This is a genomic window from Streptomyces sp. NPDC050842 (assembly GCF_044456565.1).
Taxonomy (GTDB): domain Bacteria; phylum Actinomycetota; class Actinomycetes; order Streptomycetales; family Streptomycetaceae; genus Streptomyces.
In genome coordinates this window covers 792417-842759 of record NZ_JBITGA010000004.1, presented here as the reverse complement: position 1 = coordinate 842759, position 50343 = coordinate 792417, and the positions used below count along the sequence as shown (strand labels likewise).

At 72.9% G+C, this 50343-nt stretch carries 42 protein-coding genes and 2 pseudogenes; 18 read left to right on the top strand and 26 right to left on the bottom strand.

Going from position 1 to position 50343, the window contains the following annotated elements:
• Nucleotides 1–4856, bottom strand: a 4856-nt coding sequence (locus tag ACIBG6_RS16915; RefSeq protein WP_399223344.1) for a beta-ketoacyl synthase N-terminal-like domain-containing protein, incomplete at its 3' end; no start/stop codon positions are given.
• A gap of 838 nt (nt 4857–5694) precedes the next feature.
• On the opposite strand from ACIBG6_RS16915, the gene erm (ACIBG6_RS16910) reads away from it, so the two are divergent.
• Nucleotides 5695–6687, top strand: coding sequence for a 23S ribosomal RNA methyltransferase Erm (gene erm, locus ACIBG6_RS16910; RefSeq protein ID WP_399223343.1), 993 nt, complete (start codon nt 5695–5697; stop codon nt 6685–6687).
• A 333-nt stretch (nt 6688–7020) separates the two neighbouring features.
• Here the strand turns inward: erm (ACIBG6_RS16910) and erm (ACIBG6_RS16905) are convergent.
• From erm (ACIBG6_RS16905) to ACIBG6_RS16895, 3 genes and pseudogenes are all read right to left on the bottom strand, one after another.
• Nucleotides 7021–7779, bottom strand: a pseudogene (gene erm / locus ACIBG6_RS16905) (23S ribosomal RNA methyltransferase Erm); the annotation flags it as partial.
• A 312-nt stretch (nt 7780–8091) separates the two neighbouring features.
• Nucleotides 8092–8760, bottom strand: coding sequence for a peptide-methionine (S)-S-oxide reductase MsrA (gene msrA / locus ACIBG6_RS16900; protein ID WP_399223342.1), 669 nt, complete (start codon nt 8758–8760; stop codon nt 8092–8094).
• A 154-nt stretch (nt 8761–8914) separates the two neighbouring features.
• A complete protein-coding gene (locus tag ACIBG6_RS16895; protein ID WP_399223341.1) occupies nt 8915–10024 on the bottom strand; it encodes a hypothetical protein in 1110 nt (369 codons plus the stop codon).
• Between the two features lie 72 nt (nt 10025–10096).
• On the opposite strand from ACIBG6_RS16895, the gene ACIBG6_RS16890 reads away from it, so the two are divergent.
• The gene (locus tag ACIBG6_RS16890; RefSeq protein ID WP_399223340.1) at nt 10097–11251 is read left to right on the top strand and encodes a cystathionine gamma-synthase; all 1155 of its coding nucleotides are present in this window, start codon (nt 10097–10099) and stop codon (nt 11249–11251) included.
• Between the two features lie 97 nt (nt 11252–11348).
• Here the strand turns inward: ACIBG6_RS16890 and ACIBG6_RS16885 are convergent, their stop codons facing one another.
• The 4 genes from ACIBG6_RS16885 to ACIBG6_RS16870 all read right to left on the bottom strand — a co-directional run bounded on the left by ACIBG6_RS16885 (nt 11349) and on the right by ACIBG6_RS16870 (nt 13029).
• A complete protein-coding gene (locus tag ACIBG6_RS16885) occupies nt 11349–11540 on the bottom strand; it encodes a DUF1059 domain-containing protein (protein WP_399223339.1) in 192 nt (63 codons plus the stop codon).
• A 46-nt stretch (nt 11541–11586) separates the two neighbouring features.
• Nucleotides 11587–11838, bottom strand: coding sequence for a hypothetical protein (locus ACIBG6_RS16880; RefSeq protein WP_399223338.1), 252 nt, complete (start codon nt 11836–11838; stop codon nt 11587–11589).
• On the bottom strand, nt 11835–12335 hold the full coding sequence (locus ACIBG6_RS16875) for a sigma factor-like helix-turn-helix DNA-binding protein (protein WP_399223337.1): 501 nt from the start codon (nt 12333–12335) through the stop codon (nt 11835–11837). Before ACIBG6_RS16875 ends, ACIBG6_RS16880 begins: the two co-directional genes overlap by 4 nt.
• 157 nt (nt 12336–12492) lie before the next feature.
• A complete protein-coding gene (locus ACIBG6_RS16870) occupies nt 12493–13029 on the bottom strand; it encodes a MarR family winged helix-turn-helix transcriptional regulator (protein WP_399223336.1) in 537 nt (178 codons plus the stop codon).
• 149 nt (nt 13030–13178) lie between these two features.
• Here ACIBG6_RS16870 and ilvA point away from each other — a divergent pair, with 149 nt between their 5' ends.
• From ilvA to ACIBG6_RS16850, 4 genes are all read left to right on the top strand, one after another.
• Nucleotides 13179–14408, top strand: a complete 1230-nt coding sequence (gene ilvA / locus ACIBG6_RS16865; protein ID WP_399223335.1) for a threonine ammonia-lyase — start codon at nt 13179–13181, stop codon at nt 14406–14408.
• A 437-nt stretch (nt 14409–14845) separates the two neighbouring features.
• On the top strand, nt 14846–15055 hold the full coding sequence (locus ACIBG6_RS16860) for a hypothetical protein (RefSeq protein ID WP_399223334.1): 210 nt from the start codon (nt 14846–14848) through the stop codon (nt 15053–15055).
• 146 nt (nt 15056–15201) lie between these two features.
• Nucleotides 15202–16257 (top strand): ATP-binding cassette domain-containing protein, encoded by a 1056-nt coding sequence (locus tag ACIBG6_RS16855; RefSeq protein ID WP_399223333.1) that lies wholly within the window; start codon nt 15202–15204, stop codon nt 16255–16257.
• Nucleotides 16254–17060 carry an ABC transporter permease gene (locus tag ACIBG6_RS16850; protein WP_329621480.1) on the top strand — a complete coding sequence of 269 codons (807 nt, stop codon included), beginning with the start codon at nt 16254–16256 and terminating at the stop codon, nt 17058–17060. Before ACIBG6_RS16855 ends, ACIBG6_RS16850 begins: the two co-directional genes overlap by 4 nt.
• A gap of 9 nt (nt 17061–17069) precedes the next feature.
• Here ACIBG6_RS16850 and ACIBG6_RS16845 read toward each other — a convergent pair whose 3' ends face one another.
• The 4 genes from ACIBG6_RS16845 to ACIBG6_RS16830 form a co-directional block, all read right to left on the bottom strand.
• Nucleotides 17070–19358 carry a protein kinase gene (locus tag ACIBG6_RS16845; RefSeq protein ID WP_399223332.1) on the bottom strand — a complete coding sequence of 763 codons (2289 nt, stop codon included), beginning with the start codon at nt 19356–19358 and terminating at the stop codon, nt 17070–17072.
• A 46-nt stretch (nt 19359–19404) separates the two neighbouring features.
• On the bottom strand, nt 19405–21819 hold the full coding sequence (locus tag ACIBG6_RS16840; RefSeq protein ID WP_399223331.1) for a protein kinase: 2415 nt from the start codon (nt 21817–21819) through the stop codon (nt 19405–19407).
• 137 nt (nt 21820–21956) lie between these two features.
• Complete coding sequence (greA, locus tag ACIBG6_RS16835) at nt 21957–22454, bottom strand: transcription elongation factor GreA (protein WP_329621477.1); 498 nt, start codon at nt 22452–22454, stop codon at nt 21957–21959.
• Between the two features lie 189 nt (nt 22455–22643).
• Nucleotides 22644–23045: a DUF4307 domain-containing protein gene (locus ACIBG6_RS16830; protein WP_399223330.1), complete on the bottom strand. Its 402-nt coding sequence runs from the start codon at nt 23043–23045 to the stop codon at nt 22644–22646.
• Between the two features lie 100 nt (nt 23046–23145).
• Between ACIBG6_RS16830 and mca the strand changes: the two genes are divergently transcribed.
• From mca to ACIBG6_RS16805, 5 genes are all read left to right on the top strand, one after another.
• Entirely contained in the window at nt 23146–24027 is an 882-nt protein-coding gene (gene mca / locus ACIBG6_RS16825; RefSeq protein ID WP_399223329.1) for a mycothiol conjugate amidase Mca, read from the top strand.
• A gap of 1 nt (nt 24028) precedes the next feature.
• Nucleotides 24029–24265, top strand: a complete 237-nt coding sequence (locus tag ACIBG6_RS16820) for a hypothetical protein (RefSeq protein WP_329621474.1) — start codon at nt 24029–24031, stop codon at nt 24263–24265.
• Between the two features lie 66 nt (nt 24266–24331).
• On the top strand, nt 24332–24997 hold the full coding sequence (locus tag ACIBG6_RS16815; protein WP_399223328.1) for an ATP-binding cassette domain-containing protein: 666 nt from the start codon (nt 24332–24334) through the stop codon (nt 24995–24997).
• Entirely contained in the window at nt 24994–26541 is a 1548-nt protein-coding gene (locus ACIBG6_RS16810; RefSeq protein WP_399223326.1) for a hypothetical protein, read from the top strand. The genes ACIBG6_RS16815 and ACIBG6_RS16810 overlap by 4 nt, the downstream gene beginning before the upstream one ends.
• Before the next feature lie 38 nt (nt 26542–26579).
• Nucleotides 26580–28655, top strand: a complete 2076-nt coding sequence (locus tag ACIBG6_RS16805) for a thioredoxin domain-containing protein (protein ID WP_399223325.1) — start codon at nt 26580–26582, stop codon at nt 28653–28655.
• Nucleotides 28656–28722: 67 nt separating this feature from the next.
• Here the strand turns inward: ACIBG6_RS16805 and ACIBG6_RS16800 are convergent, their stop codons facing one another.
• From ACIBG6_RS16800 to ACIBG6_RS16790, 3 genes are all read right to left on the bottom strand, one after another.
• Nucleotides 28723–29130, bottom strand: a complete 408-nt coding sequence (locus tag ACIBG6_RS16800; RefSeq protein WP_384142228.1) for a rodlin — start codon at nt 29128–29130, stop codon at nt 28723–28725.
• 95 nt (nt 29131–29225) lie between these two features.
• Nucleotides 29226–30266, bottom strand: coding sequence for an LCP family protein (locus tag ACIBG6_RS16795; protein WP_399223324.1), 1041 nt, complete (start codon nt 30264–30266; stop codon nt 29226–29228).
• Between the two features lie 396 nt (nt 30267–30662).
• Complete coding sequence (locus tag ACIBG6_RS16790; RefSeq protein WP_399223323.1) at nt 30663–31073, bottom strand: rodlin; 411 nt, start codon at nt 31071–31073, stop codon at nt 30663–30665.
• Nucleotides 31074–31292: 219 nt separating this feature from the next.
• Between ACIBG6_RS16790 and ACIBG6_RS16785 the strand changes: the two genes are divergently transcribed.
• On the top strand, nt 31293–31703 hold the full coding sequence (locus ACIBG6_RS16785; protein WP_329621467.1) for a rodlin: 411 nt from the start codon (nt 31293–31295) through the stop codon (nt 31701–31703).
• Nucleotides 31704–31880: 177 nt separating this feature from the next.
• Nucleotides 31881–32114, top strand: coding sequence for a chaplin (locus ACIBG6_RS16780; protein WP_399223322.1), 234 nt, complete (start codon nt 31881–31883; stop codon nt 32112–32114).
• Nucleotides 32115–32182: 68 nt separating this feature from the next.
• Here the strand turns inward: ACIBG6_RS16780 and ACIBG6_RS16775 are convergent, their stop codons facing one another.
• Both ACIBG6_RS16775 and ACIBG6_RS16770 read right to left on the bottom strand, forming a co-directional pair.
• Nucleotides 32183–33439 (bottom strand): FAD-dependent oxidoreductase, encoded by a 1257-nt coding sequence (locus ACIBG6_RS16775; protein WP_399223380.1) that lies wholly within the window; start codon nt 33437–33439, stop codon nt 32183–32185.
• A 35-nt stretch (nt 33440–33474) separates the two neighbouring features.
• Complete coding sequence (locus ACIBG6_RS16770) at nt 33475–34812, bottom strand: ATP-grasp domain-containing protein (RefSeq protein WP_399223321.1); 1338 nt, start codon at nt 34810–34812, stop codon at nt 33475–33477.
• Nucleotides 34813–34969: 157 nt separating this feature from the next.
• Here ACIBG6_RS16770 and ACIBG6_RS16765 point away from each other — a divergent pair, with 157 nt between their 5' ends.
• Entirely contained in the window at nt 34970–36670 is a 1701-nt protein-coding gene (locus ACIBG6_RS16765) for a glycoside hydrolase family 26 protein (protein ID WP_399223320.1), read from the top strand.
• Nucleotides 36671–36710: 40 nt separating this feature from the next.
• Here the strand turns inward: ACIBG6_RS16765 and ACIBG6_RS16760 are convergent, their stop codons facing one another.
• The 9 genes from ACIBG6_RS16760 to ACIBG6_RS16720 all read right to left on the bottom strand — a co-directional run bounded on the left by ACIBG6_RS16760 (nt 36711) and on the right by ACIBG6_RS16720 (nt 47441).
• Nucleotides 36711–37850 (bottom strand): GNAT family N-acetyltransferase, encoded by a 1140-nt coding sequence (locus ACIBG6_RS16760; protein WP_399223319.1) that lies wholly within the window; start codon nt 37848–37850, stop codon nt 36711–36713.
• The gene (locus tag ACIBG6_RS16755) at nt 37847–38551 is read right to left on the bottom strand and encodes a lipopolysaccharide biosynthesis protein (RefSeq protein ID WP_399223318.1); all 705 of its coding nucleotides are present in this window, start codon (nt 38549–38551) and stop codon (nt 37847–37849) included. Before ACIBG6_RS16755 ends, ACIBG6_RS16760 begins: the two co-directional genes overlap by 4 nt.
• Before the next feature lie 13 nt (nt 38552–38564).
• On the bottom strand, nt 38565–39698 hold the full coding sequence (locus ACIBG6_RS16750) for a glycosyltransferase (RefSeq protein ID WP_399223317.1): 1134 nt from the start codon (nt 39696–39698) through the stop codon (nt 38565–38567).
• Nucleotides 39695–40504: a polysaccharide deacetylase family protein gene (locus ACIBG6_RS16745; protein ID WP_399223316.1), complete on the bottom strand. Its 810-nt coding sequence runs from the start codon at nt 40502–40504 to the stop codon at nt 39695–39697. The genes ACIBG6_RS16750 and ACIBG6_RS16745 overlap by 4 nt, the downstream gene beginning before the upstream one ends.
• Complete coding sequence (locus ACIBG6_RS16740; protein WP_399223379.1) at nt 40401–42140, bottom strand: lipid II flippase MurJ; 1740 nt, start codon at nt 42138–42140, stop codon at nt 40401–40403. The genes ACIBG6_RS16745 and ACIBG6_RS16740 overlap by 104 nt, the downstream gene beginning before the upstream one ends.
• Before the next feature lie 286 nt (nt 42141–42426).
• Nucleotides 42427–43788, bottom strand: coding sequence for an O-antigen ligase family protein (locus ACIBG6_RS16735; protein WP_399223315.1), 1362 nt, complete (start codon nt 43786–43788; stop codon nt 42427–42429).
• Between the two features lie 2 nt (nt 43789–43790).
• The gene (locus ACIBG6_RS16730) at nt 43791–45239 is read right to left on the bottom strand and encodes a sugar transferase (RefSeq protein ID WP_399223314.1); all 1449 of its coding nucleotides are present in this window, start codon (nt 45237–45239) and stop codon (nt 43791–43793) included.
• Entirely contained in the window at nt 45236–46417 is a 1182-nt protein-coding gene (locus ACIBG6_RS16725) for a glycosyltransferase (RefSeq protein WP_399223313.1), read from the bottom strand. The genes ACIBG6_RS16730 and ACIBG6_RS16725 overlap by 4 nt, the downstream gene beginning before the upstream one ends.
• A complete protein-coding gene (locus tag ACIBG6_RS16720; protein WP_399223312.1) occupies nt 46383–47441 on the bottom strand; it encodes a DUF3344 domain-containing protein in 1059 nt (352 codons plus the stop codon). Before ACIBG6_RS16720 ends, ACIBG6_RS16725 begins: the two co-directional genes overlap by 35 nt.
• A gap of 382 nt (nt 47442–47823) precedes the next feature.
• On the opposite strand from ACIBG6_RS16720, the gene ACIBG6_RS16715 reads away from it, so the two are divergent.
• From ACIBG6_RS16715 to ACIBG6_RS16700, 4 genes and pseudogenes are all read left to right on the top strand, one after another.
• Nucleotides 47824–48063, top strand: coding sequence for a chaplin (locus ACIBG6_RS16715; protein ID WP_399223311.1), 240 nt, complete (start codon nt 47824–47826; stop codon nt 48061–48063).
• A 277-nt stretch (nt 48064–48340) separates the two neighbouring features.
• Entirely contained in the window at nt 48341–49204 is an 864-nt protein-coding gene (locus ACIBG6_RS16710) for a hypothetical protein (protein WP_399223310.1), read from the top strand.
• A 225-nt stretch (nt 49205–49429) separates the two neighbouring features.
• Nucleotides 49430–49696, top strand: a complete 267-nt coding sequence (locus ACIBG6_RS16705; protein WP_399223308.1) for a hypothetical protein — start codon at nt 49430–49432, stop codon at nt 49694–49696.
• 159 nt (nt 49697–49855) lie between these two features.
• Nucleotides 49856–50343, top strand: a pseudogene (locus ACIBG6_RS16700) (peptidase); the annotation flags it as partial.

Sequence of the window (50343 nt, the reverse complement as noted above, 5' to 3'; positions counted from 1 at the left end):
ACCATGACGGCGAAGGTGACGGGCTGGACGACGTCGACCCGCTCCAGGGTGGGCGCGCCGGGCGCCTGCCGGACGACGGCCTCAAGCGACCAGTCCACGTACGGGGCAAGTGCAGCTTCACACTCGGCCATGGCGGCGGCGAACTCCTCCGACACATCAAGGAGTTCGGCACCCATGCCGGCCCACTGCGTCCCCTGCCCCGGGAACACGAACGCCACCCGACCCAGGTCGGAGGCCGTCCCGCGTATCAGCCCTTCGGGATCGGCCAAGGTCTGCATGAGAACGTCCCGCCCGGCACCGACAGCGACGGCCCGGTGCTCGAACTCCGCACGCCCCTCGACGAGTACGCGTGCGACCGCACCGGTGTCCAGATCCGTACGGCTGTCCGCGTACGCGGCGAGCCGCCCGATCTGCGCGTCCAGCGCGGCCGGAGTCTTGGCGGACACCAGCCACGGCACCACACCGGCGGCCGACGACTCGTCGCCCGCCGGGCCCGCCGCTGCCTCGACAGCCGGGGCCTCCTCCAGCACCACATGCGCGTTCGTGCCGCTGATGCCGAACGACGACACCGCTGCTCGGCGCAGCCCGCCGTCGCCCTTCTCCGGCCACTCCATGGCCTCGGTGAGCAGCTCGACCGCGCCCGCCGACCAGTCGATCTGGTCCGACGGCTCGTCCACGTGCAGCGTCTTGGGCAGCAGCCCGTGGCGCATCGCCTGGACCATCTTGATGACGCCGGAGACACCGGCGGCTGCTTGGGTGTGTCCGATGTTGGACTTCAACGACCCGAGCCGCAGCGGCTGTTCGCCGTCCCGGCCCTGCCCGTACGTGGCGATCAGGGCCTGCGCCTCGATCGGGTCGCCGAGCCGCGTGCCCGTGCCGTGGGCCTCGACGACGTCCACGTCACCGGTCGTGAGGCGGGCGTCCGCCAGCGCGCGCCGGATCACGCGCTGCTGCGACGGCCCGTTCGGAGCCGTAAGACCATTGCTCGCACCGTCCTGGTTCACCGCGCTGCCGCGGACGACCGCGAGGACCTGGTGGCCGTTGCGGCGCGCGTCCGACAGGCGCTCGACGAGGAGGACGCCGACGCCCTCGGACCAGCTGGTGCCGTCCGCCGAAGCGGCGAAGGCCTTCGACCGGCCGTCCCCGGCCAGGCCGCGCTGCCGGCTGAACTCCACGAACATCCCGGGCGTGGGCATCACGGCCACGCCGCCGGCGAGGGCCATGTCGACCTCGCCCTTGCGCAGGGCCTGCACGGCGAGGTGCAGCGCGACCAGCGACGACGAACACGCCGTGTCCACCGTCAGGGCGGGGCCTTCCAAACCCAGCGTGTACGAGACGCGGCCCGACATCACACTGGCCGTGTTGCCGGTCAGCAGGTAGCCGTCGAGGCCCTCCCCGCCGTCCCGCAGGCTCGGCCCGTACTCGTGGGTCATCGCCCCGGTGAAGACGCCGACCTGCCGTCCCCGCAGGGAGGTCGGGTCGATCCCGGCGTCCTCGACGGCCTCCCAGGAGGTTTCGAGGAGGAGCCGCTGCTGCGGGTCCATGGCGAGGGCCTCGCGGGGGGAGATCCCGAAGAAGGCCGCGTCGAAACCGGCGACGTTCTCGATGAAGCCGCCCTGGCGGACGTACGACGTACCGGCGTGCTCGGGGTCCGGGTGGTACAGCCCCTCCACGTCCCACCCGCGGTCCTGCGGGAAGTCCGAGATCGCGTCCCCGCCGCCCGCCACCAGCCGCCACAGGTCCTCCGGCGAGGCGACACCGCCCGGCAGACGGCAGGCCATGCCCACGATCGCGACCGGCTCGTCGACGGCACCGGCCGCCGACGCCACCGGAGCCGACTCGGCACCGGCCGCCGCTGTCCCCAAGGCCTCCCCGTGCATCACGACGAGCAGCTGCTCCGCGAGCGTCTCGGGGGTGGGGAAGTCGAAGATCATGGACGGCGCCATCCGTACGCCGAAGGCGGCGTTGATCCGGTTGCGCAGGTCCACACCGGTCAAGGAGGTGCAACCGGCCTCACGGAAGGTCCGGTCGACCTCGATCCGCCCGCCGGACGCGTACCCCAGCACCTGGGCCGTCTGCGCCCGGACCTTGTCCAGGATCACGCGGAGCTGCTCGTCCCGGTCGAGCGCCGCCAGCTCGGCGGCCTCCGCACGGAGCACGGCGGGCCGGACCGGCAGGTCGGCCTCGGCCGCGGGGGCGAGCGCCTCGATCTCGCCCAGCCAGTGGCGCTCGGTCTGGAACGCGTACGTCGGGAGGTCGGGGTGCCGGCCGATGGTGGCCGGGAGGAGAGGGCTCCAGTCGACCGCGAGGCCGTTGGCCCATGCTTCGGCGAGGGAGGTGACGAGGCGGTCCTGGCCGCCGTTGTCGCGCCGCAGGGTCGCGAGACCGGTGACGGTGTCCGGCAGGGCCATGGTGAGGACGGGGTGGGCGCTGACCTCGACGAAGTGGGTGAAGCCCTCGTCCGTGGCGAGCGTCTCGACCGCCGGGGCGAAGCCGACGCGGTGGCGGAGGTTGCGGTACCAGTACGAGCCGTCCAGAGCGGGCTCGGTGATCCAGGCGCCTTCGAGCGTGGAGAAGAACGGCACCTGTGGCGCACGCGGGGTGAGCCCGGCGAGAACCTCGGCCAGTTCGCCCTCGATGCTCTCGACCTGCCGGCTGTGGGAGGCGTAGTCGACGGGAATGATCCGCGCACGGACCCCATCGGCCTCACACGCCCGCGCAAGCTCCTCGATCTGGGTCGGGTCACCGGAGACGACGGTGGCGGTGGGCCCGTTCACGGCGGCCACGGACAGCCCGTCGAAGGCGCCCAGCCGCTCCAGAACGGCGGCCTCGCTCAGCGCGAGGGAGAGCATGCCGCCCTTGCCCGCGAGGTGTGCGGCGATGGACTTGCTGCGCAGGGTCACGACCCGAGCGGCATCGTCGAGGCTCAGGGCTCCGGCGACGTATGCGGCGGCGATCTCGCCCTGCGAGTGCCCGACGACGGCCTGCGGCGTCACACCGTGGTGCTGCCAGACCTTGGCCAGGGAGACCATGACGGCGAAGGTGACGGGCTGGACGACGTCGACCCGCTCCAGCGTGGGCGCACCCGGAACCTGCCGGACGACGGCCTCAAGCGACCAGTCCACGTACGGGGCAAGTGCAGCTTCACACTCGGCCATGGCGGCGGCGAACTCCTCCGACACATCAAGGAGTTCAGCGCCCATCCCGGCCCACTGCGTCCCCTGCCCCGGGAACACGAACGCCACCCGGCCGACACCGGAAGCCACACCCCGGACCAGCCCCTCAGGAGCGGCCAGCGCCCCCGCGAGCTCGTCCCGCCCGGCACCGACCACGACCGCGCGGTGCTCGAACTCCGCACGACCACCGGCCAGTACGCGCGCCACCGCGCCCGCGTCCAGATCCGTACGGCTGTCCGTGTACGCGGCGAGCCGCCCGATCTGCGCGTCCAGCGCGGCCGGAGTCTTGGCGGACACCAGCCACGGCACCACACCGCCGACGACCGGCGGCCCGTCGACCGGGGTCTCCTCGACGTCCGGGGCCTCCTCCAGCACGACGTGCGCGTTCGTCCCGCCCATGCCGAACGAGGACACGCCGACGACCATCCGCTGTCCGTCGCGCTCCGGCTCCCACGGCAGGTACTCCGTGTTCACCCTGAGGTTCAGTGCCTCGAAGGGGATCGCCGGGTTCGGGGTCTCGTAGTTCAGGCTGGCGGGCAGTGCGCGGCCGCGGAGCGCCAGGACGGCCTTGATGAAGCCCGCGATCCCGGCCGCGCCCTCCAGGTGCCCGATGTTCGTCTTGACCGAGCCGACCAGGAGAGGCTGTCCGGCCGGGCGGCCGGTGCCGAGGGCGGCGCCGAGCGCCGCGGCCTCGATCGGGTCGCCCACGGGGGTGCCCGTGCCGTGCAGCTCGACGTACCGCACGTCGGCCGGCGCGGTCCCGGCCTGCGCGTGGGCCTCCCGCAGCACCGCCTCCTGCGCCTGCGCGTCGGGGGTCGTCATGCCCTTGGCGGCACCGCCGTTGTTGACGGCGCTGCCCCGGATCACGGCGAGCACCGGGTCGCCGTCGGCGATCGCCCGGGAGAGCCGCTTCAGGACGACGAAACCGCCGCCCTCACCGCGTACGTAGCCGTTCGCGCGCGCGTCGAAGGTGTAGGCGCGGCCGTCGGGGGAGAGGCCGCCGAACTTGCTCGCGCCGATGGTGCTGTCCGGCACCAGGTTGAGCGAGATGCCGCCGGCGAGCGCGAGCTCGGACTCGCCCCGCCGGAGGCTCTCGCACGCGAGGTGGACGGCGACGAGCGACGAGGACTGGCCGGAGTCGACGACCAGACTCGGGCCGCGGAGCCCGAGGGTGTACGAGAGCCGGTTCGCGATGATGCCCCGGTGGAGGCCGGTGACGGTGTGCGGGGTGATCGCGGCGGCGCCCTGGCGGTGCTTCAGGGTGGCGTAGTCGTCCCAGATGGCGCCGGCGAAGACGCCGGTACGGGTGCCGGCGAGCGAGGACGGGTCGATCCCGGCGCGCTCCAGGGCCTCCCAGCCCAGCTCCAGGGCGAGCCGCTGCTGCGGGTCCATCTCCGCGGCCTCGCGGGGCGAGATGCCGAAGAAGGCGGCGTCGAACCGGTCGACGTCCTCGATGAACCCGCCCCACCGGCTGTTCGTGCGGCCGGGGGCGGAGCGGTCCGGGTCGTAGAAGTCGCCCGTGTTCCAGCGGTCCGCGGGGACGTCGGTCACGGCCTGGCCGCCCGCCGTCAGGAGCTCCCAGAACTCTCTCGGGTCCCGGGCGCCGGGCACCCGGCAGGAGATGCCGACGACGGCGACGGGTTCCGCTGTGCCGTGCGCGGAACCGGCGTCGTTCGACACGGACACGAATTCCTCGGACTCACTCTTGGACACTGTCGACATCTCTCCACGAATCAATTCGGCGCGCACATCACCGGTGGGAAGGCAGGAGAGAAGCAGTGCTCCGCACGATCAGGGCCGGCAGGGGGCAACCCCCGTCGGACCCGGACTTCCCCCATGTCCCACGCTGCCGCCCCACGCCCTGTCACCGGTGTTCTCGCGCCGGTCCTGGTAATTCCGGCTGAAGACATCCCGGCTCCGTTTCCGGAAGCCGCGCTTTCACCCAACCTCAGGGCACCCCCCCTATGCTCCCCCTACGTTCCCCCTATACCTGGCGTCGACCCCAGGCCACGGGTGTCCGGCGGGGCCCCGGACCCCCCTTGTCGGGGTGTCCGGGGGTGGCGCCCGCCGCATGCGCGGTCCCCATGGTGTCGCGCCGACTCCCGCTCTATACCAATGGTCGGGAAATCCACGCCAGGTAAAGGGAGGGGTAACGGCTGTTCCCGGGGGAATGGCTTGATTTCACCCCCGACATGACATAGTTCGGCCTCGGCGGCGGGAGCGGCCGACGAGCGGCGGCCTCAACCCGACCCCACTGGGGGCTCGTTGGACGGCCCCCGCGCGACAGGCCTCCAGGGCCCCCCAATACCACTCCGCCGCACCTCACTTGGGGGGCAACGCCCCTGCGGCACCCCTCGCGCCCCCTTCCGTGAGCCGCTCGGACCGCCCTCTCGTCCCGCTCCCAACTCCCGTGCGGAGAGCCGTCAGTACGTCAACTCGCTCTCCTGTCAGGCGACGGACCGTGAGGTATGGTCCGTGCCAAGTCCATTGACCACGGCAGCCAGGGAGGGGATCGTTCATGGCAGTGCGCGACTCCATACCGAAACGAGCGGATCGCGACGCCCTCCGCCGCGAATTAGGGCAGAACTTTCTCCAGGACGACAGAGCCGTGCGCAATCTCGTCCGGCAGGTCGAGGGGGACGGGAGACACGTTCTCGAAATCGGCCCCGGAAAAGGCGCGATCACCGAGGAGCTGCTGCACTCCTTCGACACCGTGACGGCAGTGGAGATGGACCCGCACTGGGCCGCGTACATACGGAAGAAGTTCGACGGGAAAAGGGTCACCGTATTCCAAGGTGATTTCCTCGACTTCCGTTTTCCGAGCGAGATCGACACCGTCGTCGGAAACGTCCCCTTCGGTATCACGACCCAGATCCTCCGGTGTCTTCTGGAATCGACGAACTGGCAGTCCGCGGCCCTGATAGTGCAGTGGGAGGTCGCCCGTAAACGCGCCGGTCGCAGCGGCGGATCGCTGCTCACGACCTCCTGGGCCCCGTGGTACGAGTTCACGCTCCACGACCGCGTCCGCGCCACGTCGTTCCGTCCTATGCCCAGCGTCGACGGCGGCATCCTGACGATCAGGCGGCGCCCCCAGCCTCTGCTGCCGGAGAGCGCGAGCCGCGCCTTCCAGCAGTTCGCCGAAGCCGTCTTCACCGGCCCCGGACGCGGCCTCGCCGAGATCCTCCGGCGCCACATCCCCAAACGGACCTATCGCTCCCTCGCCGACCGCCACGGAATTCCGGACGGCGGACTGCCGAAGGACCTGACGCTCACCCAATGGATCGCCCTTTTCGAGGCTTCCCAGCCGGGGTACGCGCCGGGGGCGACCGGCGCGCGCATGCCCGCCCAGGACCGTGGCGGCAGGGAGTACGAGCCCGAGGCGAACAGGACCCCCCGCAGATTCGGCCCCACGCGCGGCGGCGACCCCTGCGCGCCCCGCGCACAGGTCCGTCAGACGAAGGGACGCCAGGGCGCGCGAGGCTCGTCGTACGGACGCCGCACGGGCAGATAACCGCCCCGCAGCCCCGCACGCAGCCCCCGCCACCCCCCTCCCGCCGTTCACGAGCGGGAGGGGAGCGGGAGAAATCGCAGAGACGAGCATCGGACACGGGCGGATCGGAAACGGATCAGGCACAGGTCAGGAGCCCTCCGGCCGGCCCCTGCCCCGCCCCTGCTCGGTCCCGGTGGAGCTCCGTACGACGCGTCCCCGGCCGCGCCGCGCCTGCGACACGCCCCGACGACTCGCGGAGCCCCGCCCGCCCGGGTGACCGGCCCCTGCCCTGGCCGACCCGAACGACCCGGCCGTGCCGCCACCCGTACCGCCGAGGGCGCCGTCGGCCGTACCGCCGGTCAGCTCCCACAGCGACGCCCACTGGCCCGGCTTGAGATCCTTCGGCAGCGCGTGCGGCGAGATCTCGTTCCTCAGCAGCCACGCCCCCAGGTCCCGCTGCGAGATCCGCCCGGTACGCCGCAGGATCTCCTTCAGCCCGTTGCCCTTGCCGGTGAACACCTGGCGTACGAAGTCCTGGTACGTCTTCACCTGGCCCACGAGCGGCGCCGACCGCCGCCGGATCGCCAGGACCCCTCCGTCCACGCCCGGCATCGGCCGGAAGGCGCGCGCGGGGACCCGGGAGTGCAGGTCGAACTCGTACCAGGGAGCCCAGCTGGCCGTCAGCAGGGTCGACCCGCCGACGCCGGCCCTGCGGCGGGCGACCTCCCACTGGACGAGGAGGACGGCTGTGTGCCAGTGCTGGGCGTCGAGCAGCCGCCGCATGATCGCCGTCGTCAGATGGAAGGGGACGTTGCCGACGACCACGTGCGGGTTGCGCGGCAGCGGGTAGTGCAGGAAGTCGTGGTGCACCACGGTCACGTGACCGGGAGTGCGGACGCCGAGGCGCTGCGCCCGCCGGCCGTCGAGCTCGACGGCGGTGATCGGCCTGCCGTGCCTGCTCAGCGGGAGGGTCAGGGCGCCGTCACCGGGACCGATCTCCAGTATCGGACCCTTGGTCCTGGCCACCAGGCCGTCGATCTCGTCGATGACGGACCGGTCGACGAGGAAGTTCTGGCCGAGCTCGTGTCGGCCGCCCTGCGGGGAATATGGCATGAGTCTGCTCCGCGAAACCGTTCGGAGCCGGAGCAGCACGAAGAGCCGCACCGGCGGGACCCGGAAGCGGAGGGCCTGAACGAACGCGAGAGCGCGAGTGCCGACGCAGGAGTGCGAGGACGCGCGGAGAGTGAGACGCGTGAAGAGGGGCCCGCCGCTAGGAGCGGCGCAGCCTCATGTAACGGGCCTGAGCGTGGCAGAACTGCATGGCGCCAGGGTAACACCGCCGCAAACCGACCCCGTTGAGGTTTCCCGGGGCCCCGACGCCCCCGCCGCCATCGGCGGAGGCATCGAGGGAGGCACCGGCCGGGCTCACACGCCCGGCGCCTCGGCGACGCCGATCGGGCAGGAGACACCGGTGCCGCCGATTCCGCAGTAGCCGCCAGGGTTGCGGTCCAGATACTGCTGGTGGTACGCCTCGGCCGGATAGAACGGGCGCTCCTCGTCCGCCGGCAGGACGTGTGTGGTGATCTCGCCGTAGCCGGAGCTCGCGAGGACCTTCTGGTACGCCGCGCGGGAGGCCTCGGCCTGCTCGGCCTGGGCCGGGCTGTGCGTGTAGACGGCGGAGCGGTACTGGGTGCCCACGTCGTTGCCCTGGCGGAAGCCCTGCGTCGGGTCGTGGGACTCCCAGAAGAGCTTCAGGAGGGACGCGTACGACACCTTCGACGGGTCGAAGACGACCCGGACGACCTCGGTGTGGCCGGTCAGACCGGAGCACACCTCCTCGTACGCCGGGTTCGGCGTGATGCCGCCCTGGTAGCCGACGAGGGTCGTCCAGACGCCCTCGGTCTGCCAGAACTTGCGCTCGGCACCCCAGAAACAGCCCAGGGCGAAGTCGGCGACCTCGAGACCCTCGGGGTAGGGGCCGAGGAGCGGGTTGCCGAGGACCGTGTGGCGATCCGGGACGGAGAACTCCGGCTCCGGGCGGCCGCGCAGGGCCTGCTCGGGGGTGGGGAGGACGGGGGTGCGGGACAGGAACATGCTGCATCTCTCCTCGACGTCGGCAGTCCTCACAACAAGGGAGGGCCGGAAGGGATTCCCCTCCCGGCCCTGCGCAGTCCCGCCCCGCCTCGGCGCGGCAGATCAGTGCGGCAGATCAGTGCGGCGGATCAGCGCGGCAGATCAGCGCCTCGCCTCAGCGCGGCAGCGTCACCGGGCTGCCGCCGTTCGCCTCGTACCCCGCCACCGCCAGGTTCCGGAAGACCGTGTACTCCGCCGCCGGGTCCCCGCTCAGCGTCCACGGCACCGCGCCGACGTGCCCGTCGACGTGCACCAGCTGCTGCATGGCCTCGCCCCAGCGCTCGCCGCGCACCAGGAACCAGACGAGCAGGTGCCGGACGTGCGCGAGCATCGGGTCCTCGGGCCGGGCCGAGTGGACCGCGTACAGCGCGCCCTCCGTCGCCTTGCTCACCACGGCCGTACGGAAGAAGTCCTGCACGAGCACCACGTCCGGCACGTGCTCGTACACCGCGAACAGCGGCAGCGCCGCGAGCAGCGAGCCCCGCGGGGCACGCGCCGCGGCCGTCGTCGCGAAGTGGTCGGCCTCCTCGCGCGAACCGTGCCACTTCTCGCACCAGTAGTGCAGGGCCGCCAGATGCGCCCCCATGTGCTGCGGAGCGCGGTCGATGACCTTCGCCCACACCTGGTCGAACTGCTCGTGGCCATAGCCGAGGCCACGCGCCACGGCCAGCTGCGTGATGTACGGGACGGGGTCGCCGGGCGCGAGCAGCGCCGCCTCCTCGGTGACCTTCAGCCCCTCCTCCAGGATGATCCGGAAGTCGTCGGTCCCGGCCGACGAGGAACGCCATGCCTGCTGCACCAGGAACTCGCCGTGCACGGCCGCGCCGCCCGCGTCCTTCGGCGCGTCCGCCCGCCAGGCCCGCAGCCACGCCCCGCCCACACCGGGCCGCTCCTGGAGTTCGAGGGAGGCGGCGCCCGCGAAGGCCTGGACCCGCTGCCAGCGCACCTCGCCGTCCTTGTCGGTCTCGGCGAGCAGCCGCGACGCGGCCCGCCAGTCCTGGGTGGCCTGGACGACGTCGAGCACGTGGAGAAGGTCCTCGTCGGCCCCCGGCAGCCGTACGTCCTGCTCCTCCTGCCGTACGAAGCCGTACGCCTCCGGGTCCGCCGCGTCCGGTGCGCCCGGCGCGACCTGTCGGATCCCGACACCACCCCTGCGGCGGCGCAGGTAGGGGCCGAGGATGCTGACCAGCAGCACCAGCGCGATCAGGAACCAGAGAATCTCCATGCGTCCATTGTCCAGGACACCCGGTGAGACGAACGAAGCGGCGGGGGGCGCTCAGGACTACGCTCCTCACTCATGAGCGACCAGCACTCTCACCAGAGCTTCGAGACCCGCGCGATCCACGCGGGCAACACCGCCGACCCGCTGACCGGCGCGGTCGTCCCGCCCATCTACCAGGTGTCCACCTACAAGCAGGACGGCGTGGGCGGGCTGCGCGGCGGATACGAGTACAGCCGCAGCGCGAACCCGACCCGTACCGCCCTGGAGGAGAACCTGGCGGCCCTGGAGGGCGGCCGGCGCGGTCTCGCCTTCGCCTCCGGGCTCGCCGCCGAGGACTGCCTGCTCCGCACGCTCCTCGCGCCCGGCGACCACGTGGTCATCCCGAACGACGCCTACGGCGGCACCTTCCGGCTCTTCGCCAAGGTCGTGCAGCGCTGGGGCGTGGACTTCTCGGTGGCGAACACCTCCGACATCGACTCGGTGCGGGACGCCGTCAACGACCGTACGAAGCTGATCTGGGTCGAGACCCCCTCGAACCCGCTTCTCGGCATCACCGACATCGAGGCCGTCGCGGGCGTCGCCCGCCAGGCCGGCGTGAAGCTCGTCGTCGACAACACCTTCGCCTCGCCCTACCTCCAGCAGCCGCTGGCGCTCGGCGCGGACGTCGTCGTGCACTCGCTCACCAAGTACATGGGCGGCCACTCGGACGTCGTCGGCGGCGCGCTCGTGACGGCCGACGAGGCGCTCGGCGAGGAGCTCGCGTACCACCAGAACGCGATGGGCGCGGTCGCCGGACCGTTCGACTCGTGGATCGTGCTCCGCGGCATCAAGACGCTCGCCGTCCGTATGGACCGCCACAGCGAGAACGCCGCGAAGATCGTCGAGATGCTGGCCCAGCACCCGAAGGTCACCCAGGTCCTCTACCCGGGCCTGCCGGAGCACCCGGGGCACGAGGTCGCGGCCAAGCAGATGCGGTCCTTCGGCGGCATGATCTCCTTCCGCGTGCAGGGCGGCGAGGACGCGGCGGTCGAGGTCTGCAACCGCGCGCAGCTCTTCACCCTCGGCGAGTCCCTGGGCGGTGTCGAGTCCCTCATCGAGCACCCGGGCCGCATGACGCACGCGAGCGTCGCGGGCTCCGCCCTGGAGGTCCCGGCCGACCTCGTCCGCCTCTCGGTGGGCATCGAGAACGTCGAGGACCTCCTGGCGGACCTCCGCCAGGCCCTGGGCTAGCCGCAAGCCGCCGGCCGCTGACCGTTGGCTGACACCGGTACGGAGGGTCCGGGTCCCGTCACGGGCCCGGGCCCTCCGTCGCTCGGCTCGGCTCGGCTCAGGTCCCGGGCAGCGGGTCCTTCAGCGCGGCCCGCACCTCCGCGCGGAGTTCGAGTGTGTCCGTGTGCTCATGCACGGACACCATGTGCTCGACGGCGGCCCGGAGGACCTCCTCCTCCTCGCCCGAGATGTAGAGCGAGCAGCCGGAGACGCTCGGGGTGTCCCGGCAGTCCGTTGCTTTCCTGGCCATGGCGACCTCCAGTCGGCCCCTCCTCCAGGCTAGGCCGAGCGTCGCGTCACCACCCTTCGAGCGGTGGCGTCGTCTGCGCGGGCGGGACCTCCCACGGACGTTCCACCGACGCCCACACCACGAACGCGAACACGGCGACGGCGAACAGGCCCCACAGCACCCGGCGCGCCATCCGGTCCCGGCGCGCCCGCCGCGACCCGCGCTCCACGGCCTGTACGGCGAGATCCGCGGGGACCGGCGGGTGCGGGGTGTCCAGCATCCGCCGGACCGCCGCCTCCTTGTCCTCGTGCCGGGTCACGCGGCGATCTCCCGACCGGGACCAGCCGGCCCCTGGGAGGCGGCGGCCGTGCCGCGCGCCGCGGCCCGGAGCGCGGCGACCGAGCGTGCGCAGACGGCGCGGACGCGTGCCTCGGAGAGTCCGAGCAGGGCCGCGACCTGCTCCTCGGCCACCCCTTCGTACAGCCGCAGCACGACGACGAGACGTTCCTGCGGGCCGAGCGCGGCCAGCGGACCGTGTCCGCCGTGGTGCCGCCACGCGGTGCGGGCGAAGCGGGCGGCGAGATCGCGGCGCGTGAGGTCGTACGGGTCCTCGTCACGCAACCGCGCCCACACCGCGTACGTATGGGCGAGGGCGGCGCCCAGCAGCGCCCTGGCGTGGGGGTTGGCCGTACGGGACTCGGCGGTGAGCAGGGTCGAGGCATGCAGCAACCGCCCCGCCGCCCCGGCCACGAACGCCTCGAACTCCCGGGTGCGGTGGGCCTGTTCGCTGCCAGGTCCGATCCGATGCTCGCGCACCCCCTCATAGGAGGGCAGCGCGCGGCCGGGGTCAAGACCCGCGGCTCAAGAGGCTCGGCTCACGACCTGCGGCTCAAGCGGCCCGGCTCACGACCTGCGGCTCAAGCGGCCCGGCTCACGACCCGCGGGCCAAGAGGCTCGGCTCACGCCCCTCGGCTCAAGAGGCCGGCGCGGACTCCGCCGACGAACCCCCGGACGCGGTGCCCGGGTGGCCCGTGTGCGCCGACTGCCGTACGGACAGGGCGGTGTTGAAGCGCGTGAGCAGCGTGCAGAAGGACTCGCGCTCGGCCTGCGTCCAGCCGTCCGTGACCTCCACCATCAGCTGGCGGCGCGAGGAGCGGACCTCCTCCAGGCGGGCGAGGCCGCGCGGCGACAGCTGGAGCACGACCGCGCGCCCGTCCTCCGGGTGCGAGGTCCGCTTGACGAGGCCCGTGTCGACGAGCGGGGCGACCTGCCGGGTGACCGTGGACGAGTCGATCCCCATGCCCGCCGCGAGCGCCTTGACACCCATCGGCCCTTCCTGGTCCAGCCGGTTGAGGAGGAGGTAGGCGGCCCGGTCCATCGAGTTGCGGAGCTGTCCCGTTCCGCCGAGGCGGGTCTGCTCGGCCCGGCGGGCGAAGACGGCCACCTGGTGCTGGAGGGCGTCGAGGAGACCGGGGTCGAGCTCAGTCGTCATGTCCTGAGATGTGGGCATGGCTGTGGGTCTCTCTCGTGCGGGGGTGGTCGGTCGGTGGGGGACAGAGTACGCGGACCCGAGGGGGTCCGTACCGGGGCTGCGCAAACCGGATTCGGCGCCCGCCCGCCGAGCGGCCACGAGGGCGGTGAGCTGCGAGACTTGCTGTCATGAGCTTCCGTACGCGAGACCCCTTGCACCACCTCATGCTGGACGACGTGCGCGGGGCGCAGAAGATGCTGTCCGGGGTGGCCCGGGTGACCGCGATGGAGGGCAGCCGTCATCTGTCGTCGCTGGTGGGGGCGCCGGTCCAGCTCAAGTGCGAGAACCTCCAGCGGACCGGTTCCTTCAAGCTGCGCGGGGCGTACGTACGGATCTCCGGGCTGCGGCCCGAGGAGCGGGCCGCGGGGGTCGTCGCCGCCTCGGCGGGCAACCACGCGCAGGGCGTCGCGCTCGCGTCGAAGCTGCTCGGCGTGCACGCGACGGTCTTCATGCCGGTCGGCGCCCCGCTGCCGAAGGTCGCGGCCACCCGGGAGTACGGCGCCGAGGTCCGGATGCACGGCCACGTCGTCGACGAGACGCTGGCGGCGGCGGAGGAGTACGCGCGGGAGACGGGCGCGGTCTTCATCCACCCCTTCGACCACCCCGACATCATCGCGGGGCAGGGCACGGTCGGCCTGGAGATCCTGGAGCAGTGCCCGGAGGTCCGGACGATCCTCGTGGGCATCGGCGGCGGCGGTCTCGCGGCCGGCGTGGGGCTCGCGGTGAAGTCGCTGCGCCCGGACGTGAAGGTGATCGGCGTACAGGCGGAGGGCGCGGCCGCGTACCCGCCGTCGCTGGCCGCCGGGCATCCGGTGGTGATCGACTCGCCGGCGACGATGGCGGACGGGATCAAGGTGGGGCGGCCGGGCGACGTGCCGTTCGCCCTGGTCCAGGAGTACGTGGACGAGGTCCGTACCGTCTCCGAGGACGACCTGTCGTCGGCGCTGCTGCTCTGCCTTGAGCGGGCCAAAATGCTCGTCGAACCGGCCGGCGCGAGCCCGGTGGCGGCCCTCCTCGCCGACCCGGCGGCCTTCCAGGGGCCCGTCGTCGCGATCCTGTCGGGCGGGAACGTCGACCCGCTGCTCCTCCAGCGGATCCTGCGGCACGGCATGGCCGCCGGGGGCCGCTATCTGAGCCTGCGGCTGCGGGTGACGGACCGGCCGGGCGCGCTCGCGACGCTGCTCGCGGTCCTCACGGTGGTCGACGCGAACGTCCTCGACGTGAGCCATGTGCGGACGGATCCGCGCCTGGGTCTGACCGAGGCGGAGGTCGAGCTGCACCTGGAGACGAAGGGCCCGGAGCACTGCCGGGAGGTCGAGGAGGCGCTGCGGGACGCGGGCTACACGGTCCTCGGCTGACCCCCGGGCCGCGCCGGTCGCGGCCCACCCGCTGCGCGAGACGTCCGTCGGCCTGCGGGAGCTGGGCGTCGGCCCGGAGCCGGGGCTGGTGGAACCGCGCCGCCGGATCCTGACGCTCGACCCGGCGCTCACCGCGCCACAGCCCGCAGCGGAACCACACCCGGGCGCGAGCGGGAGCACGGACCCGAGCCCGCCCCCGCCCCCGAGTCCGAGCGAGCCCCACCCCTCGCCCGCCGCCGACACCCACCCCGTACCGCACCAACTCCCCTCCTCTCCGCCGACTTCACCGGCAGGGAGCAGGAGCTCGACCGCATCGTCGGGGAGCTGACCGCGACCGACCGCCCGACGGGGCGACGACGAGAGGGCGGTGGAGGACCGGCTGGAGGCGCTGGTCGACGCCCACCTCCTGGAGTCCCCCGCGCCGGGCGCCTCGCCCTGTGGTGCCTGCGCGACTGCGCGGGGCGGGCCGCCCGGCGGAGGCGGTCGAGGCGTACCGGCGCGCGCTCGCCCTCCAGCGGCTGGGCGGGGACCAGCGCAGCGACCGGGCCGAGGCCGAGGCCTGCTGGGGGAAGGCGCTCCGCTGGATGGAACGCCTCGGCGACCAGGGCAGGACCGTCGGCCTGCGCAAGCGTCTGGCGGGGGCGTAAGGAAGGTCGGAGCGCACTAGGGGGCGCACGCAGGGGCGCACTCGACTCCATGATCATGTGGCGCGAATCACAAATCCACTGGGCGAGGACCGCCCGGCAAACCTAGGATCGGTAGGAAACGCCCGAATCTCCCTGGGAGAACCCACATGCCAGGCGCGATCTACGCCGAGGGTCTGGTGAAGACCTTCGGTGACGTACGAGCTCTGGACGGCGTCGATCTCGACGTACCCGAGGGCACTGTCCTGGGCCTGCTCGGCCCGAACGGCGCGGGGAAGACCACCACCGTGCGCGTGCTGACGACGCTCCTCCAGCCCGACAGCGGCAGGGCCGTCGTCGCCGGAATCGACGTCCTCAAGCATCCCGAACAGGTCCGCCGCTCGATCGGCCTCTCCGGCCAGTTCGCCGCGGTCGACGAGTACCTCACCGGCCGCGAGAACCTCCAGATGGTCGGCCAGCTGTACCAGATGAAGGCGAAGGCGGCGAAGGTACGGGCCGACGAACTGCTCGACCGGTTCCGGCTCACGGACGCCGCCGACCGCACCGCCAAGACGTACTCCGGCGGCATGCGCCGGCGCCTCGACCTCGCGGCGGCCCTCGTCGTCTCCCCGCCGGTCATGTTCATGGACGAACCGACGACCGGCCTCGACCCCCGGAACCGCCAGGCACTGTGGGAGGTCATCAAGGAACTCGTCGCGGGGGGTACGACGCTGCTCCTCACCACGCAGTACCTGGAGGAGGCCGACCACCTCGCCCACGACATCTGCGTCGTCGACCAGGGCAAGGTCATCGCACGCGGCACCTCCGACCAGCTCAAGGCCCAGACGGGCGGCGAGCGCGTCGAGGTCGTCGTCCACGAACCGGCGATGATCGCGGGCGCCCGCGACGTCCTCGCCCGCTACGGCATCGCGGGCAGGGGACAGGCCGAGGTCTCCGTAGAGGACCACACCCGCAAGCTCACCGTCCCCGTCTCCGGCGGCGCCAAGCTGCTCGCCGAGGTCATCCGCGACCTGGACGCCGTCGGCGTCGAGATCGACGACATCGGCCTGCGGCGCCCCACCCTCGACGACGTCTTCATCTCCCTCACCGGCCACGCGGCCGCACTGACGGAGGAGGAGAACGGCGGGCCGCCCCCGGAGGACGGCCGTGACGGTCGTGACGGCCGTGGCCGTGGCCGTGACCTGACGAAGGAGACGGCCAAGTGAGCACCGTGAACGACTCCCTGGTCATCGCCCGGCGCAACCTCATCCGCATGACCCGGATCCCCGAGATGATCCTGTTCGGGCTGATCCAGCCGGTGATGTTCGTGATCCTCTTCACGTACGTCTTCGGCGGCTCCATGAGCATCGGAGGCAGCACCGACCCGGACGTCTACAAGAACTTCCTGATGGCGGGCATCTTCGCGCAGACCGTCACCTTCGCCACGGCCGGCGCGGGCGCGGGCATCGCGGACGACATGCACAAGGGCCTCATCGACCGCTTCCGCTCCCTGCCCATGGCGCGCGGCGCGGTCCTCACCGGCCGCACCCTCGCCGACCTCGTCCAGACCGCGCTGACCCTGTTCGTCCTCGCGATCGTCGCGCTGATCATCGGCTGGCGCCCGGGCTACGCGGCACCGACCAACTTCGGGAAGATCATGGCGGGCTTCGCCCTCCTTCTCCTCCTGGGCTACGCCTTCACCTGGATCGGCGCCCTCATCGGCCTCTCGGTCCGCACTCCGGAGGCGGCGACGTCCGGCGGCCTCATCTGGCTCTTCCCGGTCACGTTCATCTCGAACGCGTTCGTGGACTCCAGCCAGATGCCGTCCTGGCTCCAGCCCATCGCCGAGTGGAACCCGTTCAGCGCCACCGTGCAGGCCTGCCGCAAACTCTTCGGCGACCCGGGCGTCTCCCCGTCCGACGCCTGGCCGATGCAGAACCCGGTATGGGCGTCGCTGATCTACTCGATCCTGATCGTCGCGATCTTCCGCACGCTCTCGGTCCGCAAGTACCGCCGCGCGGACGGCTGACCGCCCCGCTCAGGGCAGATACCCGGAGACGACGAGGCCGTTGGGGAGGGCGAGGAACACCGCCCCTCCGGCGGCCAGCACGTCTCCGGCCGCCTGCGGCAGGGGGAAGCTGTCGGGCAGGTTGGGGTCGTAGTACTCCACGTCACTGTCGTCGGAAGGACCGGAGGCCGGAATGGAGGCGACCCTCGTCGTGCTCGCGACCACGACCCGGTCGCCCGCGAGGTACACCCGCTGCCCGGAGTGCCCCGACGACCGCCAGCGCTCGCGGCCGCTCTCCAGGTCGTACGTGACGACGTCACTGCCCGCTTCGACGACGGCGACGAGCCCGTCCGCGTTCACGGCGGGCCCGGCCGAGACCTGGCTGCCCAGCGTGCGGCGCAGCGTGAGCGTCGCGGGGTCGAGGACACCGACGGTGCCGTCCTGCCGCCCCGAGCACAGCACGCTGCCGCTCTTCTCGTGGACGGTGAAGTCCCCGCAGACCTCCGTCCCCCGCGCGGTCTCCTTGCCCGTACGGACGTCCAGGGCCACCGGTACGACGCCGAGCGGGACGAAGACCCGCCCGGCCGCCACGACCGGCTGCTCCGGCAGCGCGTCGAGCGGCGTCCGCCACAGCTCCTCGCCGTCGGCGAGCCGTACGGCGGTGGCGAGGCCGGTCCGCTCGTCGCGCACGTTGATGTACGTGGAGTAGAGGACCCCGTCCAGCAGGTCCGTCCCCTTCACGGCCCAGTCGCCCCCGGGCCCCGGGATCCGGTTCCGCTCCTTGCCGTCCAGGACCCCGTAGGCGACGACCCCGTCCGGCCCCGTGACGTACGCGGTGTCGCCGACGACCGCCGGATACTGGGCGCCGCTGCGCAGCCCCTCGCCCCGCCCCGGCACCTTCCACAGCTGCTTGCCGTCCGCCGCGCTCAGCCCGGTGACCGCGCCGCCGGACCCGGGGCAGACCAGGACCTTCGGGGAGAGCGCGCAGGTGCCGCTGCCCGGCTCCACCTCGGTGGTCCACGGCGACCACTCGGCCGGGCGGTACGCGCGGTCCGTGCCGGCCGTGCCGAAGTCGTTGGTGTGCCCCTCGCCGCCGTACGGCAGGACGACCTGGCTCAGCGTCTGCGGAGCCGGAGCTCCCGACGACGTGCCGGGGGCCGTGCTGGGCGCCCCCGCGACCCCACCGGCCGAACTACCGTCCCCGTCGGTCCGGTTGAGCAGCACCACACCCACCGTCGCGAGCACAGCCACGGCCACCGCCCCGGCCACGACAGCGCCCCAGCGCCGCCGGGATCGAGCCGGCGCGGCGGTCGGTGCCACCGGCCGGTCCGTCATCGCGGTGGGGGAGTACGGAACGACAGGCCCGAGCGTCGGCAGGTCGGCGACGCCCGCACCCGAGGCCGCGACTTCCCCGACCTGCCGGGCGGCCTCCCCGTACTCGGCGAGCAGCGACAGCACCCCGCCGGGCCAGGGAATGACCGCGGGAGCGCCCCCGCCGCCGCCGAGCAGGACCACCAGCTCCTCCGCCGACGGCCGTTCCGCCGGGTCGAGCCGCAGACAACGCTCCACGACCGTCCGCAACTCCTCCGGAACCCCGGACAGTTCGGCGTCGGCGCGGGTGATCCGATAGATCACCGCGGCCATCTCGTCATCATGGAACGGCCCTAGGCCACTCGCGGCGAACGCGAGCACCGCACCCAGACAGAAGACATCCGACGCGGGCACCACCGCCCGGCTCCCCACCAGATGCTCGGGCGACATGAACCCGGGAGAGCCGATCACGAGCCCGGTCGAGGTCAGCGCCGTCGCCTCGAAGGCCTGGGCGATGCCGAAGTCGATCAGCTTCGGCCCCGCCGCGCCGAGCAGGACGTTCGCGGGCTTGAGGTCCCGGTGCAGCACCTTCACCCGGTGCACGTCCGCCAGGGCCGTGGCGAGCGCGACCCCCAGGGCCCGCACGGCCGCCACGGGCAGCGCGCCCGACCGCACGACGGCCTCGGCGAGCGACGGCCCCGGCACGTACTCCGTCGCCAGCCACGGCGAGGGCGCGTCGGCGTCGGCGTCGACGAGCCGCGCCACCCCCGGCCCGTCCACGGTCCGCGCCGCCGCGATCTCCCGCCGGAAGCGGGTCCGGAAGTCCCCGTCGACCTCCAGGTCCTCCCGCACGGTCTTCACGGCGACCATCCGGTACGGATCGGCCGTCGGCGCGTCGGCCCGGCAGGCGAGATGCACCTCGCCCATGCCGCCCGCCCCGATCCGGGCGAGCAGCCGGTAGGGGCCGACGAGCCGCGGGGGCTGTCCCGAGGGCAGAGCTTCCAGCACCGAACAGGTCCTTTCGGAACGTCACTTGAACGTCAGTCGAGCGGGGTCACTTGGGGAGTTCGACGGCGGCGACGACACCCTTGTCGTAGACGACGTACGCGATTCCGCCCACCGGCAGGACCTCCGGGTCCCGGATCTTCGCGGCGTAGAACTCGCCCCAGTTCGGGTCGTGGTCCTCCTCCTCGGCGCGCGCGCCCGGCGCCCCCGGCACCGCCGTGACCTTGAGCCCGCCGGGCGTGCCGTCGGCGCCGAGCCGCACCGTGTAGAGCGAGGAGTAGTCGGCGTACACGGCCTGGTCGCCGGCGAGCAGCGGCGCGGACCAGCTCTGGGCCAGGCCGGCCGGAGCCGCCTTGGCCGGGAAGGAGGCGAGTGTCTCGCCGGTGCGCGGATCGAGGATCCGCAGGCCCTCGTCCCAGGCCACGACGGAGCGAGGACCGACAGCCGAGGGGACGGCCTTGCCGAGCGAGCCGGGCAGCGACGCCTTCGAGGCGAGGGTTCGGGCGTCGAGCAGGTGCAATTCGGTGTCCTGGTCCGTGCCGTACCCGGCGCCGGCGCAGTACGCCGAGGTGCCGAGCACCTTGATCTCCCGGCACGAGTTGGCGTCCGGGTCGACCTGCCCGAGCTGGGTGCCCTTCCTGCCGTCGTACGCGACGAGCCCGCCCTGGCTGAGGGCGTAGACGACCCCCCGGGCGTAGGCGACGGGCTCGTACGCCTCGCGCTCGGCCATGGAGATCTGCCCGTTCGTGAGCTCCTTCGACCAGAGCTGTTTCCCGTCGGCCAGGGAGAACGCGGTCACGGCGGCCCGGACCCAGGTGACGTCCTGCGCCACCTCCGTGGCCGCGTAGACGATCCCGTCGGCGACGATGGGCCGCGTCTCGAAGAAGCCCTGCGGCCCCTGGGCGGGCTTCTCCCAGCGCACGGCGCCGGTACGCGCGTCGCGTACTTGAAGGGACTGCGCGGCGACCAGGACCACGCTCCCGTCGTGGACGGTGGGGCGCGTGGCGCCCCCGGCCGCGTGGGGGAACCCCTTGCCGGTCACGTAGGTCTCCGGCGGTGAGTTCTCGGCGCGCGGGACGTCCCACAGCTTCTTCCCGCTCGCCGGATCCAGCGCCTCGTACCGCCCGTCCGTCGTCCGGCAGACCAGCACCTTCTCACCGGCCGAGCAGCCGAACGCCGGCGCGCTCAGCTTCGCGTTCCACGGCTTCCAGCCGGCCGGCCGCTGGGCCGTGTTCTGCGGGACGACGCCCGAGGCGTCGGCGAGGCCCCGGTCGTCGACGCCGGGGACGCGCGGCCCGGCGGGCGGGGCGGCGGCCTTCTCCGGGGAGCGGGGCTTCTTCGTCTCCTCCTCCGGCCACAACAGGTACGTGCCGACGCCCCCGGCCACGACCGCGAGCGCCAGGACGGCGGCGAGCACCCGCCCCCGCCGCCGGCGCGGAGGCGCGTCCGGCCGCGAGACCGGTCCCTGCGTCGGCACGGAGTGCAGCCCCGGCACCCCAGAAGTCACGACAGGCCCCCGGGGATCGACCGGGGGCGCGGGCGCGACCTCCAGAAGCGGCCCGCCGGAGGCCACGAGCTGGGCCAGCTCCGTCCCGTACTCGCCGATGTGGTCCCGTACGCCCTCCGGCCAGGGGAAGCGACTCCCCGCGCCGTCGCCGAGGAGCTCCGCGAGTTCGCCCGGGGTGGGCCGGTCCGTCGGATCGAGGGCCAGGCAGGCGGCGACGGCCTCGCGCAGGTCCTCCGGCACCCGGCTCAGGTCGGCTTCCGCCTGCGAGACCCGGTACAGGACGGCGGCGAGCGGCCCGTCGCCGAAGGGGTCCTCGCCGGTCGCCGCGTAGCAGAGGAGCGAGCCGAGGCAGAAGACGTCGGAGGCGGCGGTCACCCGTCGCGCGCCCGCCACGTGCTCGGGCGACATGAAGGCGGGGGTGCCGACCATCACGCCCGTCGCGGTCATGGTGGTCGCGGTGGCGCTGCGGGCGATGCCGAAGTCGATGAGGCGGGGCCCGTCGACGGAGAGCATGACGTTCCCGGGCTTGAGGTCCCGGTGCAGGACCCCGGCCCCGTGCAGGTCGGCGAGGGCGCGGGCGACTCCGGCGCCGACGGCGCGCACGGTGGCGACGGGCAGCGCGCCGCCGCGCCGTACGGCCTGGGAGAGGCTGGGCCCGGGGACGTACGCGGTGGCCAGCCAGGGCACCTCGGCGTCGGCGTCGCCGCCGACGGGCGCGGCGGCGTGGGGGCTGGCGACGAGCGCGGCGACCCTGATCTCGCGCCGGAACCGGTCGCGGAAGGCCGGATCGCCGGCGACGTCCCGCCGCACCGTCTTCACGGCGACGAAGACCCCGTCGGCCGCTCCCCGCCCCAGGAAGACCTCGCCCATGCCGCCGGCGCCGAGCCGGGCCAGCACCTCGTACGGTCCGATCTGCCGTGGCGTGCCCTCACGCAGCGGTCCCAGCACTGTGCCCATCCCCCTGATGACGCAACCCTGATGACGCAACCCTGATGACACAGCGTCAGGACCGCATCATTACATGTGCATGCAAGGGAAAAGGCCGGACCCCCGAGGGGTCCGGCCCGTCACACGTAGCCGTGGAAGGCGGCGGCTCAGCGGCCGTACGGCGTGGCGCTGAGGATCTTCACCGTGGCCTTCTTGCCGTTCGGCAGCTCGTACTCGGCGTCGTCACCGGCCTTCTTGCCGTTGACGCCGACGCCGAGCGGCGACTGCGGCGAGTAGGTCTCGATGTCGTCGCTCGCGTACTCGCGGGAGGCGAGCAGGAAGGTCATCGTGTCGTCCTCGTCGCCGTCGAAGGCGATCGTGACGACCATGCCGGGCTCGACGACGCCGTCGTCCGCCGGGGCCTCGCCGACCTTGGCGTGCTCGAGCAGCTGGGTGAGCTGGCGGACCCGGAGCTCCTGCTTGCCCTGCTCCTCCTTGGCCGCGTGGTACCCGCCGTTCTCGCGCAGGTCTCCCTCTTCGCGCGCCGCCGCGATCTTGGTCGCGATTTCGGTACGCGCGGGACCAGACAGGTACTCAAGCTCTCCCTTGAGCTTGTCGTACGCCTCCTGGGTGAGCCAGGTGACGTTGTCGCTGGTCTGGGTCACAGGTGCTCCTCGTAGGTACTGGGAATACAAAGCATCGCCCTACACGGGAAGCGGGTGCTTCCCGAGCGGGCGAAACCACGAGCCTAACAATGAGTGGCGAAAAGCGGGAGGACATAAACCATCAAGATGGCGTCACCCCAGGTCACGCTCGTGACCCGCCGGGACTCGTCACCCGGTCCCTACCCACGGCTACCGGGCCGTACACCCCACGAGCTCGGCACTCGTCGCGAGCGCCGTCGTACGGAGCGTGAAGACGTCGTCGACCCGGGCGGCGGGGTCGTCGATCCGCACGTCCTTGCGGGCCACCTCGGCGCCGTCCTCGGCCCGTGACCGCAGCGTGCAGACGCCCTTGACGCCCTCGTCCTTACGGATCTCCAGGTGCACCTGCACCTCGGTGGGGCTCACCACGTCGAATTTGATCATCTCGGCGCTGATCTTGCTGTCGACGACGTAGTGCCAGCCGAACCAGCCCATCATGCCGAGGAAGAGGACGCCGAGCACGGCGCCGGTCACCTTGAGCTTGCGGTCGGCCCGCTCGTCCGCGGAGCGCCCGTAGCGCCCTTCGGGCAGCTGCTCTCGCACCGCGCTCATGGTGGATCCTCTCGAAGCCGGGGGGGTGGCGGAATTTTCGCTCCCCCGATTCCGTCACTATAGAAGCCTCCCTCCGCGTCGAATCACTGAGGATCGAGTCTTGACTGACCAGCTGCGACTGATGGCCGTTCACGCCCACCCCGACGACGAGTCGAGCAAGGGTGCGGCCACGATGGCCAAGTACGTGTCCGAGGGGGTGGACGTCATCGTGGTGACGTGCACGGGCGGCGAGCGCGGCTCGGTCCTGAACCCCCAGCTTCAGGGTGACGCCTATGTCGAGGCGAACATCCACGAGGTGCGCCGCAAGGAGATGGACGAGGCCCGCGAGATCCTCGGCGTCTCCCAGGAATGGCTGGGCTTCGTCGACTCGGGCCTGCCCGAGGGCGACCCGCTGCCCCCGCTCCCCGAGGGCTGTTTCGCCCTGGAGGACGTCGACACGGCGGCCGGAGCGCTGGTCCGCAAGGTCCGCTCGTTCCGCCCGCAGGTCATCACGACCTACGACGAGAACGGCGGCTACCCGCACCCCGACCACATCATGACCCACAAGATCACGATGGTGGCCTTCGACGGCGCGACCGACGCCGCGAAGTACCCGGAGGCCGAGTTCGGCCCGGTCTGGCAGCCCCTGAAGCTCTACTACAACCAGGGCTTCAACCGTCCCCGCACCACCGCCCTGCACGAGGCGCTCCTCGCCCGTGGCCTGGAGTCCCCCTACGGGGAGTGGCTGGAGCGCTGGAGCGAGTTCGAGCGCAAGGAGCGGACGCTGACCACGTTCGTGCCCTGCGCCGACTTCTTCGAGACCCGCGACAAGGCCCTGATCGCCCACCGCACCCAGATCGACCCCGACGGCGGCTGGTTCCGGGTCCCGATGGAGATCCAGAAGGAGGTCTGGCCGACGGAGGAGTACGAGCTCAGCAAGGCGCTGGTCCCGACCTCCCTCCCCGAGGAAGATCTCTTCGCGGGCATCCGCGACAATGCCTGACATGAGCGCACACCTGGCACTGACCCAGCTTGTCCCCTTCGCCGCCGAAGAGCTGGACAAGAACAAGGTGACCCCCGGCGTCCTCGGCTTCGTCGTCTTCGCGGTCATGGCCGTCGCGGTCTGGCTGCTGATGAAGTCGATGAACCGCCACATGGGCAAGGTCTCCTTCGAGGAGGCCCCGGACCCGGCGGCCACCGCGGACACCCCGGCGGCCAAGGCCGGCGCCACCGGAAAGTAGCGACGACGCCCCCTGTCTCCTGGACGGGGGGCGTCCGTACGCCTGCCCAGACGAGAAGGTTCAGGGATGCCTACCGACCGGTTAGAGAGCGGCGCGGTGAGCGACGACGTGCCCGCGATCGCCGCGGAGGGTGCCACGGTCGTCCTGGACGGGACCACCCTGCTGGCGCCGACGACGTTCACGGTCCTGCCGGGCGAGTTCCGGTGCCTCACCGGGAGCAACGGCTCCGGGAAGACGACCCTCCTCCGGGCCTTCCTGGGCAGCCGGCGGCTGACCGACGGCGCCGTCCTCGTGCGGGGCGAGACCGTCGACATGGCCAGGCCCCGGCACCGGCGGCTCGTGGCCTCGCTCGTCGAACCGGTGCCCGTCGCCCGCGACATGACGCTCCGCGAGCAGGTCACGCTGGTCGCCGCCTCCTGGTACGGCAACACCACGACGACCGCCGAGCGCGCCGAAGAGATCATCGGGCGACTGGGACTCACCGCACTGGGCGCGCGGTTCCCCTCCCAGCTCTCCTCCGGCCAGCTCCAGCTCTTCCACCTCGCGCTGACCCTGGTCCGCCCCGCCGACGTCGTCCTGCTCGACGAACCCGAGCGGCATCTCGACACCGAGCGCGTCGACCTCGTCGCCGCCCTGCTCGCCGAGCGCGCCGAGCAGGGGACGTCGTTCCTGGTCGCCACCCATGATGCCGCCGTGGTGGAAGCCTGTGACGGCGTCGTGGAGCTGGGATGACGACGGCGGGCATCACCGAGGTCGAGGCCGACCCCAGGTCCCGCGTCCACGCCGTACGCCACCGGTACGCCCACCGCGGTGACCGCGCCACCGTGCTGGACCGGGCGTACACCGCGTACCTCACCGTCATCCTCGGCGCCGTCTACGTGGCGCCGGTCGTCCACCTGGTGCGCACCACGGAAGCGCTCCTCTCCCTGGAGTCGCCCGAGGCGGCGACGCCCGTGGCCTGCCTGGTCGCGGCGGCGGCGGTCTGGGGCGCCCAGCTCACCGGCCGGTTCTGGGGACCGCTGGTGCTCACACCGTTCCTGCTGCACGTGTTCACGTCCACGGACCTGTCCCCGACGCACTACCTCGGCGCTTTCGCCCGCCGCCGACTGGCGTACGCGGGACTCGGCACGCTCCTCGCGGTGTGTACGGCGACGTTCCTCGCGACCGACCTGTTCGACCACCCGGGAAGCGGCCTCCTGCCGCGGGGCGTGGCCGTCGCGGCGGGCATCGGCGCCGTCGCCTCCGTGGCGTGGCTCTGGGGCCAGGTCCGGACGGTACGCGAGAACGTCCTGCTCGCCGCCGCCGTGGCCGCCGTGGCGGTCGCCGTGGCGCTGCTCGGCCGGTCCGCCCCCCTGGGCGGGGGCGGCCTGTGGCTCGTCACCGGTGTGCTGGCGGTCGGGGCGGCGGCGCTCGGCCGGTCGGCCTTCCGGTCCGTCCGTACGGTCGACCTCGCCCGGCTCGCCCGCGAGTCGGCGCGTGCCGCCGAGGCTCAGACCTTCGCCTGGACCGGCACGCTCCACCACGCGCTCGACCTGTACCGGCCACAGCCGCGCGGGCTCACCCACGCCCTGACGCGCCCGGACGGGCGGCTGCGCGGCCACCTGGCGCAGGGAGCGGTCCGCGCCCTGCGCACGAGAGGCCGCGCGATCGCCGCCGCGGTGTTCCTGCCGGCCGGCGCCGCCGTGCTGACGCTCGGCATCGCGGAGCCGGACGCCGGGCTCGCGACGTCGGCCTGGCCGGCCGGCGCGGTCGGCGTGTACCTCGGCTCCGGGTGGGTCGGCGAGACCTGGCGCGGACTGCGGGACGAACTGACCCTGGCCCCGCTGCTCGGCGAGTGGTGGGGCGGGATGCTCGCCCGCACCCTGGCCTGGCCGGTCGTCGCGGTGACGGTCCCGGTCGGCCTGGCGAGCGGTGTCACGACCATGACGCGGTGGCCGCTCCAGGCCGCCGGGGCCGACACGGCACTCCTCGTCACCGGCACGGTGGTGCTCGTCCTCGGCGCCAGGTTCCTGCGCGAGATGAAGACGAATCTGCCCGTCGAACTGCTGCTCCCGATCATCACTCCGCTGGGCGACCTCTCCGCCCTCCGGGTCTTCGTGTGGCAGTTCGACGGACTCGCCGTCGTCCTGACCGGCGTCCTCGTCCTGAACGGGATGCCGACCGCGCCCGGCGCGGCCCTGACCGCACTCGGCATCGCCGCCTGCTGCCTCTGGGCGGGCCTGCGCCGAACGGGCTGGTCCCTCGGACCGCTCATCACCCGCCTCGGCCGGGTGTAACGGCGCCCCGCCCCCGACGGCAGGGCAGGATGGGCACCATGGCGAACCGACTGGCCCATGAGACCTCCCCTTACCTCCTTCAGCACGCCGACAATCCGGTCGACTGGTGGCCCTGGTCGGCCGAGGCCTTCGAGGAGGCCCGCCGCCGCGACGTCCCGGTGCTGCTCAGCGTCGGCTACAGCTCCTGCCACTGGTGCCACGTGATGGCGCACGAGTCCTTCGAGGACGACGCCACCGCCGACCTGGTCAACGAACACTTCGTCGCCGTCAAGGTCGACCGCGAGGAGCGCCCCGACGTCGACGCCGTCTACATGGAGGCCGTCCAGGCCGCCACCGGCCAGGGCGGCTGGCCGATGACCGTCTTCCTCACCCCGGACGCCGCCCCCTTCTACTTCGGCACGTACTTCCCGCCGGAGCCCCGCCACGGCATGCCCTCGTTCCCCGACGTCCTGGAAGGCGTCCGCGGCGCCTGGGCCGACCGCCGCGACGAGGTCGGCGAGGTCGCCGACCGGATCGTCAAGGACCTCGCGGGCCGCTCCCTCGCCTACGGCGGCGACGGCGTCCCCGGCGAGGAGGAGCTCGCGCAGGCCCTCCTCGGCCTCGTCCGCGAGTACGACGCCACCCGCGGCGGCTTCGGCGGCGCCCCCAAGTTCCCGCCGTCGATGGCCGTGGAGTTCCTGCTCCGCCACCACGCCCGTACGGGCTCCGAGGGCGCCCTCCAGATGGCCGCCGACACCTGCGAGGCCATGGCCCGCGGCGGCATCTACGACCAGCTCGGCGGCGGCTTCGCCCGCTACGCCGTCGACCGCGCCTGGGTCGTGCCCCACTTCGAGAAGATGCTGTACGACAACGCCCTGCTCTGCCGGGTGTACGCGCACCTGTGGAAGGCCACCGGCAGCGACCTGGCCCGCCGGGTCGCCCTGGAGACCGCCGACTTCATGGTCCGCGAACTGCGCACCCCCGAGGGCGGCTTCGCCTCCGCCCTCGACGCCGACAGCGCCGTCGCAGACGGATGGGGGCACCCCCAGGCCGAAGGCTCTGGGGGAGGCACCGGCAAGCACGTCGAAGGCGCCTACTACGCCTGGACCCCCGAGCAGCTCACCGCCGTCCTCGGCGAGGAGGACGCCGCCCTCGCCGCCGCCCACTACGGCGTCACCGAGGAGGGCACCTTCGAGCACGGCAGCTCCGTCCTCCAGCTCCCGCAGGACACCGGCGTCGCCGACGCCGACCGCATCGCCTCCATCGCCGCCCGGCTCCTCGCCGCCCGCGAGGAGCGCGAGCGCCCCGGCCGCGACGACAAGGTCGTCGCCGCCTGGAACGGCCTCGCGATCGCCGCCCTCGCCGAGACCGGCGCCCTCTTCGACCGCCCCGACCTCGTCGAGCGCGCCACCGAGGCCGCCGACCTGCTCGTCCGGGTCCACATGGACGAGACCGCCCGCCTCACCCGCACCTCCAAGGACGGCCGGGCCGGCACCAACGACGGCGTCCTGGAGGACTACGCCGACGTCGCCGAGGGCTTCCTCGCCCTCGCCGCCGTCACCGGCGAAGGCGCCTGGCTCGAGTTCGCCGGCTTCCTCCTGGACATCGTCCTCGACCGCTTCACCGGCGAGGGCGGCGCGCTCTACGACACCGCCCACGACGCCGAGGCCCTCATCCGCCGCCCGCAGGACCCCACGGACAACGCCGCTCCCTCGGGCTGGACCGCCGCCGCCGGAGCGCTCCTCTCGTACGCCGCCCACACCGGCTCGGAGGCCCACCGCACCGCCGCCGAGGGAGCCCTCGGCGTCGTCAAGGCCCTCGGCCCGCGCGCGCCCCGCTTCATCGGCTGGGGCCTGGCGGTCGCCGAGGCCCTCCTCGACGGGCCCCGCGAGATCGCCGTCGTCGGCGCTCCCGCCGACGAGGCCTTCCAGGAGCTGCGCCGTGCCGCGCTCCTGGCCACCGCCCCCGGCGCGGTGCTCGCGACCGGCGCCCCCGACAGCGAGGAGTTCCCGCTCCTGAAGGACCGGCCGCTGGTGGCCGGGGGCCCCGCCGCGTACGTCTGCCGGCACTTCGTGTGCGAGGCCCCGGTCACCGACCCGGCCGCGCTCGCCGAGAAGGCGGATCCGGCGCGCTAGACGGGGACGGCCCCGCCACCCCTCCGAGGAGGGGCGGCGGGGCCGCCGCCGTGCCGGGCGTCGTCGCTCAGCTGTTGCCGGCGCCGTTGCCGGACAGGACCGGGATGTCGCTGAGGATGTGCGACAGCGGCTCGTCACCCTTGGCCTGGGTGGAGTTCTCGGTGCACTGCTGGTTCTGCGGGGAGGACAGGACGTTGACGTCCTGGACGGTGATCGGGATGAGACCGATCAGCGAACCGGCGTTGACCTTGGCCGGCAGGCCGACGCACGGCTTGTTCAGGGAGCCCTGGACGAGCGCGAACTGCGGGCTCATGTTGCCGTACGTGGCGGAGTTGCCGTACTCCTGGTGGGCACCGTTGCCGCTCAGCGAGGTGGTGCCACCGTCGTCGGCGATCGCGAGCGCCTGTCCGGCACCCGCCGCCGTCGCGCCGAGAACCGACGCGGCCACAGCAGCCGTAGCCAAGAGCTTCTTCATTGTTCAGGCCTTTCGGGTACTGGCCCCGCTGAGTGCCGAGCCGTGCTGATCAACTGGTCGGACGTAAGGAGGTTCCGGTAAGTCCACCGGACGGACTACGGGCAGATGAGCGATGACCCCGCGGCCGGCCTGTAGGTCGCCGCCGGGATCGTGCTGGGCGCGACCTCCTCCGCGGCCGGCAGCGGACGGTCCTCGCGCAGGCGCCCGAAGACCTCCGCCGCCCCTTCCTCGTCCCAGGCGAGCGTGGACCCGACACCCTCGATGTTCGGATGGAAGCCACGTACGGGCACGGTCGCGAACTCCGTACGGTCCGGGGGCAGGTCCCGCAGCCGGGCCGCGAGCGTCAGCAGCTCCGCCGTCGAGATCCCGCGCTCGGCCGCCGCCGTCCCGCGCAGCGTCGCGGCGAGGTCCGTCAGCCGCTCCGGTTCGTCGAGGATCCCTTCGCGGAGCCGCTCCAGGGTGTTGACGACGAACTTCTGCTGCTTGTGGATCCGGCCGAAGTCCATCTGCCCGTCCGCCTTCCGCGAGCGGACGTACTGGAGGCCCTCGCCGCCCCCGACGCGCTTGGTCCCGGGCTGGAGGTCGATGCCGGTGGCCGGGTCCTTGAGCGGCTCCACCGTGCAGATGGGCACCCCGCCGTCGACACGGTCCACGGTGTCCATGAAGCGCCGGAAGTCGATCTCCAGGTACCGGTGGACGGGGAGTCCGGTCATCGACTCGACGGTCTCCACGGCGAACGCCGGACCGCCCTCCGCCCAGGCGCTGTTGATCTTCGCGGGGTGGGCGGCGTGCACCTTTCCGGTCCGTCGGTCGCGGTGGTCGGCGGGGAAGGCGGTGAGCGAGTCGCGCGGCAGACTCACGACGTCGACCCGGTCGTTCGCCGCGGACACGTGCACGAGCATCATCACGTCCGTGCAGTCGCACTCCTTCCCGCCCAGCCGGTAGCGCTCCTTCTCCGCCTCGCTGAGACCCCTGCGGGTGTCGAGGCCGACCACGAGGAGGTTCAGCCCCTGTTCCGGGGACGGCAGTTCGGTCGGGGCGGCGGCGAGCGCGCCGGGAACGAGGGCGATGAGCGCGGTGAGAGCCGCGGGGGCGAGCAGCAGACTCCGAGGCCGCTTCGGGCGCGCGAAATTCATGCCCGCACGCTAATTCGACCCCCCTCGTACAGAGGTACGCGACGCGACATGGGCAGAGCGAATCACTCTCCTGCGGCGCCTGTGTAATCCTTGCAATGATGCGTGAATCGCAGTGGAGGGAGCGAAGATGGCGCCGGGTCCCGGGAAATGGGAACGGATGGCCTTCATTCCGAAGAGCCGATATGTGAGTGACCCACCGACCGTCGACCGCACGCCATTCCCGGTCTATTCCGCACTGGTGACACAGTGGGTGCAGGCGGGGCGCACGGTACCGGGAATGCCGGACCGGGAGTGGGAGCGACTGATGGCCACCCCCATCTGGCCGCGCCCGTAGCCGTCGTGCGCGCGCGTAAGGGGCCGCCCGGAGAGGGCGGCCCCTTACGCGTGAGCGGGACGTCAGTTGTTGCCGACGCCGTTGCCCGACAGGACCGGGATGTCGTCCAGGATGTGCGACAGGGCCTCGTCACCCTTGGCCTGGGTGGAGTTCTCGGTGCACTGCTGGTTCTGCGGGGAGGACAGGACGTTGATGTCCTGGACGGTGATCGGGATGAGACCGATCAGCGAACCGGCGTTGAGCTTGGCCGGCAGGCCCACGCAGGGCTTGTTCAGGGAGCCCTGGACGAGCGCGAACTGCGGGCTCATGTTGCCGTACGTGGCGGAGTTGCCGTACTCCTGGTGGGCACCGTTGCCGCTGAGCGACGTGGTGCCGCCGTCGTTGGCGATGGCGAGCGCCGGGGTCGCCATCGCGGCGGAGACGCCGACGATGGAAGCGGCTGCGGCCGCGGTGGCCATAACCTTCTTGATCACGGGAGTTCCCTTCTAGAACCGGCTCCGTGCAGGGAGCGCCCTGATCAACAGGCCTCCGGACGCCCGGGTTCCGCTGTGTCACCCCCTTGGCGGAGCGCACACGGCAGCGCGAAACGGAGTCCCAGTCGAACGAGTGAAGGGCCGGAACCAAAGCCCCCGGCCGCAGTTGATCCCGTCGCATCAATCAGGTCGATTGGTGGGAACAGGAACGGAATCACCGTGATCAAGAAGATTATGGCGGCTGCGGCTGTGACGGCCTCTGTTGTCGGCGCTTCCGCTGCGGCGGCCTCTCCGGCGCTCGCCATCGCCAACGACGGCGGCACGACCTCCCTCAGCGGCAACGGCGCCCACCAGTCGTACGGCAACTCCAAGACCGCCGGTGACATGAGCCCGCAGTTCGCGGCGGTCCAGGGCTCGCTGAACAAGCTGTGCCTCGGCGTCCCGGTCAAGGGCAACCTCGGTTCCCTCATCGGCGCCATCCCGATCACCGCCCAGGACATCAACGTCCTGTCGTCCCCGCAGAACCAGCAGTGCGCGGACAACTCCACCCAGGCCAAGGGTGACGAGCCGCTGTCGCACATCCTGGAGGACATCCCGGTCCTCTCCGGGAACGGCGCCTACAACGGCTGATCCGCACCGCGCACGACAGGGCCGGAGGGAACGTTTCGCGTTCCCTCCGGCCCTGTTTCGTGGAGGCAATGGAGTGAAAGACGTGACGTCGCCGTTGCCGAGGTTTCCTTTGTGAGGCGTGTTCGTTGTGTGGTGTGCAGCGGAAAGGTATTCCGCCGAGGAAAGGATCCAGACGCAATGAACTGTAAGAAGGCCGCGGCCGTCATCGCCGGAATCGTCATGGCCATGGGTGTGGCGTCGCCCGCCTTCGCGGACGCGGACGCGCACGGCGTGGCCATCGGTTCGCCGGGCGTCCTGTCGGGCAACGTCGTCCAGGCCCCGATCCACATCCCGATCAACGCCTGCGGCAACAGCGTCAACGTCATCGGCGTGCTCAACCCCGCCGTCGGCAACTTCTGCGGCAACTTCTGAGTCCCCAGCGGCCCGCAGGCACAGGGGCCGGCCCCGGAGAGCACCCGCTCTCCGGGGCCGGCCCTCGGCTATGCCCGGACGGCGGCCTGCCCGCCCGTACGGGGCCGGGCCACCGTGCCGCGCCGGGTGCCCGACCGCAGACGCTGCCGGACCCCCTTCACCAGTCGGCCCGCCGTGTACTCGGCGCCGAACACGAACCGCATCGACGGCCCGTACGACGGCGCCGTGAGCAGCCCGGCGACGAAGAGCCCCGGCCACGAGGACTCGAAGAGGCCGCCGACCTCCGGGGCACCGACCGCGCCGACCGTCCGCAGCGCCCCGCGCAGCGCCGGGTCGAGCATCCCCGCCCGCTCCAGGCTCGGGGTGAAGCCGGTCGCGGCGACCACGTGATCGGTCTCCAGGACCGTCGTCCCGCCGGGCCCGGCGACGTCGAGCCGGAGCCGCTCGTCGCCGGTCACGGCCGCCGAGGTGATCCGCTGCCCGAGCCGTACGTCCCCGACCGCCGCGAACCGCTCCCGCAGCCACCACGCGCCCGCCGGTCCGAGCGCCGAGTCGAAGATCCGCTCGCGGGTGGCGGCCGGAAGCCGCCGGAAGAGCCCCGGGGTGTCCGCGTAGAGCTTGTTGCGCCAGCCGCAGCCGAGACCCGTGTGCGGGGCGCGCGCCGTGCGCCACGGGCCGCGGTCGAGGGCCGGGGGCAGGGTGTTCCACTTCAGCCGGTCCGCGCGGGCGACGATCCGGACGGTGGCCGCGCCCTGCTCGGTGAGGAGCGCGGCCGTCTCCAGGGCGGCCTGACCGGCGCCGACGACGGTCACGTCCCGCCCGGCGAAGCGGTCGAGCCCGGCGTGGTGGCTGGAGTGCGTGACGTACCGCCGGGGGAGCCCCCGCAGCGGCCCGGGGATCTCCATGAAGGGCAGCACGCCGACGGCGAGGGCCACCGTCCGCGTACGGAGCGGCTCGCCGTCCTCCGTCCGCAGCGCGAACCCCTCGGCCGTGGGCGCGACCGAGGCGATCAGGCGCTCGTCGAGGGCGGGCACGGCCTGGCGGGCGAACCAGTCGCCGTACGAGGCGAAGAAGTCGACCGGCAGCGGCACGCCGTGCTCGGCGCGGACGCCCCGCGTCACGGCGTACGCGTCGAGCCCGTACGCCCCCTCCGGGTCGGAGAGGTGCGAGGCCCAGGGCTCCGACTTCAGGAACATGCCCGGGGGCATGGCGTGCCAGGACGCCATCGAGCGGCCGAAGGTCCGCAGCTTCAGCCCGTGGGCCGCCGCGTGCGCGGCCACGGACAGGCCGTAGGGACCCGCCCCGACGACCACCAGGTCGTATATCGACTTCGACATCGTGCCTTCCGCCTTCATCGTTCTCATCGTGGGGTGAGCTGGTCGGGGGCGGTGCGGGCCGACGGCGCCGGGAGGACGGCCGGATGCCCGGTCCGGCCGGCCCCGAGCCGCCGGACCACCGCGCCGAAGGCCTTGCGCAGGAGGTGCGCGAGCCAGGCGAGGCCCATCGCGAGCGCGGGCGCCGGGTCGTCGACCGCCCACCAGGCGCGCTCGGTACGCGGCTGCCGCCCGGCGCCGGGCTCGGCCGCGTACCGGCGGCGCGGGGAGGTGGCGAGCGAGAGCGCCGCGTAGTTCTCGACGACGAACCGGCGGCCGTACACCGGGGTGTGCGGCGGCACCGGACGGCCGGTCAGGTCCAGGTGCGCCGCCCGGACGACGTCCAGTCCCTCGGGGTCGGCGAAGAGCCGGAACTGCGCGCCGGGCCGGGGGTTGAAGTCGAGCAGGTGGTACGCGCCCGTGGACCGGTCGAGCCGGAAGTCCAGGTCGCACACGCCCCGGTAGCCGAGCGCGTCGAGCAGCTCGCGGGCCGTCCGGTCCACGGCCGGGTTCGCCGTCCAGCGGCCCACGGCGGTGAGCCCGGCGGCGTCGGGCCAGGAGCGTTCCTTGCGTCCGGTGGCCCCCGTGACACAGCGGCCGGCGGAGTCCACGTACCCGTGGAAGAACCAGTCCAGGTCCCGGCCCGCCGGAAGGAGCTCCTGGAGCAGCAGCCGGCTGCCGGCCTCGGGAGTGCGGCCGTACAACTCCCGTACCTCCGCGAGGGACCGCACGATCGAGGTGCTGCGCAGCCCGCTGCCGGCAGGCAGCAGCCAGGGCCTGCTCCACTTGGCGACCACCGGGAGACCGAGCGACCAGGCCATGGCGGCGGCCTCGTCGGCGCCGGTCGGGAGTTCGGTCCGCGGATGGGGCAGACCGAGTGCCGCGCAGGTCCTCGCGAGCGCGGCCTTGTCCGCGACCCGCAGCAGCTGCTCCTCGGTCTGCTCGGGCAGCAGGAAGCGCGGGGACAGCTCGGCGCGCCGCCGGGCCAGCGCGAGGGCGCTGACGTCGTCCAGGGGGAGGACGAGCACGGGATGTGAGGCCCCGTCGGGTACCCGGCCGTCGATGTCGTGGCTGATCTCGTCGGAGATGCGGACCAGCAGTTCCGCAAGCCCGGCGGAGGACGGTGTGGCCGGGCCCGGACGGGCCGAGCGGAGATAGCGGGACCGGGCGACGGGACTGGTGCTCGATTCGATGACGGCATGGACCGGGATTCCCGCCCGCCCCAGTGATCGCGCGGCGCCGAGAGTGCCGTGATGAAAGGGATTCGGGTCGAGTCGCACGAGGACGGTGGGTACGCGGGTGTCGAAACTCTGACGGCGCGGCACGGCATGCCCTTCATCTCGGGTGCCCCAACTGGGCGATGAAATCCTCTAATGGACTACTGATCAGAGGGAAGCCGAGTTCACGGTCGGCTCATTAGGAATACTTTCGGAGTATCGGATTGACGGATCATCAAAAAGCGAGCGACGTGAAGGAGCGGCCATGGCAGCTGCACAGCGGAGAACATCGAGAGCGTGGCTGGGGGTGTTCACCGCCGGTCTCCTCGCCTCGGGCTCGGTCGTCCTCTCGTCCCCCGCCCACGCCACCGACTCGGTAACGACGAAGGACCCCGGACCGACTCTCTCCAGCGCCATGGGAGCCTTCCTCGACTCGGGCGCGCTCGGGGTCGCCCGCATCGGGCAGCTCGAACGGTGGCTCGGCGGCCGCGAACTCCGCGTCGGCCACACCTACCTGCCGGGCGACCTCTGGTCGAACATCGAGGGCCCGCCCGGCTTCCTCGACGCCTGGGCGGACTGGCGCAACGAGCAGGCAGACCGGCTGTTCGTCCTCAACGTCCCCATGCTGGAGCGGAACGAGGCCGGCGTCTCCGACTACGAGGTCCGCCGCCAGCTCCAGCTGGGCGCGGCCGGGTACTACGACCACCACTTCACGACCCTCGCCGAGCGGCTCGTCGAGCTCCAGGCGACCGACACCGTCATCGTCCTCGGCTGGGAGATGAACGGCACGACGTACACCCACCGGTGCGCGCCGGATCCCACGGCCTGGAAGAAGTACTGGAACCGCATCGTCACCGCGATGCGCTCCGTCCCCGGGCAGGAGTTCCGCTTCGACTTCAACCCGAGCCGCGGCCGCGACGCCGTCCCGTGGACCGAGTGCTACCCGGGCGACGACGTCGTCGACATCATCGGCATGGACTCGTACGACCAGCCGCCGGGAATGAGCTTCGACGAACACGTGAGCGAGCCGTACGGGCTCCAGAAGCAGGTCGATTTCGCCGCGGAGCACGGAAAGCAGATCTCGTACCCCGAATGGGGGCTCTTCCGTAACGGCGACAATCCCGTGTACATGCGGCGCATGCTGGAGTGGATGAAACAGCACAAGCCGCTGTACCACACGATCACGGATTACTGTCCGCACGGCGTATGGCAGTGCGACGACAATCCGCGGTCGTCGCTGGTGTTCCGGCAGATGCTGTTCGGGGTGGAGCCGGAAATCCCCGAGATTCCGGTGGATCCGGTGGATCCGGTGGATCCGGTGGATCCGGTGGATCCGGTGGATCCGGTGGATCCGGTTGATCCGGTTGATCCGGTGGATCCGGTGGATCCGGTGGATCCGGTGGATCCGGTGGATCCGGTGGATCCGGTGGATCCGGTGGATCCGGTTGATCCGGTTGATCCGGTTGATCCCGTGGATCCCGTGGATCCCGTCGACCCGGTTGATCCCGTGGATCCGGTCGATCCCGTCGATCCGGTCGACCCGACCGACCCTGTCGAGCCGACAGACCCGACGGTCCCGGTGCCGAAGCCCGAGCCGAAGCCGGAACCGAAGCCGGAACCGAAGCCTGAGCCGAAGCCCGAGCCCAAGCCGGAACCGAAGCCTGAGCCGAAGCCTGAGCCGAAGCCCGAGCCCGAGCCGAAGCCGGAACCCAAGCCTGAGCCCGAGCCGAAGCCCGAGCCGAAGCCGGAACCCAAGCCTGAGCCGAAGCCCGAGCCCAAGCCGGAACCCGAGCCCGAGCCCGAGCCCGAGCCGAAGCCTGAGCCCAAGCCCGACTGCTGGACCGTGAACCTCGGTTCGTGGGTCGAGAGTTGGATCGGTGGGCCCGTCTGTGTCCCGAAGGACTCCTGGAAGGACGAGGTCGACCTCGACTGGAAGGACGCGCTGAAGGGCGTCTGGCCCTTCTGACCGGACCCTGACGGATCCGAACGGCGGCGGTGGAGGAGGATCACCCGCCGCCGTTCGGCGTCCGTCCGGGCCATCGGGCCAGCGCCCGCCCGACCCAGGCCCGCTCCCGGGCCTGGCGGGCCGCCCAGCGGCGCCCGTCGGCGGCGCCCGCGCGCAGCCACAGGAGCGGGGCCGTACGTCGTCCGGCGAGCATCAGCCGCTGGTTGCGGACGGCCTCGGGGCGCCAGTGCTGCTTGTACGCCTCGGTGCCGCGCAGCATGCTCAGCGTGGCCCGCCCGCCGGTACTGGTCTCGCGGGCCCCGTGGCGGAGCAGCATCGTCGCCACGTCGACCTTGCGGGCCCGCAGCTCGGGGTCGGCGCCGTACAGGTAGCCGCCGGCGAGTCGGGGGGACATCAGGGTCAGGTCGGCGGCCACCACGTCCCCGGCGAGCCGGAACTCGGTGACCATCGCGTCGCCGCGCTCCACCATGGGCCGCACGGCCCGCGTGAGGTGCTGGGCGAACCGCCGGCTCGTGTGCTCGGCGGTCACGCCTCGCCCCTGCCACTGGAGCTGATGGAGCTTCAGGAGCCGGTCGAGGGCGGCCGGGACCTCGTCGCCGGTGACGACGTGCGAGTCGATGCCGAGGGCGTCGAGCTTGCGGAGCTTGGCGCGGACCCGCTGGGCCTTCCCGGAGGGGATCCGTTCGAGCAGCCCCTCCATGGGGACGGCGGGCAGCTCCAGGCACAGCGAGTCGGGCAGGGAGCGGCGCGGCCCGCGCCAGTGGGCGGAGATCCGCTCGGTGGCCGCGCCGGGCCGCACCTCCCGCAGGTCGATGACCGCGCCCCGGGCCGCCCGGGCGAGCGCCCGGGCCAGGGCGGGCGCAGCCTCGGGGCAGTCGTCGTCGAGCAGCACGTCCGTGAAGTCGGTGATGGTGCCGCCGAGCTGGGTGAGGACGGGCAGCGGCCCGCGGGCCCGCATCAGGGGCGCGGCGGCGACGAGTTCGCCGCCCTCCCGTCGTACGAGCACCACCCGCAGCGCACCGGGCCGGCCGTACGAGAGCCACCAGGAGTGCAGCCAGGAGTGGGACTGGAAGGGGGTGGCGGAGGAGCAGCGCCCGTACAGCGCCGTCCACTCGGCCGCCAGGCGCCCGAACCGCTCCTCGTCACGGCAGACCTCGGTCCGCAGCGTTCTCGGGGTCACACCGCCTCCGGTTCCGGCTGGTGCGAGGCGACCGCGGGGGCGGGCACGGCGGCGCTTCCGGTCGCGGGGGTGCCTCCGACCGGCGTGGCGGCGGGCTGCCGGGAGTGCCGGGCCTCGCCGCGCGCGGCGCCGCGCTTCGGGCGGACGAGCAGGACCAGGCCGCCGAGGAGCCCGCCGGCACAGCCGCCGACGAGCGCGGAGAGCGGCGCGGACGGCGACACCGGCGCGACCGGCTTGGTGGCGCGCGAGAACTGGACGACCTTGACGCCCGTGCTGCCCGCGACGTGCGTGCTGTTGAGGACGAGCGCGCGGGCCACCCCGTCGGCCATGGACACGGCCTTCGCGGGCTTCTCGGCCCGGGCGGTGATCGAGATCATCGGCGCGTCCGGCGAGGTCGCGGCCTGCACGCTCTTGCGCAGCGTGTCGGCGGTGACGCCCGCCCACACCTGGGCGTCGCCGGTCACCGCGATGTCGGTGGCGACCCGCCCGTAGGCCTGGGCGAAGCCGAGCGCCGCCGCCGGGTCGGACTTCTCGGCCGGTACGACGATGACGTAACTGATCGCCGCGTACTGCGGGGTCTTGAGCGCTCCGTAGCCGCCGCCGAGGACCGCTCCGGCGAGTACGGCGGCGGGGAGCACGGCCCAGCGGCCCGGGAGGCGGAGGCCGGCGGGCGGGAAGGTGCGGGTTGGGGTGGTGTTCATCGTGCGGGCTCTCTCACTTCGCGGGGGACGGGGTGCCGTGGACGGCCTGGTCGTAGAGGGACATCAACTGCCCTGCGCTGCGCGTGATGTCGTAGCGGCGGGCGGCCGCGGGCTGGGGGAGGCGGGTGAGCCGGGCGTCCCGGATGCCGCGCAGCGCGGAGACCAGCTCGGGCACGGACTCGCCGATCCGGCGCGCGCCCGGGGCCGCGTCCGGCGGCAGGTCGTCGATCGCGGGGCAGGCCACGTACAGCACGGGAAGGCCCGCGGCCAGCGCCTCGACGACCGCGAGCCCGAAGGTCTCGTCGGGGGAGGTGGACACGAAGACGTCCATGGCGGAGAGCAGTTCGGGCAGCGAGGGGCCGAGCGAGGCGACGGACGGCGGGTCCTCGCAGGCCCCGACGAGCAGTACCCGGTCGGCGGCCCCGCACTCCCGGGCGATCCGCAGCAGCTCCGCGCGGTGCTCGCCCTCGCCGACGAGGAGCAGCCGGGCCTCCGGCACCGAGGCCACGGCCCGGACGAGCCGGTCGAACCGCTTCCCGGGCGCCAGCCGCCCCACCCCGCCGACGACATGGGCGTTCTCGGGGATGCCGAGGACACCCCGGGTGAGGCGGCGGGCGCGGGCGTCGAAGGCGAAGCGGCCGGTCTCGATGCCGTTGGGCACCACCCGGATACGGTCCGGGGGCACCCCCCAGTCGGCGAGGCGGCGGGCCACGCTGGGCGAGACGGCGACCGTGGACGTGCCGAGCCGCTCGGAGGCCAGGTACAGGGCGCGGGTGCCCGCGGAGAGCGGGCGGCCCTCGATCTGCGCCTCGCCGAGCGAGTGCTCGGTGGCGATGACCCGGCGGACCCCGCCGAGGCGGGCCGCGAGCCTGCCGTACACGCACGCCCGGTACAGATGGGTGTGGACGAGGTCGTAGCGGCCCTGGCGGACGATCCGCGCGAGGCGGGGGAGCGCGCCGAGGTCGCGGTTGCCGGCCATGCCCAGGTGGGTGACGGGGGTGCCGTCGGCCTCGATGCCCGCGGCGACCGCGCCGGGGTTGGTGAGGGTGACCACCCCGTGCTGGACCGGGAGGTGGCGCAGCAGGAGCCGCAGCTGCTGCTCGGCGCCGCCGATGCCGAGCCCGGTGATGACGTGCAGGACCCTCATGGCGCACCGACCACGGCGGGTCCGGCCTGGGCCTGCGAGGGGAACACGTCGACGGGATGGCGGCGGCGCAGCGGGTGCAGCACGCGCTTGGCGGTGAGCCGCCAGGACGTGTCGTCCTCGCCGATGTGGACGCGGGGCAGGGCGTACGCGCTGGTGTGCGGGCCGGGGTCGATCGCGCAGGCGTGGCGGTAGCCGGCCTTCCGCACGGCGTGGATCACGCGCGGGTCGACCTTCCCGTACGGGTAGCAGAAGCCGTCCACGGTGTCGCCGGTGATCTCCTCCAGGAGCTCGCGGCTGCGCTGGGTCTCGTCCGCGAGCGTCGTGTCGTCGGCTTCGGTGAGGGCGGTATGGCGGAGGCCGTGGGAGCCGATCTCCATGCCGGCCTCCGCGATCCGCAGGATGCCGTCCTCGTCGAGGAGCCGTTTGCGCGGGCCTTCGGTGTCCCAGGTGTTCTCGCCGCCGAGCCGGCCCGGCAGGACGTACACGGTGGCGGTGAAGCCGTGACGGCGCAGCAGCGGCAGCGCCGAGTCGAGGAAGTCGGCGTAGCCGTCGTCGAAGGTGAGGCCGACGAGCCCCTTGGCGCGCCCGGCGGCGGTGGCGGCGAGGAGCTCCCGCACCGAGACCCCGCGCAGTCCCCGGTCGCCGAGCCAGTGCAGTTGCCGGGCGAAGCGGACCGGGGAGACGGTCACGTGGTACGGGTCGTCACCGGGGTCCGTGATCGAGTGGTACATCGCCACCCACAGGGGCGGTTTCACCCACAGGGGCGGCTTCGGCAGCAGTCGGCGCAGCGCGGTGGGGGCGGGCATGGTCGGTCCTCCGGGAGGCGGAGCGGGGCAGGGGCGGAATCTCCGGCGCCTTGGCGGCGCAGGCGATGAAGAGCAGGAAGACGCCCATGACGACCAGGGCGGCGACGGTGAGGGCGGGGGCGGGGGAGCCGATCCCGACCGAGCAGAGCCAGCCGGCGCCGGTGGCCCACGCGCCGGCGGTGGCGAGCCGGAGGAGACCCTCGCCGAGCTTGTCGACCTGGACGGGCACGGTCTGGCGGTGCGCGCCGCGCAGCAGCAGGACGGCGGAGCAGGTGATGCCGAGGGCGTTCGCCGCGGCGATGCCGACGGCGCCCCAGTAGTGGGCGCCGGGGATCCCGGCGACGGTGGTCGTGGCGAGCCCGGCGGCCATCGCGGCGGCCGGGTACCAGAGGGGGCGGGCGGCGGAGAAGTAGCAGCGGACGAGGGCGCCGACCATGGTCTGGCCGAGGAGGCCGAGGGCGTAGACGCGCATGACGGCGGCGGTGGCGACGGTGTCCGTACGGTCGAACTCTCCCCGCTCGAAGAGGAGTTCGACGATGCTGGGGGCGGCGGCGATCACCGTCGAGGCGCCGACGAGCACGACGACGGCGGCCAGCAGCAGATCCCGCTCGACCCGGCGGCGGGCCGCCTCGGTATCGCCCGCCGCGAGGGCGCGGGCGACCACGGGGAAGCTGACCGTGCACAGCATCAGGGAGAGGATCATCGGCATCTGCGCGACCTTCTGCGCGTAGTTCAGATGCGAGATGGCCCCGGCGGGCAGCGGCGAGGCGAGGAACCGCTCGATCAGGATCTGCGACTGGCGGCAGAGCGAGAAGGCGACGACCGGCGCGATGAGACCGAGGACGAGGATGCGCCCCTCCTGCCCGCCGCGGCCGCTTTCGGGCGCGAGCGCCGTCGGCTCCTCCTTGGGTACCGGGCGGGCCCGCAGCTCGCGGAGGAGCGAGGGGGCCTGTACGAGGACCATGAGGACCCCGCCGACCGCGACCCCGGCGGCGGCGGACCGCACCCCCCACGGCTCGCGCAGCACCAGGATCGTGCCGATGATGCCGACGTTGTACGCCACGTAGATCGAGGCCGGCGACAGGAAGCAGCCGTGCGCGCGGAGCGCGGCCGAGCAGTACCCGACCAGGGCGAAGGACAGCACGCAGGTCGCGGTCAGCCGCGTGCAGTCCACGGCGAGCTGCGGATCCGGCAGGCCGGGCGCGAGGGCGGAGACGATCAGCGGCGCCGCCAGGACGAGTACGGCGGCGGCGACCGCGACAGCGATGGTGAGCCGCGGGAGCGTGCCGCGCACGAGGGCGCGCACCGGATCCCCGAACAGGCTGCCGGAGCGGCGGGCCAGGGCCCGGGAGAAGGCGGGCACCAGGATCAGCGCGAGCGCGTCCTCGATGAGCAGCGTCGAGGCGAACTCGGGCACCGTCCACGCCACCAGGAACGCGTCGGTCTCCGCGCCGGCGCCGAAGTACCCGGCGAGGATCTGGTCGCGCACGAGCCCGAGCAGGGCCCCGAGGGCGGTGAGCCCGGCGGTCACGGCGGCGGCCTTCGCGAGGAAGCCCCGCCCCTGCACCCGGTCGGCCCCGGCCCGTACCCGTACCCGCGCCCGGGCATGCGCCCGACGCCCGCGCGGCGCCCGCACCCGCAATTCGTCCGCTGCCCGTACCCCGTCCGCCCGTGCCCCGTCCGCTGTCCGTACCCCGTCCGTCCGTACGGCGGTCTCCGCCCCCCGCACGGCCGTGCCCGTCCCCACCCCCGCACCCGCCCCCGGCAGCGCCGCGGCCTCCGGGCCCCACGGAGAGTCCGTGGGGCCCGGAGGCGCGGTCGGCCAGGGGTCGTTCAGCGGGGTGCCGCGGGGCGGCCGGGGAGCGGAGCGCGGGGCGCCGGGCCACGGGGTGTCCGTGGGCTCCGGCTCCCCGGCCCACGGGTCACGCACGCCGCACCTCCGCCAGCGACCACCAGGCCGCCAGACCGAACACGACCGACATCAGGACCGTCGACGGGCCGCCGATGTCCGCGTAGAAGAAGTCGATGAGCTGCCACGACAGCAGGCCCGCCGCGACGAGCGCGCAGTCCGCGCCGAGGCGCCGCCGGCGCAGCGCGCCGACGAGCAGCGCCACCCAGCTGCCCGCCAGCGCGAACAGCCCCAGAAGGCCCTGCTCGCTGAGCACCAGCAGGTACATGTTGTGCGGGGACAGCAGCGGCTGCCGCTGGAAGACGGCGCCCGCGCCCGCCGTGTCGCTTCCGGAGGACAGCGCGAGCGAGGCGTTCGAGTCGCGGTACGCGGGGAAGCCCTTGAGGCCGACGCCCGTGACCGGCTCCGTGCTCCACATCCGCCCGGCCGCGGCCCACATCGTGTACCGGTCCGTCACCGACTGGTCCGGCGCCGCCGCCACCTGCGTGATGCTCGCGACCCGCTCCTTCACCATCTCCGAACCGATCCCGAGACCGCCGACGAGGACGACACCGAGCGCCCCCGCCGCGAGTGCCACCCGCAGCGCCCGGCGCGGCCCGGCGAGCAGCAGCTGGATCCCGCAGGCGAGCACGGTCGCGATCCACGCGCCCCGGCTGAACGACAGCACCAGCGGCAGGAACAGCAGCCCCGCGCAGACCAGCGCCGCCGTCCGGGTCCGGCCGGGGCCGCTGCCGAGCGCGATCCCGGTGACGATCACGAGCCCGTACGACACGACCGTCGCCATGCCCATCACATCGGTCGGCCCGAAAGTGCCGACGGCCCGGATGTCCTCGCCCATGTACGAGGCGCCCGTACCGGTCAGGTACTGGAGGACGCCCACCGCGCCCTGGAGCAGCGCGAGCCCGACGAGACCCCAGGCGACCACGGCGAAGTCCCGCCGGTCGCGGATCATCAGGAGCACGGCCGCCGGGACGAGGACGAAGATCTGTACGTAGCGGGCGACGCCCGGCAGGCTCGCCGCCGGGTCGTTCGAGGTGATCGCGGCCAGACAGATCCCGAGGACGGGCAGGCCGAGGACGACGGCCGCCGCCCGGGTCAGCGGCCGCGTGCCGCCGCGCAGCACCCGCACGAAACAGATCAGGACGAGGAGCCCGGAGGCCGCGTCCGCGATCGTGCCCGTGCCGCCGGTGCCGCCCTGCGCCCCGCCGCCGCCCGGGACGAGCAGCAGCGCGATCACGGCGAGGACCGGGGACAGGGCCCCGGCCCTGCGAGCCCAGTCCCGAACGTCGTCGCGGGCCCGCTCCCGTACGTCGTCGCGGGTCCGGTTCCTCGCGTCCGGGGCGACCGCCGGCACCGGCGTCACGGCCGTGGCCATCTTCAGCTCCCTGTCGGTCGGACGAGCCCGGCCGCCGTACGCAGCAGGATGCAGACGTCCTGCCAGAGCGACCAGTGGTCGATGTAGTGGTTGTCGAAACGGCAGCGGTCCTCGATCGAGGTGTCGCCGCGCAGCCCGTGCACCTGCGCCAGTCCCGTCAGCCCCACCGGCATCCGGTGCCGGGCCGCGTAACCGGCGTGGATCTTGCTGAACTGGGCGACGAAGTACGGGCGTTCGGGCCGGGGCCCGACCAGGCTCATGTCCCCGCGCAGGATGTTCCACAGCTGCGGCAGCTCGTCCAGCGAGCTCTTGCGCAGGAAACCGCCGGCCGCGCTCATCCGCCGGTCGCCCGCCACGTTCCAGCGGGTCGCCGACTCGGTGTCGTCGGTCGGCCGCAGCGTACGGAACTTGAGGAGCGTGAAGTGGCGGCCGTGCTGGCCCACCCGCTCCTGCCGGAAGAGGACCCCCGGACCATCCGACAGGCGCACGGCGAGCGCGCACAGCAGCAGCACCGGCAGCGCGAGCGCGAGCGCGGGCGCGGCGAGCGCGATGTCGAGCGCGCGCTTGGCGGTCAGCCCACGGCGCTCGCCCAGCGGGACGATCCGGCGCCAGGCGTACCCCCAGACGTGCTCCCCCATCGGTCCGGCCTGCCGCTGGCCGCCCACCTGCCAGGTGGTGCAGCCGTAGTGCTGGAAGAGGTTGACGAGACCCGGGTCGTCGTCGAGGAACACCGCGTCGCACACGCTGTTCTGGATGACGGCCCGGTGGATCTCCTCGGTCGTGGTGAGGACCGGAAGCCCGGCCTCCCCGACCGCCCGGGCGGCTCCGCCCTGCTCCGGCACGCCGACGATCCCGACCGGCCGCACCCCGTACTCGGGGTGCTGGGCGGCCGCGGCGGCGAACCGGCGCGCGGCCCTCGTCCCGCCGATGACCAGCGCCGAGCGCGGACGCTCCCGCGCCACCCGCCGCCTGCGGGCTAGCAGCAGCGCGCGGACCAGGCACACGACGGCGACGTGCGTGCCGTACGCGGCGCAGAGCCGCAGCGGCCCGAACGCCAGGGCGGGGGAGTACGCGGCGACGGCGGCCGCCGCCAGGCACCAGGCGACCCCGGCGCGGGAGGCGAGCGCGGGCAGCTCGTCGAGCAGCCGGGTGTGCACGGCGGGCCGGTAGAGCCCCCCGTGCCCGTCGAGGACGAGGACGAGCGCCGCGATCGGCAGCAGCAGCCGGGCGTCGTGGTGCGCCGCGCTCAGGAGCGAGGCGGCGGCCAGGACGGCGAGGCAGTCGACCGCCGCGAGCGGCCAGGTGCCGGACCGCCGCCGGGCGGGGCGGCGCGGCAGCGCGAGCCGGTCCGTCGCGGCGCGGCGCGGCGCGAGGGAGGCGAGGCCGAAGGCCTGGCCCGCCGTGGGCCAGGGGCCCGGAGAGGGAGGAACGCTGGTACTTTCCGTGGTCACTGCGCAATCGGCTCTCTGTGTTCGGCCCCCCGCACGCCGGCCAGTTCGCGGTAGACGTCCGCGACGGCCGCGCCGGTGCGCCGGACATCGAAACTGCTGAGTACGTGCTCGTGGGCCTCGCGGCCCAGACGGTGCCGCAGCTCCGGCCTGCCGAGGAGGCGGCCGAGAGCGGCGGCGAGCGCGGCCGGGTCCTCGGGCGGGACCAGGCACAGGGGTTCATGGGTGGGCGGCAGGCTCTCGCGCGCCCCGTCGACATCGCTGACGACGACCGGCCGGCCGGCCGCCATGGCCTCCAGGGGCGCGAGCGCCATGCCCTCCCAGCGGGACGGCAGGACGACCACGTCGGCGGCCCGGTACCAGGGGACGGTGTCGTCGACGGCGCCGGTGAAGCGGACCGAGGGGCCCGCCGCCGCCCGCAGCCGCTCGCCGTCCGGGCCGTCGCCGACCAGCACGAGACGGGCCGTCGGCACCTCCGCGAGGACGGCGGGCCAGGCGGCGAGCAGCACGTCCTGCCCCTTCTGGCGGCAGAGCCGGCCCACGCAGACGACGGTGGGTACGGGGTTGCCCGGCGGGCCGCCGGTCGCGAACCGGGCCACGTCCACACCGTTGTGGACGACGGACCAGTCCGCCACGACCCCGGCGGCCTCGCCGGTACGGCGCTCGGCCTCGCTGACGCAGAGGATCCGGTCCGCCCAGCGGGCGCCGAACCGCTCCCAGCGGCGGGCGAGCGACGCGGTCGTCCCGGTGACCGCCTCGAAGGACCAGGCATGCGGCTGATACACCGTCGGGACCCGTCCCCGCAGGACGAGTCGGGCGCACAGTCCCGCCTTGGCACTGTGCGCGTGGACGAGACCGGGCCGGACGGTACGGATCACTCGCGCCAGCTCCCTCGTCTCGCGGACCAGTCGGGGACCGGGGTCCCGGCCGGCCCGCCAGTCGTGGGTCTCCGCGCCCTCGGCGCGGACGGCAGCGGACAGGGAGGTGTCCGGGGGACAGGCGACCGCGACCCGCAGGCCGGCGGCGCGCTGGGCACGGACCAGGTCGACGACGACACGGGCGACCCCGCCGTCACCGGGCTGGACCGCGTGCAGGACGGTGGCGGACGCGGGATCCGGCGCTTCCGGCGCTCGTGGAGGCCGCACGTCAGCGCCGGACGTCGGCCTGGAGGAAGAGCGCACCGAGCCAGACGGTGTCCTTCCGGCTGCCGAACCGGACATGGACACGATCGCCCCCCTCGCGCAGCGCCCCCCGCAGATCGAAGACGTCGGAGTCGTACCCCAGAGTGTTCGTACCATCGGGAGAACGGACCGTCCGACCGGTGCCGAATTCGGTGATGCTGGAGTTCATGACGTCGTCGGAAGAATTAGCGGAATCGGCCATTCGGACGCTCCGCGACGGGCTCGTTTCGACCTCCAGATAATCACCGGAAGTGCCGCGGTCACCGTCATAGGCGATCACGCCGAGCCGCCCGCCCACGCCCTTCGGATAACGCTTCCCGTCGACCGGGACACGCAGCTCGCCGGCCCCCGGACCGACCGTTTCGAATCCGTCCCATACGGCCAGTCGGCGCAGCGGTTCCGAGTCCTTCTCGTACGCGGCGACGAGCGTCCAGCCGCCCCAGCCGCCGACCTTGGAACGCCCCATGGCCACATTGACCTGGGCGACGGTCCACTGGCCCGAGCGGGCGGAGCGGACCAGCTCGGTGACGTCGGCGGAGGCCTGGAAGGCGTCGGCGCCGCCGGCGGTGCGGTGACCGATCAGGGTGTCGGCGAGCAGCGCCTTGTACTGGCCGCCGGGTTCGGCGATCAGGACGCGGCCGTTGTCCGCGGGCGGCTTCTGCTCGCCCACCCGCAGGTTCCCGCCCCAGTACAGACGGGCCCAGCTCACCCGGGCGCCCGAGGGCACCGGGAGCTCGGCACGGCTGGAGTTGTACGTGTTGGGGTCGCTGTCGACGTCGACGTACGCGATCGAGGCGTCGTCGTTGACCGACTCGGTGCCCCGCGCGCCCTTCGCCGAGGTGTTGGCGGCCCGCACGATCCCGCCGTGCTGCTCGGCCTCGTGGCGCGGGGCGAAGGGGACGCGGGCGGCCTCACCGGGCTGGGGCGCGGCGGCGGAGGCGACCGGCAGCGCGGCGGACAGCACCGCACACGACAGGGCGCACACCACACCGCGACGCACAGCAGGAAACGCTGAATTCCGCATACAGGTTCTCCGCTTTGATGAGAGGAGGAAGGGAAGACCCGAGAAGGCCGGGAGAGGGGGAGGTGTCGTCCGCACGAAATGGGTGAACGCGCGATCGGCCCGGAAGCAACGTTCGGGAACGTTATAACCCCGACGCGGGGCGATAGTAAGCATTAGATGCTCGGAAACGCTAACTCCCGTATCTGCGGGGCAGGTTCCTCGTTGAGCGTGTTGCGCCATTCCACGCCCAGTCGCTCCAATGGCCCTCTTATGGCCCAAAGATCGGTTGAACGTCACCCGTTCGGGAGAGCAACCGATGAAAGGCCGATGCGTTGTTGAGGGAGCCGGGCCGAACAGTCCGCGCAGTCCGAGTTGGATGAATTCGATCGAGGAGCACTTCCCCATGTCCCGTATCGCCAAGGCCGTTGTCCTGACCGTCGGTGCCGCCGCCGCGGTCGCCGGTGCCGCCGGTGTCGCCGCCGCCGACTCCATCGCCGAGGGTGCGGCCGTGAAGTCCCCGGGTGTCGGCTCCGGCAACGTCGTCCAGGTCCCGATCCACATCCCGGTCAACGTGTGCGGCAACACCGTCAGCGTCATCGGCGCCCTGAACCCGACCTTCGGCAACTTCTGCGCCAACGTCTGATCTCGCACAGCGGATCGGTCCTTCCGAAGCCGGTGCGCCCACCCCGATCGGGGTGGGCGCACCGGCTTTTTCCTTGCGGGGTCTGGTGGGCTACTCGTTCGGCCGCACCGTCGTGCGCCGGTCGGTGCAACGGCGTACGCCCCTTCGAGGGGCAGGCCAGGAGGGTGGATTCACTCGAACGGAGACGTGGCGCTCAGTAGTTCCCCGGTTGCGGAGGGCTATACCCGCAGGCACGGTGGGAGGGAAGTTGTCCGACGCATAAGGAAAAGGAACATATATGCGTCCCCTGGCTACACGCCGATTCACCGCCCTGGCGATATCCGCCGCCATCACCCTCTGCGCGGCGGGACCCGCCGTCGCCGACGAACACCATCCGTCCTCCGCGGCCGACCGGGCCGCCCACGCGCCCCTCCCCGACGCCGCCGCCCTGCTGACCCAGGCCGACGCACTCGGCGAGCTCGGCTCGGTGACGACGCCCGTGACCGAACTCGTCACGGCAGCACTCAAGGCCGACGCGGGCCAGCTGCCCGCGGCCGACGCCGACGCCCTCAAGGCGAAGATCGCGGCGGCCGTCGAACAGGCCAAGGACACGGCCCCGGCCCCCCTGCCGGAAACCCCCGCCCCGGACCTCCCAGCGCCGGACCTCCCAGCGCCGGACCTTCCGGCTCCGGATCTCCCGGCCCCGGACCTTCCGGCCCCGGACCTCCCCGCGCCCGACCTTCCCGTGAAGCCGCCGGTGAGCCTGCCCGTCGCCGCCGGTGCGAAGGCGGCCGCCGCGCCCGCGGACGTCGTGGACGACGCCCTCGCCACGGTCGAGAAGGCCGTCGCCGGTCTGCTCGCCGCCGTCACCTCGGGTGACGCCGGCGGAGTCGTACCGCAGGTGACCGCGACGCTGACGTCACTGGTCAATCTGGCCGTCGCCACCGTGCTCGGCAGCGGTCTGCCCGCACCGGACCAGGCCGGACTGCCGGCGCTCCCGGCGCTCCCGGTCACCCCGCCGGAGCTGCCGGTCGACCCGCCGGAGCTGCCGGTCGACCCGCCTGAGCTGCCGGTCGACCCGCCTGAGCTGCCCGTCGACCCGCCCGAGCTGCCGGTCGACGCGCCCGACCTGCCGGTCAAGCCCCCGCTTCCCGTCAGGTAGTCCCCGCGAAGGCCCGTACCGGCCCGGCGTCCGCCGTACCGGTACGGGCCTTCGCGCGCGACAAATAGCACCGGTCGCATCGATCGGGTGCAGTGTCGAGAAATCCTCCCTCCCGGAGTTTCCGGGGAGCGCACCTCTCGTTACAGAAGGCAGGACAGCACACGGGATTCGGCCAAGAACCCTGTGTGGAACGTGACGTGAAAGTCCAGAGGAAGGATTCTCCCCATGAAGTCCACCAAGGTCGCCGCGATCGTCGCCGGTTCGCTCGCGGCGCTGGGTGCCGCCGCGCCCGCCATGGCCACGGAGGCGCTGACCCCCACCAGCCTGAACGGTGGCCTGGAGGCGATCGCCGCCAATGGACTCAAGACGGACATGCTCAGCAGCACCACGGACGGCTCCCCGGTGAAGACCGCCACCGACACCCTGGGCCAGCTCAACGAGGCCGGCAAGGGCGGTTCCGCGCTGCTCGGCGGTCTCCCGCTGGGCGGCTGATCGAATGATTTTCTGATCGGCCGCCGTGTGGCCCCCGCTTGACGTGGGGCCCCGCTCCCTACTGTCTGGTCCATCCCACGCGAACGTCGGCGTGGACTGGCCGGTCGGAGCGAGGGGGGATCCTCGCCGGTCTCTCCCTTTCTCCAGAGGAAGAGCGGTATGCGGTCCATCATCAGCAGGAAAGTACTCACCGCAGCGGCAGCGACCGGCATCCTGTCGCTGACCGGCGGATTCGCCCTTGCCGCCAACTCCCATGCCGGTACGGGCGATTCCCCCGGTCCTGGTACGGCGGGTCAGGTCCAGGGCCCCCTGCCCGCGGACGTCTGCGGCAAGAGCATGGAGCTCGGTGGCTTCGTCGCGGCGGCCGTCGGCGACCTCTGCGCCCAGGCGGGGGAACCCGGCGGCTACGGCGACGAGCCGGGCGAGCCGACCCATCCCCCGACGACTCCGCCGCACACGGAGCCTCCGACGACCGAGCCGCCGCACACTGAGCCGCCGACGACTCCGCCGCACACTGAGCCTCCGACGACCGAGCCTCCGCACACGGAGCCGCCGACGACCGAGCCTCCGCACACGGAGCCGCCGACGACCGAGCCTCCGCACACGGAGCCGCCGACGACCGAGCCTCCGCACACGGAGCCGCCGAC

Excerpts from the sequence above, each read along its gene's own strand:
- ACIBG6_RS16765 (WP_399223320.1), top strand. The coding sequence starts at position 34,970 with ATGGCAGCTGCACAGCGGAGAACATCGAGAGCGTGGCTGGGGGTGTTC.
- ACIBG6_RS16705 (WP_399223308.1), top strand. The coding sequence starts at position 49,430 with ATGAAGTCCACCAAGGTCGCCGCGATCGTCGCCGGTTCGCTCGCGGCG.
- ACIBG6_RS16800 (WP_384142228.1), bottom strand. The coding sequence starts at position 29,130 with ATGAAGAAGCTCTTGGCTACGGCTGCTGTGGCCGCGTCGGTTCTCGGC.
- ACIBG6_RS16840 (WP_399223331.1), bottom strand. The coding sequence starts at position 21,819 with ATGGGCACAGTGCTGGGACCGCTGCGTGAGGGCACGCCACGGCAGATC.
- ACIBG6_RS16890 (WP_399223340.1), top strand. The coding sequence starts at position 10,097 with ATGAGCGACCAGCACTCTCACCAGAGCTTCGAGACCCGCGCGATCCAC.
- ACIBG6_RS16805 (WP_399223325.1), top strand. The coding sequence starts at position 26,580 with ATGGCGAACCGACTGGCCCATGAGACCTCCCCTTACCTCCTTCAGCAC.
- ACIBG6_RS16810 (WP_399223326.1), top strand. The coding sequence starts at position 24,994 with ATGACGACGGCGGGCATCACCGAGGTCGAGGCCGACCCCAGGTCCCGC.
- ACIBG6_RS16780 (WP_399223322.1), top strand. The coding sequence starts at position 31,881 with ATGAACTGTAAGAAGGCCGCGGCCGTCATCGCCGGAATCGTCATGGCC.
- ACIBG6_RS16750 (WP_399223317.1), bottom strand. The coding sequence starts at position 39,698 with ATGAGGGTCCTGCACGTCATCACCGGGCTCGGCATCGGCGGCGCCGAG.
- ACIBG6_RS16855 (WP_399223333.1), top strand. The coding sequence starts at position 15,202 with ATGCCAGGCGCGATCTACGCCGAGGGTCTGGTGAAGACCTTCGGTGAC.
- ACIBG6_RS16755 (WP_399223318.1), bottom strand. The coding sequence starts at position 38,551 with ATGAACACCACCCCAACCCGCACCTTCCCGCCCGCCGGCCTCCGCCTC.
- ACIBG6_RS16735 (WP_399223315.1), bottom strand. The coding sequence starts at position 43,788 with ATGGCCACGGCCGTGACGCCGGTGCCGGCGGTCGCCCCGGACGCGAGG.
- ACIBG6_RS16870 (WP_399223336.1), bottom strand. The coding sequence starts at position 13,029 with ATGCCCACATCTCAGGACATGACGACTGAGCTCGACCCCGGTCTCCTC.
- ACIBG6_RS16795 (WP_399223324.1), bottom strand. The coding sequence starts at position 30,266 with ATGAATTTCGCGCGCCCGAAGCGGCCTCGGAGTCTGCTGCTCGCCCCC.
- ACIBG6_RS16710 (WP_399223310.1), top strand. The coding sequence starts at position 48,341 with ATGCGTCCCCTGGCTACACGCCGATTCACCGCCCTGGCGATATCCGCC.
- ACIBG6_RS16715 (WP_399223311.1), top strand. The coding sequence starts at position 47,824 with ATGTCCCGTATCGCCAAGGCCGTTGTCCTGACCGTCGGTGCCGCCGCC.
- ACIBG6_RS16885 (WP_399223339.1), bottom strand. The coding sequence starts at position 11,540 with ATGGCCAGGAAAGCAACGGACTGCCGGGACACCCCGAGCGTCTCCGGC.
- ACIBG6_RS16720 (WP_399223312.1), bottom strand. The coding sequence starts at position 47,441 with ATGCGGAATTCAGCGTTTCCTGCTGTGCGTCGCGGTGTGGTGTGCGCC.
- ACIBG6_RS16820 (WP_329621474.1), top strand. The coding sequence starts at position 24,029 with ATGAGCGCACACCTGGCACTGACCCAGCTTGTCCCCTTCGCCGCCGAA.
- erm (WP_399223343.1), top strand. The coding sequence starts at position 5,695 with ATGGCAGTGCGCGACTCCATACCGAAACGAGCGGATCGCGACGCCCTC.
- ACIBG6_RS16815 (WP_399223328.1), top strand. The coding sequence starts at position 24,332 with ATGCCTACCGACCGGTTAGAGAGCGGCGCGGTGAGCGACGACGTGCCC.
- msrA (WP_399223342.1), bottom strand. The coding sequence starts at position 8,760 with ATGTTCCTGTCCCGCACCCCCGTCCTCCCCACCCCCGAGCAGGCCCTG.
- ACIBG6_RS16745 (WP_399223316.1), bottom strand. The coding sequence starts at position 40,504 with ATGCCCGCCCCCACCGCGCTGCGCCGACTGCTGCCGAAGCCGCCCCTG.
- ilvA (WP_399223335.1), top strand. The coding sequence starts at position 13,179 with ATGAGCTTCCGTACGCGAGACCCCTTGCACCACCTCATGCTGGACGAC.
- ACIBG6_RS16830 (WP_399223330.1), bottom strand. The coding sequence starts at position 23,045 with ATGAGCGCGGTGCGAGAGCAGCTGCCCGAAGGGCGCTACGGGCGCTCC.
- ACIBG6_RS16895 (WP_399223341.1), bottom strand. The coding sequence starts at position 10,024 with ATGGAGATTCTCTGGTTCCTGATCGCGCTGGTGCTGCTGGTCAGCATC.